General features: G+C 40.7%; 53 protein-coding genes, 1 rRNA gene and 1 riboswitch. Of the genes, 44 read left to right on the forward strand and 10 right to left on the reverse strand.

Going from position 1 to position 57,671, the window contains the following annotated elements; translation table 11 throughout:
• The first annotated feature begins 5 nt into the window (after positions 1-5).
• The 15 genes from rrf (at position 6) to purD (ending at position 14,353) form a co-directional block, all read left to right on the forward strand.
• Positions 6-122: ribosomal RNA gene (rrf, locus tag M028_RS0108470) — 5S ribosomal RNA — on the forward strand.
• A 494-nt stretch (positions 123-616) separates the two neighbouring features.
• Positions 617-1,141, forward strand: a complete 525-nt coding sequence (locus M028_RS0108475; RefSeq protein ID WP_372512742.1) for a DUF2179 domain-containing protein — start codon at positions 617-619, stop codon at positions 1,139-1,141.
• Positions 1,138-1,344, forward strand: a complete 207-nt coding sequence (locus M028_RS0108480; protein ID WP_026573532.1) for an NETI motif-containing protein — start codon at positions 1,138-1,140, stop codon at positions 1,342-1,344. Before M028_RS0108475 ends, M028_RS0108480 begins: the two co-directional genes overlap by 4 nt.
• An 89-nt stretch (positions 1,345-1,433) precedes the next feature.
• Positions 1,434-1,535: riboswitch (purine riboswitch) on the forward strand.
• A 131-nt stretch (positions 1,536-1,666) separates the two neighbouring features.
• Positions 1,667-2,155 (forward strand): 5-(carboxyamino)imidazole ribonucleotide mutase, encoded by a 489-nt coding sequence (gene purE / locus M028_RS0108485; protein ID WP_026573533.1) that lies wholly within the window; start codon positions 1,667-1,669, stop codon positions 2,153-2,155.
• On the forward strand, positions 2,148-3,293 hold the full coding sequence (gene purK, locus M028_RS0108490; RefSeq protein WP_026573534.1) for a 5-(carboxyamino)imidazole ribonucleotide synthase: 1,146 nt from the start codon (positions 2,148-2,150) through the stop codon (positions 3,291-3,293). The genes purE and purK overlap by 8 nt, the downstream gene beginning before the upstream one ends.
• A gap of 3 nt (positions 3,294-3,296) precedes the next feature.
• Positions 3,297-4,592, forward strand: coding sequence for an adenylosuccinate lyase (gene purB / locus M028_RS0108495; protein WP_026573535.1), 1,296 nt, complete (start codon positions 3,297-3,299; stop codon positions 4,590-4,592).
• A 76-nt stretch (positions 4,593-4,668) separates the two neighbouring features.
• Entirely contained in the window at positions 4,669-5,382 is a 714-nt protein-coding gene (gene purC, locus M028_RS0108500) for a phosphoribosylaminoimidazolesuccinocarboxamide synthase (protein ID WP_081810692.1), read from the forward strand.
• Positions 5,375-5,629 (forward strand): phosphoribosylformylglycinamidine synthase subunit PurS, encoded by a 255-nt coding sequence (purS, locus tag M028_RS0108505; RefSeq protein WP_026573537.1) that lies wholly within the window; start codon positions 5,375-5,377, stop codon positions 5,627-5,629. Before purC ends, purS begins: the two co-directional genes overlap by 8 nt.
• Positions 5,626-6,309 (forward strand): phosphoribosylformylglycinamidine synthase subunit PurQ, encoded by a 684-nt coding sequence (purQ, locus tag M028_RS0108510; RefSeq protein WP_026573538.1) that lies wholly within the window; start codon positions 5,626-5,628, stop codon positions 6,307-6,309. The genes purS and purQ overlap by 4 nt, the downstream gene beginning before the upstream one ends.
• Entirely contained in the window at positions 6,293-8,518 is a 2,226-nt protein-coding gene (gene purL, locus M028_RS0108515; protein ID WP_026573539.1) for a phosphoribosylformylglycinamidine synthase subunit PurL, read from the forward strand. Before purQ ends, purL begins: the two co-directional genes overlap by 17 nt.
• Complete coding sequence (gene purF / locus M028_RS0108520) at positions 8,494-9,906, forward strand: amidophosphoribosyltransferase (RefSeq protein ID WP_026573540.1); 1,413 nt, start codon at positions 8,494-8,496, stop codon at positions 9,904-9,906. The genes purL and purF overlap by 25 nt, the downstream gene beginning before the upstream one ends.
• A gap of 15 nt (positions 9,907-9,921) precedes the next feature.
• Positions 9,922-10,956: a phosphoribosylformylglycinamidine cyclo-ligase gene (purM, locus tag M028_RS0108525; protein ID WP_026573541.1), complete on the forward strand. Its 1,035-nt coding sequence runs from the start codon at positions 9,922-9,924 to the stop codon at positions 10,954-10,956.
• Positions 10,953-11,555 carry a phosphoribosylglycinamide formyltransferase gene (purN, locus tag M028_RS0108530; RefSeq protein ID WP_026573542.1) on the forward strand — a complete coding sequence of 201 codons (603 nt, stop codon included), beginning with the start codon at positions 10,953-10,955 and terminating at the stop codon, positions 11,553-11,555. Before purM ends, purN begins: the two co-directional genes overlap by 4 nt.
• Positions 11,530-13,068: a bifunctional phosphoribosylaminoimidazolecarboxamide formyltransferase/IMP cyclohydrolase gene (purH, locus tag M028_RS0108535; protein WP_026573543.1), complete on the forward strand. Its 1,539-nt coding sequence runs from the start codon at positions 11,530-11,532 to the stop codon at positions 13,066-13,068. Before purN ends, purH begins: the two co-directional genes overlap by 26 nt.
• 13 nt (positions 13,069-13,081) lie before the next feature.
• Positions 13,082-14,353, forward strand: coding sequence for a phosphoribosylamine--glycine ligase (purD, locus tag M028_RS0108540; protein ID WP_026573544.1), 1,272 nt, complete (start codon positions 13,082-13,084; stop codon positions 14,351-14,353).
• A gap of 514 nt (positions 14,354-14,867) precedes the next feature.
• Here purD and M028_RS0108545 read toward each other — a convergent pair.
• Complete coding sequence (locus M028_RS0108545) at positions 14,868-15,182, reverse strand: YgaP family membrane protein (RefSeq protein ID WP_026573545.1); 315 nt, start codon at positions 15,180-15,182, stop codon at positions 14,868-14,870.
• 164 nt (positions 15,183-15,346) lie between these two features.
• Here M028_RS0108545 and M028_RS0108550 point away from each other — a divergent pair, with 164 nt between their 5' ends.
• The 8 genes from M028_RS0108550 (at position 15,347) to pruA (ending at position 26,624) form a co-directional block, all read left to right on the forward strand.
• Complete coding sequence (locus M028_RS0108550) at positions 15,347-17,089, forward strand: adenine deaminase C-terminal domain-containing protein (RefSeq protein ID WP_026573546.1); 1,743 nt, start codon at positions 15,347-15,349, stop codon at positions 17,087-17,089.
• A gap of 65 nt (positions 17,090-17,154) precedes the next feature.
• Positions 17,155-18,207, forward strand: a complete 1,053-nt coding sequence (locus tag M028_RS0108555; protein WP_026573547.1) for a DUF3048 domain-containing protein — start codon at positions 17,155-17,157, stop codon at positions 18,205-18,207.
• Between the two features lie 28 nt (positions 18,208-18,235).
• On the forward strand, positions 18,236-18,553 hold the full coding sequence (locus tag M028_RS0108560) for a YerC/YecD family TrpR-related protein (protein WP_026573548.1): 318 nt from the start codon (positions 18,236-18,238) through the stop codon (positions 18,551-18,553).
• 204 nt (positions 18,554-18,757) lie between these two features.
• Positions 18,758-19,441, forward strand: coding sequence for a heptaprenylglyceryl phosphate synthase (locus M028_RS0108565; protein ID WP_026573549.1), 684 nt, complete (start codon positions 18,758-18,760; stop codon positions 19,439-19,441).
• 67 nt (positions 19,442-19,508) lie between these two features.
• The gene (gene pcrA, locus M028_RS0108570) at positions 19,509-21,749 is read left to right on the forward strand and encodes a DNA helicase PcrA (RefSeq protein WP_026573550.1); all 2,241 of its coding nucleotides are present in this window, start codon (positions 19,509-19,511) and stop codon (positions 21,747-21,749) included.
• Positions 21,750-21,775: 26 nt separating this feature from the next.
• Positions 21,776-23,782: an NAD-dependent DNA ligase LigA gene (gene ligA, locus M028_RS0108575; RefSeq protein WP_026573551.1), complete on the forward strand. Its 2,007-nt coding sequence runs from the start codon at positions 21,776-21,778 to the stop codon at positions 23,780-23,782.
• A gap of 14 nt (positions 23,783-23,796) precedes the next feature.
• Positions 23,797-24,942 (forward strand): CamS family sex pheromone protein, encoded by a 1,146-nt coding sequence (locus tag M028_RS0108580; protein WP_026573552.1) that lies wholly within the window; start codon positions 23,797-23,799, stop codon positions 24,940-24,942.
• A gap of 134 nt (positions 24,943-25,076) precedes the next feature.
• The gene (gene pruA, locus M028_RS0108585) at positions 25,077-26,624 is read left to right on the forward strand and encodes an L-glutamate gamma-semialdehyde dehydrogenase (RefSeq protein WP_026573553.1); all 1,548 of its coding nucleotides are present in this window, start codon (positions 25,077-25,079) and stop codon (positions 26,622-26,624) included.
• A gap of 51 nt (positions 26,625-26,675) precedes the next feature.
• Here pruA and M028_RS0108590 read toward each other — a convergent pair whose 3' ends face one another.
• Positions 26,676-27,497: a hypothetical protein gene (locus M028_RS0108590; protein ID WP_026573554.1), complete on the reverse strand. Its 822-nt coding sequence runs from the start codon at positions 27,495-27,497 to the stop codon at positions 26,676-26,678.
• A gap of 368 nt (positions 27,498-27,865) precedes the next feature.
• Here M028_RS0108590 and M028_RS0108595 point away from each other — a divergent pair, with 368 nt between their 5' ends.
• The 9 genes from M028_RS0108595 (at position 27,866) to M028_RS0108635 (ending at position 36,782) form a co-directional block, all read left to right on the forward strand.
• Positions 27,866-28,099: a hypothetical protein gene (locus M028_RS0108595; RefSeq protein WP_197031393.1), complete on the forward strand. Its 234-nt coding sequence runs from the start codon at positions 27,866-27,868 to the stop codon at positions 28,097-28,099.
• Between the two features lie 24 nt (positions 28,100-28,123).
• On the forward strand, positions 28,124-29,110 hold the full coding sequence (locus tag M028_RS0108600; protein ID WP_026573556.1) for a hypothetical protein: 987 nt from the start codon (positions 28,124-28,126) through the stop codon (positions 29,108-29,110).
• Between the two features lie 235 nt (positions 29,111-29,345).
• Positions 29,346-29,666: a nitrite reductase small subunit NirD gene (nirD, locus tag M028_RS0108605; protein ID WP_026573557.1), complete on the forward strand. Its 321-nt coding sequence runs from the start codon at positions 29,346-29,348 to the stop codon at positions 29,664-29,666.
• 29 nt (positions 29,667-29,695) lie between these two features.
• Positions 29,696-31,153 carry a uroporphyrinogen-III C-methyltransferase gene (gene cobA / locus M028_RS0108610; protein WP_035423980.1) on the forward strand — a complete coding sequence of 486 codons (1,458 nt, stop codon included), beginning with the start codon at positions 29,696-29,698 and terminating at the stop codon, positions 31,151-31,153.
• A 46-nt stretch (positions 31,154-31,199) separates the two neighbouring features.
• Positions 31,200-31,817 carry an NAD(P)-binding protein gene (locus M028_RS0108615; RefSeq protein ID WP_026573559.1) on the forward strand — a complete coding sequence of 206 codons (618 nt, stop codon included), beginning with the start codon at positions 31,200-31,202 and terminating at the stop codon, positions 31,815-31,817.
• 90 nt (positions 31,818-31,907) lie between these two features.
• Positions 31,908-32,960 carry a glycoside hydrolase family 15 protein gene (locus M028_RS0108620; RefSeq protein WP_026573560.1) on the forward strand — a complete coding sequence of 351 codons (1,053 nt, stop codon included), beginning with the start codon at positions 31,908-31,910 and terminating at the stop codon, positions 32,958-32,960.
• A gap of 186 nt (positions 32,961-33,146) precedes the next feature.
• Positions 33,147-34,739, forward strand: a complete 1,593-nt coding sequence (aceB, locus tag M028_RS0108625; RefSeq protein ID WP_026573561.1) for a malate synthase A — start codon at positions 33,147-33,149, stop codon at positions 34,737-34,739.
• Between the two features lie 47 nt (positions 34,740-34,786).
• Positions 34,787-36,073, forward strand: a complete 1,287-nt coding sequence (gene aceA / locus M028_RS0108630; protein WP_026573562.1) for an isocitrate lyase — start codon at positions 34,787-34,789, stop codon at positions 36,071-36,073.
• A 274-nt stretch (positions 36,074-36,347) separates the two neighbouring features.
• Complete coding sequence (locus M028_RS0108635) at positions 36,348-36,782, forward strand: YueI family protein (RefSeq protein WP_026573563.1); 435 nt, start codon at positions 36,348-36,350, stop codon at positions 36,780-36,782.
• A gap of 160 nt (positions 36,783-36,942) precedes the next feature.
• On the opposite strand, the gene M028_RS0108645 is transcribed toward M028_RS0108635, so the two are convergent.
• The gene (locus tag M028_RS0108645) at positions 36,943-37,401 is read right to left on the reverse strand and encodes an OsmC family protein (RefSeq protein WP_026573564.1); all 459 of its coding nucleotides are present in this window, start codon (positions 37,399-37,401) and stop codon (positions 36,943-36,945) included.
• Positions 37,402-37,418: 17 nt separating this feature from the next.
• Positions 37,419-38,063 carry a lysozyme family protein gene (locus M028_RS0108650; protein WP_026573565.1) on the reverse strand — a complete coding sequence of 215 codons (645 nt, stop codon included), beginning with the start codon at positions 38,061-38,063 and terminating at the stop codon, positions 37,419-37,421.
• Positions 38,064-38,338: 275 nt separating this feature from the next.
• Here M028_RS0108650 and M028_RS0108655 point away from each other — a divergent pair, with 275 nt between their 5' ends.
• From M028_RS0108655 to M028_RS0108680, 6 genes are all read left to right on the forward strand, one after another.
• A complete protein-coding gene (locus M028_RS0108655) occupies positions 38,339-38,719 on the forward strand; it encodes a hypothetical protein (protein WP_026573566.1) in 381 nt (126 codons plus the stop codon).
• 244 nt (positions 38,720-38,963) lie between these two features.
• Entirely contained in the window at positions 38,964-39,257 is a 294-nt protein-coding gene (gene gatC, locus M028_RS0108660; protein WP_026573567.1) for an Asp-tRNA(Asn)/Glu-tRNA(Gln) amidotransferase subunit GatC, read from the forward strand.
• 14 nt (positions 39,258-39,271) lie between these two features.
• Entirely contained in the window at positions 39,272-40,729 is a 1,458-nt protein-coding gene (gene gatA, locus M028_RS0108665) for an Asp-tRNA(Asn)/Glu-tRNA(Gln) amidotransferase subunit GatA (RefSeq protein WP_026573568.1), read from the forward strand.
• Positions 40,730-40,741: 12 nt separating this feature from the next.
• The gene (gene gatB / locus M028_RS0108670; RefSeq protein ID WP_026573569.1) at positions 40,742-42,169 is read left to right on the forward strand and encodes an Asp-tRNA(Asn)/Glu-tRNA(Gln) amidotransferase subunit GatB; all 1,428 of its coding nucleotides are present in this window, start codon (positions 40,742-40,744) and stop codon (positions 42,167-42,169) included.
• Between the two features lie 373 nt (positions 42,170-42,542).
• Positions 42,543-43,334: a nucleotidyltransferase domain-containing protein gene (locus M028_RS0108675; RefSeq protein ID WP_026573570.1), complete on the forward strand. Its 792-nt coding sequence runs from the start codon at positions 42,543-42,545 to the stop codon at positions 43,332-43,334.
• A 28-nt stretch (positions 43,335-43,362) separates the two neighbouring features.
• The gene (locus M028_RS0108680; RefSeq protein ID WP_026573571.1) at positions 43,363-43,902 is read left to right on the forward strand and encodes a DUF1697 domain-containing protein; all 540 of its coding nucleotides are present in this window, start codon (positions 43,363-43,365) and stop codon (positions 43,900-43,902) included.
• A 30-nt stretch (positions 43,903-43,932) separates the two neighbouring features.
• Here the strand turns inward: M028_RS0108680 and putP are convergent, their stop codons facing one another.
• Positions 43,933-45,414, reverse strand: a complete 1,482-nt coding sequence (gene putP, locus M028_RS0108685; protein ID WP_026573572.1) for a sodium/proline symporter PutP — start codon at positions 45,412-45,414, stop codon at positions 43,933-43,935.
• A gap of 223 nt (positions 45,415-45,637) precedes the next feature.
• Between putP and M028_RS0108690 the strand changes: the two genes are divergently transcribed.
• Positions 45,638-46,192, forward strand: coding sequence for a thioredoxin family protein (locus M028_RS0108690; RefSeq protein WP_026573573.1), 555 nt, complete (start codon positions 45,638-45,640; stop codon positions 46,190-46,192).
• A gap of 38 nt (positions 46,193-46,230) precedes the next feature.
• Here the strand turns inward: M028_RS0108690 and plsY are convergent, their stop codons facing one another.
• Positions 46,231-46,845: a glycerol-3-phosphate 1-O-acyltransferase PlsY gene (plsY, locus tag M028_RS0108695; protein WP_026573574.1), complete on the reverse strand. Its 615-nt coding sequence runs from the start codon at positions 46,843-46,845 to the stop codon at positions 46,231-46,233.
• A 388-nt stretch (positions 46,846-47,233) separates the two neighbouring features.
• On the opposite strand from plsY, the gene M028_RS0108700 reads away from it, so the two are divergent.
• The 3 genes from M028_RS0108700 to M028_RS0108710 all read left to right on the forward strand — a co-directional run bounded on the left by M028_RS0108700 (position 47,234) and on the right by M028_RS0108710 (position 50,362).
• Entirely contained in the window at positions 47,234-48,175 is a 942-nt protein-coding gene (locus M028_RS0108700) for a diacylglycerol kinase (RefSeq protein WP_026573575.1), read from the forward strand.
• Between the two features lie 108 nt (positions 48,176-48,283).
• A complete protein-coding gene (locus tag M028_RS0108705) occupies positions 48,284-48,835 on the forward strand; it encodes a cysteine hydrolase family protein (RefSeq protein WP_026573576.1) in 552 nt (183 codons plus the stop codon).
• 63 nt (positions 48,836-48,898) lie between these two features.
• On the forward strand, positions 48,899-50,362 hold the full coding sequence (locus M028_RS0108710; protein ID WP_026573577.1) for a nicotinate phosphoribosyltransferase: 1,464 nt from the start codon (positions 48,899-48,901) through the stop codon (positions 50,360-50,362).
• Between the two features lie 137 nt (positions 50,363-50,499).
• Here the strand turns inward: M028_RS0108710 and M028_RS0108715 are convergent, their stop codons facing one another.
• From M028_RS0108715 to cidR, 3 genes are all read right to left on the reverse strand, one after another.
• Positions 50,500-50,871 (reverse strand): hypothetical protein, encoded by a 372-nt coding sequence (locus M028_RS0108715; RefSeq protein WP_026573578.1) that lies wholly within the window; start codon positions 50,869-50,871, stop codon positions 50,500-50,502.
• Positions 50,871-51,404, reverse strand: a complete 534-nt coding sequence (locus M028_RS0108720; RefSeq protein WP_026573579.1) for an acyl-CoA thioesterase — start codon at positions 51,402-51,404, stop codon at positions 50,871-50,873. Before M028_RS0108720 ends, M028_RS0108715 begins: the two co-directional genes overlap by 1 nt.
• Before the next feature lie 867 nt (positions 51,405-52,271).
• Positions 52,272-53,165 (reverse strand): cidABC operon transcriptional activator CidR, encoded by an 894-nt coding sequence (gene cidR / locus M028_RS0108730; protein WP_026573580.1) that lies wholly within the window; start codon positions 53,163-53,165, stop codon positions 52,272-52,274.
• Positions 53,166-53,301: 136 nt separating this feature from the next.
• Between cidR and rlmD the strand changes: the two genes are divergently transcribed.
• Positions 53,302-54,672 carry a 23S rRNA (uracil(1939)-C(5))-methyltransferase RlmD gene (gene rlmD / locus M028_RS0108735; RefSeq protein ID WP_026573581.1) on the forward strand — a complete coding sequence of 457 codons (1,371 nt, stop codon included), beginning with the start codon at positions 53,302-53,304 and terminating at the stop codon, positions 54,670-54,672.
• Positions 54,673-55,189: 517 nt separating this feature from the next.
• Entirely contained in the window at positions 55,190-55,519 is a 330-nt protein-coding gene (locus tag M028_RS0108740) for a hypothetical protein (RefSeq protein WP_035423983.1), read from the forward strand.
• A 231-nt stretch (positions 55,520-55,750) separates the two neighbouring features.
• Here the strand turns inward: M028_RS0108740 and M028_RS0108745 are convergent, their stop codons facing one another.
• Complete coding sequence (locus M028_RS0108745; protein WP_026573583.1) at positions 55,751-57,304, reverse strand: ABC-F family ATP-binding cassette domain-containing protein; 1,554 nt, start codon at positions 57,302-57,304, stop codon at positions 55,751-55,753.
• Between the last annotated feature and the right edge of the window lie 367 nt (positions 57,305-57,671).

The following is a 57,671-nucleotide window of genomic DNA, read 5'->3' on the forward strand; positions in this document are numbered from 1 at the left end:
AATAGTCTGGCAATAATGGCGAGAAGGTCACACCCGTTCCCATACCGAACACGGAAGTTAAGCTTCTCAGCGCCGATGGTAGTTGGGGGCTGTCCCCCTGTGAGAGTAGGACATTGCCAGGCACCAAAAAAGACAACCTGTTGAAGGTTGTCTTTTTTGGCGTTCGTGGGTAAAGCAATGGCACATAAAAGTAATATTGCGGAACATATAACTCTAAATTGAAACATAAAACAGATGAATTAGCTCATATATGGTTTAATATGGAACATAAAATTAAAAACCATTTAAAAGATAACTTTAAAAAGAGCAATACACCTAATAATTCTCTATTAAGATAAAAAAGGAAATTATTGTTACTTAATCCAGGCACCTGCCTGGGTTTTTTTTTCGCCAAAAGGGTATAGAAATATAAAATGGACTAATTTTGCACATGAATTTTAAAATGGAACATAAAAAAGACAAAACGGAACATATATGATGCAACATGGAACAAAAATTTTTAGTAAGAAAATTTTTCTCTTCATACACAATCTAGCTACTAGACCTTTGTAAAAATTGTGCTAAAGTGGGGGAAGGATATTTAAAGGGGGTAATTATTTTGCTAGAGAATAGTTTCATGATGGTAGCCATAATCCTTGTTATCAATATTGTCTATGTCTCCTTTTTTACAATTAGAATGATCTTAACCTTAAAAGGACAACGGTATTTGGCTGCATTTCTCAGCATGATTGAAGTCGTTATATATGTACTGGGCCTAGGCCTAGTGTTAAATAACTTAAATGAAATCCAGAACCTTATTGCATATGCTGTGGGATATGGAATCGGTGTTGTAGTCGGAATGAAAATAGAGGAAAAGCTCGCACTTGGCTATATTACTGTCAATGTAATCACAACCGAGTATGATAAAAATTTACCGGGAATACTGCGGGAAAAGGGATACGGAGTGACAAACTGGGAAGCAAACGGACTTGAAGGGGATCGGATGGCGATGCAAATCTTAACCCCAAGAAAATTTGAATTAAAGCTCTATGATACAATCAAGAATCTAGACCCAAAAGCATTTATTATTTCGTACGAACCCAAATCCATCCATGGGGGGTTCTGGGTCAAATCTGTGAAAAGAGGGAAATTATTTTCATGAGTCAAAAGAGGCAGAGAAAATTGCAATTTGAAGTACAGGAAAATGAAACCATTGATGCATGCCTAACACGAATGAAACAGCAGGGATATATCCCGATTAGAAGGCTTGAAAAGCCGATTTTTCAAGAAATTAAAAAGGGAAATGAAACCATTTATGAACCAATCGGCCGTCAAATTGTCTTTGAAGGGCAATTTAATGAGTAAAACACGAACAATATGGTGCTAACCAAATTTAATTGTTCGATATAATGGTTGACAGTTATTCGATTGGAATGTAAGATAAGTGTGTAGCAAATGACAAATAATCTTACCCTCGTATATCAATGGGAATATGGCCCATAAGTTTCTACCCAATAACCGTAAATTATTGGACTATGAGGGAAAGTCAATATGTTCGGCAACAATACAGTTAGGGGCGGCCCTTAACTTTGTTGACCTTTTCATCAAGATGCCCGGACAAATGGCTTTCTCTTTTAGAGGATGCTATTTGTCTGGGCTTTTTATTTGGCTAAAAGGGGGATGCGGCATGACGAAGCTTGTTGGTGTCATCATGGGAAGCAAATCAGACTGGGAAACAATGAAACATGCCTGTGAAATATTAGAAGAACTCGAAATTGCATATGAAAAAAAGGTAGTTTCTGCGCATCGGACACCAGATTTAATGTTTACCTATGCGCAAGAAGCAAGAGATAGAGGTTTAAAGGTAATTATTGCAGGAGCAGGCGGGGCGGCACATCTTCCTGGAATGGTTGCAGCAAAAACAACGCTTCCTGTCATCGGGGTTCCGGTCCAATCAAAGGCCTTAAATGGTTTAGACTCCCTGCTTTCGATTGTGCAAATGCCGGGTGGAGTACCGGTGGCAACCGTTGCAATTGGTAAAGCTGGAGCAGTTAACGCAGGCCTTTTAGCAGCACAAATTTTATCAACAGAAGATAGAGAATTAGCAGGAAAATTAGAAGCAAGACGCCATGCAATCAAGGAAGAAGTTCTAGAAAGCGGTGAGCAGCTTGTCTAACAAAATCATTTTACCGGGGTTGACAATTGGGATTATCGGTGGTGGTCAATTGGGAAGAATGATGGCCCTCTCAGCTAAGGCTCAAGGCTATCGGATTGCCGTCCTGGAACCAACAGCAGACTCCCCGTGTGGTCAAGTAGCCGATACAGAAGTTATCGGCGCATATGATGACCGGGAAGCAATCAGCCGCTTAGCTGAAATTAGTGATGTGATTACTTATGAATTTGAAAACATTGATGCAGATACACTTGAATGGCTTTGTGAACGAGCGTACGTTCCACAAGGACCGAAATTGCTGACAGTTACCCAGAATCGGATTAAGGAAAAGGCGGCAATCCAGCAGGCGGGTGTTGAAGTAGCACCGTATGAAATCATTAACAGTTTAGAGGATTTATTTTTAAAAATTCAAGCAATCGGCTATCCCGCTGTGTTGAAGACGGCAAGAGGCGGCTACGACGGAAAGGGCCAGCTTGTCATAAAAGTTCAGCAGGATCTGCAAAAAGCGGAGGAACTCATCAAATTGGGTGCATGTGTGCTCGAAAAATGGATTCCCTTTGAAAAGGAAATATCGGTTATCGTCACACGCAAGCTTGATGGGGAAACAGCGATATTCCCTGTGGCCGAAAACATCCATCAAGACAATATATTGCATCAAACGATTGTTCCGGCTCGCATTTCGGAAGATGTTCAAGAAAATGCAATTCAAAAGGCAAAACAAATTGCGGACTCATTAAATTTAGTCGGAACACTTGCAGTTGAAATGTTTTTAACGTGTGATGGCACAATATATATCAATGAACTGGCACCACGGCCTCATAATTCAGGGCATTATTCGATTGAAGCCTGCGAGACGTCACAGTTTGAACAGCATGTACGTGCAATCTGCAATCTGCCTTTAGGAAGCACCGAGCTATTAAAACCAGTAGTTATGGTCAACCTATTAGGGGAGCATCTTGAAAGTATGTATGAAGAAATTCCGGGTATGAAAGACTGGAAGGTTCATCTTTACGGAAAAAAAGAACCAAAAGTAAAACGAAAAATGGGACACGTAACGATTTTACGTGATAATGTAACAGAGGCCCTTACAGAAATTGAACAAAGCGGCATTTGGAAAGTAAAAGAAAAGATCGGAGGATAAAACATGATTGATCGTTATACTAGACCGGAAATGGGTGCTATTTGGACAGAAGAAAATCGCTTTAAGGCATGGCTTGAGGTGGAAATCCTTGCTTGCGAAGCATGGTCAGAGCTTGGTGAAATTCCGAAGGAGGATGTAAAAAAGCTTCGTGAAAATGCCTCCTTCAATATCGACCGAATTAAAGAAATTGAAGAAGAAACTAGACACGATGTTGTAGCCTTTACCCGTGCTGTATCGGAAACTTTAGGGGAAGAACGCAAATGGGTTCATTACGGTTTAACTTCGACAGATGTGGTCGACACGGCTTTATCGTATGTTTTAAAACAGGCCAATGCGATTTTATTAAAAGATATCGAAAACTTTGTAGAAATTTTAAAGAATAAAGCACAAGAACACAAAATGACCGTTATGATGGGGCGTACCCATGGGGTTCACGCAGAACCTACTACTTTTGGTTTAAAGCTTGCCCTTTGGTATGAGGAAATGAAACGGAATCTTGATCGTTTCAAGCAAGCTGCAGCAGGTGTTGAATTTGGGAAAATTTCCGGCGCTGTAGGAACCTATGCCAATATCAACCCATTTGTTGAACAATATGTATGTGAAAAGCTTGGCATACAAAGAGCGCCAATCTCAACACAAACCCTGCAGCGTGACCGTCATGCTCACTATATGTCAACGATTGCTTTAATCGCTACCTCGATTGAAAAGTTTGCGGTTGAAGTTCGCGGCCTGCAAAAGAGTGAAACGCGTGAAGTTGAAGAATTTTTCGCAAAAGGACAAAAGGGTTCATCAGCAATGCCGCATAAGCGAAACCCAATTGGTTCTGAAAACATGACGGGAATGGCTCGCGTGATTCGCGGCTATATGTTAACAGCCTACGAAAATGTTCCATTATGGCATGAACGCGATATTTCTCATTCATCTGCTGAAAGAGTTATTCTACCGGATGCGACAATCGCATTGAATTACATGTTGAACCGTTTCGGTAATATTATTAAAAATCTTACAGTATATCCAGAAAATATGAAGCGCAATATGGATCGTACACTTGGATTAATTTATTCACAACGTGTATTGCTTGCGTTGATTGATAAAGGATTATCCCGTGAAGAGGCTTACGATACCGTTCAGCCAAAAGCAATGGAAGCATGGGAAAAACAAGTACCATTCCGTCAGTTAATTGAGGCTGAAACAAAAATCACCAGCCTGCTTAATGCGGAAGAAATTGGAGACTGTTTTGATTACAGCTATCACTTGCAGCATGTAGATACGATTTTTGACCGTTTAGGTTTGAACTAAAAAAATAAGGGGCAGCAGTTAGGCCCCCCTTCTACTAATAAAATTCCCAATATTGCAAAATTTGGAGGCGTTCCTGATGAAAGAACTTCTATACGAAGGAAAAGCGAAAAGAATTTATAAAACGGAAAATGACCAGGTTGTTTTAGTGGAATATAAAGATTCTGCAACTGCCTTTAACGGGCAAAAGAAAGCAGACATTACCGGTAAAGGGCGTTTAAATAATGAGATTACTAGTTTGCTATTTTTAAAGTTAAAAGAAAAGGGTATTGACTCTCATTTTATCGAACGCGTATCGGAATTAGAACAACTTGTGAAAAAGGTTACTATTATTCCACTTGAGACAGTTGTCCGTAATGTTGCAGCAGGAAGCTTTTCCAAAAGACTTGGTGTTGAAGAAGGAACGCCGTTGAAGGCTCCAATTGTTGAATTTTACTTAAAAGATGATGAACTTGGCGACCCGCTTGTTACCGTCGACCATATTCTTGAATTGAACTTAGCTACAGAAGAAGAAATCAAGGTATTAAGAGAGAAAGCCTTAGAAGTTGATGCAGTTTTATCGAGCTTTTTCGAAGAATTGGGTATTCGTCTGATTGACTTTAAATTAGAGTTTGGAAAAGACACGGATGGGCAAATCCTGCTTGCCGATGAAATATCACCTGATACCTGCAGATTGTGGGAGAAAGAGACAAATAAAAAGCTCGATAAAGATGTATTCCGTCGGGACCTTGGAAGTTTAACAGATGCATATGAAAATATTTTAGCGAGATTGGGAGGACATCAGAATGTTTAAAGTAAAGGTATTTGTCACGTTAAGAGAAAGTGTATTAGACCCGCAAGGAAAGGCAGTAACAAATTCTTTAAACTCTTTAAACTACAAGGAAGTAGCCGATGTCCGAATCGGTAAATATATGGAGTTAACAATTGAAAAGTCTGACCGTGATATTCATGAAGTGATCAATGAGATTTGCACAAACCTTTTAGCAAACCCGGTTATTGAAGATTACCGTTATGAGGTAGAGGAGTGTGTGGTCCAGTGAAATTTGCGGTAATCGTTTTTCCAGGATCAAACTGTGATATTGACATGTTTCACGCGATTAAAGATGAACTTGGGGAAGAAGTTGAATACGTTTGGCATGATACAGAAAGCCTAGATGAGTTTGATGGAATTTTACTTCCAGGCGGCTTTTCATACGGAGATTATTTGCGCTCAGGAGCCATTGCCCGATTCAGTAATGTTATGAAAGAGGTTGTGAAGGCGGCAAGAGCTGGCAAGCCGGTTATGGGTGTTTGTAACGGATTTCAAATTCTTTTGGAAGCAGGCCTGCTTCCGGGAGCAATGAGACGAAACGCGAGTTTATCCTTTATTTGTAAGCAAGTTGAATTAAAGGTTGAAAACAATCATACGATGTTTACTTCTGATTTAGCTGCAGGAGAAACCATCACGATTCCAGTTGCACATGGTGAAGGAAATTACTATTGCGACGAGGAAACGCTGGCAAAGCTAAAGGCCAATAACCAAATCGTTTTTACCTACCAGGAAAATCCGAACGGAAGCTTAGAAAACATCGCTGGTATAATAAACGAAAAAGGTAATGTATTAGGTATGATGCCGCACCCGGAAAGAGCTGTGGATGCTCTTTTAGGCAGTGCTGACGGGCTAAAATTGTTTCAATCGATTGTAAAGACTTGGAGGGAAGCACATGTTGTTAACGCGTGAACCAAATCCGAATGAGATTAAAGCGGAAAAAGTATATCAGCAAATGGGTTTGTCCGATGAAGAATTTGCGTTGGTTGAAAAAATCCTTGGACGCACGCCAAATTATACAGAAACAGGCTTATTTTCGGTTATGTGGTCTGAACACTGCAGCTACAAAAATTCCAAGCCAGTATTGAAAAAATTCCCGATTACAGGTGAGCGTGTACTTCAGGGCCCTGGGGAAGGGGCAGGTATCGTTGATATCGGTGATGATCAGGCGGTTGTGTTTAAAATTGAAAGTCATAACCATCCTTCAGCTATCGAGCCTTACCAAGGCGCAGCAACAGGTGTCGGCGGGATTATCCGTGACGTATTTTCAATGGGGGCACGTCCAATTGCAATGCTAAATTCTCTTCGTTTTGGAGAGTTAGATTCAGCACGTGTCCGCTATTTATTTAAAGAAGTTGTCGCTGGGATTGCCGGATACGGCAACTGTATCGGAATTCCAACCGTAGGCGGCGAAATTCAATTTGATCCATGCTATGAAGGAAATCCATTAGTCAATGCAATGTGTGTTGGTCTAATTGACCATAAGGATATTAAAAAAGGTCAGGCACATGGTGAAGGCAACACGGTGATGTATGTCGGTGCAAAAACAGGCCGTGATGGAATTCATGGTGCCACATTTGCTTCCGAAGAATTGACAGAACAATCTAGTGAAGACCGCCCAGCTGTACAGGTTGGCGATCCATTTATGGAGAAGCTGCTATTAGAAGCATGCTTAGAACTTATTCACTCCGATGCCCTTGTAGGAATTCAGGATATGGGAGCAGCAGGCTTAGTAAGTTCTTCCGCTGAAATGGCAAGTAAAGCCGGAATGGGAATTGAAATGAACTTGGATCTTGTTCCACAGCGTGAAACAGGAATGACTCCGTATGAAATGATGTTATCTGAATCGCAAGAACGGATGCTCATTGTCGTGAAGAAGGGCAGAGAGCAAGAAATCGTAGACCTTTTTAAAAAATATGAATTAGAAGCAGTTGCCATTGGTAAGGTTACAAGTGATAAACAGCTCCGCTTACTTCATAACGGAGAAGTTGTCGCAGATGTACCTGCTGATGCATTAGCCGAGGATGCACCGGTTTATCATAAACCATCAAAAGAACCGAGTTATTTTGCAGAATACCAAGCAATGGAGAATGAAATTCCTCAAGTGGAGGATTTGAAAGAAACGCTATTAAACCTTTTAAGTCAGCCAACGATTGCCAGCAAGGAATGGGTTTATGAGCAGTATGACCATATGGTCCGGACAAATACGGTTGTATCACCAGGCTCGGACGCAGCGGTAGTCAGAATTCGCGGTACACGTAAAGCATTGGCCATGACAACGGATTGTAATTCACGTTATGTATATTTAGATCCGGAAATAGGCGGAAAAATTGCTGTTGCTGAAGCAGCCCGCAATATTGTTTGCTCAGGAGCCGAACCATTAGCTATTACCGATAACTTAAATTTCGGTAACCCGGAAAAGCCTGAAGTTTTCTGGCAGATTGAAAAGGCAGCAGACGGCATGAGTGAAGCTTGCCGTGTTCTTGAGACACCGGTCATTGGTGGAAACGTCTCTTTATATAACGAAACAAGCGGAACAGCCATTTATCCAACACCGGTTGTTGGAATGGTCGGTTTAGTAACGGATCTTGATCATATTACAACTCAAAATTTTAAAAACGGCGGAGATTTAATTTATCTTGTCGGAGAAACAAAAGACGAGTTTGGCGGTAGTGAGCTGCAAAAACTATTGAACGGAAAAGTATTTGGCCGTGCCCCAGAGTTGAACGTTAAGATTGAGAAAGAAAGACAAAATAAAGTGCTCGCAGCAATCCGTGCGGGAGCGGTTGAATCAGCTCATGACCTTTCTGAAGGCGGCCTAGGAGTAGCTTTAGCAGAATGCCTTTTTGCTGACAAGCAGCTTGGAGCAGAAGTGAGTATCACAGGAAATGCAGTATCAGCTTTGTTTAGTGAAACACAATCTCGTTTTCTATTAACAGTGAAAAGAGAAAATCAAACAGAGTTTGAGCGTTTAGTAGATGCAAAATTGATTGGGGAAGTAACCGAAACAGCAACATTACAGGTATCAGGCGATAACGGCTTTGTATTTGAAGCTTCGGTGAACGAATTAAAAGCTGCTTGGAAAGGAGCTATCCCATGCTTGCTGAAATCAAGGGATTAAATGAAGAGTGCGGAGTTTTTGGAGTTTGGGGACATCAAGACGCGGCTCAGCTTGCTTATTACGCACTTCACAGTCTGCAGCACCGCGGACAAGAAGGTACCGGCATTGTTGTAACAGATGGTAAAGCACTTAAAGGTGTAAAAGGTGAAGGACTGGTTACGGAAATTTTTACTGCCGATGCAATGAAAGAATTAACAGGGAACGGGGCAATTGGTCACGTGCGTTATGCAACTGCTGGGGGCGGAGGATATGAAAATGTTCAGCCCCTGCTGTTCCATTCCCAAGTTGGAAGTCTTGCCCTTGCACACAATGGAAATCTCGTTAATGTGAATTCGCTTAAACATCAGCTGGAATCACAGGGAAGTATTTTTCAAACAAGTTCAGATACAGAGGTCTTGGCTCACTTGATGAAAAGAAGCGGTTATTCTGAATTGAAAGATCAGGCAAAAAACGCACTTTCCATGCTAAAAGGGGCTTATGCCTACCTGATTATGACGGAAACAGAATTATTAGTTGCGCTTGATCCGCATGGATTACGGCCCTTATCGCTTGGCTGCCTTGGCGATGCTTATGTAGTAGCATCGGAAACCTGTGCATTTGATGTCATTGGAGCGGAATATATCCGTGATGTTATGCCGGGAGAACTGCTCATCATTAATGATAATGGTATTGTCTCAGAACAATTTGCGGTGAGTTCTACAAAAGCTATTTGTATGATGGAATATATTTATTTTTCAAGACCTGATAGTGATATTCAAGGAATCAATGTTCATACAGCTCGGAAAAACCTTGGAAAGCAATTATTTAAAGAAGCCCCGATTGAAGCGGATGTTGTAACAGGGGTACCCGATTCAAGCATCTCTGCTGCGATTGGTTATGCGGAAGCCTCGGGTATTCCATACGAAATGGGGTTAATTAAAAACCGTTATGTCGGCAGAACGTTTATTCAGCCCTCACAATCGTTACGTGAGCAAGGGGTTAAAATGAAACTTTCGCCGGTTCGCGGAGTTGTGGAAGGAAAACGGGTTGTCATGGTTGATGATTCAATCGTCCGCGGTACGACTAGCAGACGCATTGTCACCATGCTAAAAGATGCTGGAGCGACAGAAGTCCATGTTGTGATCAGCTCGCCGCCAATAAAAAATCCATGTTTCTATGGAATTGATACATCAACAAAGGAAGAATTGATTGCTTCCGATAAATCAGTTGAGGAAATCAGAGAACTGATAGGAGCCGATTCGCTTACCTTCTTAAGCGTTGAAGGGATGGTTGAAGCAATTGGTAAAAAAGATGCGAACGGAACAGGCGGGTATTGCCTAGGCTGCTTTACAGGAAATTACCCGACAGAAATTTATCCGGATACACTTCAATACTATTACCAAAAGTAGATAGGGGGAACTGTCGTGGCAAATGCATATAAAGAAGCGGGAGTAAACATCGAAGCAGGCTATGAGGCGGTTGAACGAATGAAAAAGCATGTTCAAAAAACAGCAAGGACCGGAGTATTGGGCGGTTTAGGCGGTTTTGGGGGCATGTTTGACCTATCTGCGCTTCAATTAAAAGAGCCCGTCCTCGTGTCGGGAACGGACGGAGTCGGAACCAAGCTGATGCTTGCTTTTATGATGGATAAGCACGATACAATCGGCATTGATGCGGTAGCAATGTGTGTGAATGACATTGTGGTCCAAGGAGCAGAGCCTTTGTATTTTCTTGACTACATTGCCTGTGGAAAGGCTGTGCCTGAGAAGATTGAGGCAATTGTAAAAGGAATCGCGGATGGCTGTGAACAGGCAGGATGTGCCTTGATTGGCGGAGAAACGGCAGAGATGCCTGGTTTGTACAATGAATCGGAATATGATTTAGCAGGATTTTCAGTAGGGGCTTGTGAAAAAACACAATTGATTACAGGTGAAGCGATTAAGCCTGGGGATGTTCTTATCGGTTTGGCATCAAGTGGAATCCATAGCAATGGCTATTCTCTTGTTCGCAAGGTTTTTGCTGATCGGTCTTTATCAGAGTATGTTGATGAACTTGGCTGTACATTAGGGGAAGAACTATTAAAGCCAACAAAAATCTATGTGAAATCAATTTTATCAGCTTTGAAAAAATTCAACTTAAAGGGAATGGCTCATATTACCGGCGGTGGTTTTATCGAGAATATCCCAAGAATGCTCCCAGAGGGACTTGGTGCGGAAATTCAGGAACAAAGTTTTAACATTCCACCTGTGTTCAAACTGATGGAATCTGTTGGACAAATTCACCGGCAGGAGATGTATAATATCTTTAATATGGGAATTGGTATGGTGATTGCAGTAGACCAGACGATTGCTTCTGATGTGCTTGAACATTTTGGGCAATGCGGTGAAACAGCTTATGAAATCGGGATTGTAACCGAAACGGATGGAATTAGCATCATCCCGGCTGGAGGAAGAAAATGAAAAAAATCGCAGTATTTGCATCAGGGAGCGGAAGTAATTTTCAAGCCATCATTGATGTCGTTCAATCTGGAGAGCTAAAGGCCGATATTTCACTTCTTGTTTGTGACAAACCTGGTGCTTTTGCGGTTGATCGGGCAAATGCCGCCGGAATTCCAAGCTTTGCTTTTTCGGCTAAGGATTATCCATCAAAGGATGCCTATGAGACGGAAATTCTTGCGGAGTTAAAAAAACGTGGCGTGGAATTCATTGTCCTCGCGGGCTATATGCGTTTAATAGGACCGACCTTACTGCGAGAGTTTCAAGGAAGAATTGTCAATATTCATCCTTCCTTACTTCCTGCTTTTCCCGGTAAAGATGCCATTGGTCAGGCGCTTGACGCCAAAGCAACGTGGAGCGGAGTAACCATTCATTTTGTTGATGAGGGAATGGACACTGGGCCGATTATCGTTCAGGAACGCGTTCGTTTGGAAGAAGATGAAACACGTGAAAGCCTGCAGAACAAAATCCATGCAATTGAACACAAGCTATATCCGGCAATTTTACAGGTGCTTTTAACACAAGGGGGTATTGTAAATGGCAAAAAAGCGAGCGCTTATTAGTGTTTCAGATAAAACTGGAGTAATCGAGTTTGCAAAAGAACTCGTAAATCTTGGTTTTGAAATTATTTCTACGGGCGGAACAAAGAAAGCTATTCAAGAACAAGGAATTCCAGTTCTTAGTGTAAGTGATGTTACCGGGTTTCCTGAAATCTTAGAAGGCCGTGTTAAAACCTTGAATCCACTAATCCATGGTGGTTTATTGGCAAAACACGATGATCCCGCACATCAAGGTCAATTAGAAGAGCACGGAATTCAACCGATTCAGCTAGTATGTGTAAACCTTTATCCATTCCAGCAAACCATTGAGAAGCCGGATGTGACGGTAGCAGATGCGATTGAAAATATTGATATTGGCGGGCCGACAATGCTCCGCGCTTCTGCGAAAAATCATCAATATATTACAGTCGTAATTGACCCAGCGGATTATCAAACGGTTGCAGAGGAATTAAAAGCAGAAGGTCAAACGAAGCTTGAGACAAGAGTAAAGCTTGCCGCTAAGGTATTCCGTCACACTGCTGCATATGATGCGCTGATTGCCCAATATATGACAGATTTGGCTCAAGAGGAAACACCGGAAAATTTAACGGTAACCTATGAATTGAAACAATCACTCCGTTACGGAGAAAATCCACACCAAAAAGCAGCTTTTTATAAAAAACCATTAGGTTCTGCTTTTTCAATCGCAAATTCGAAGCAGCTTCACGGGAAAGAGCTTTCCTATAATAATATTAATGATGCTGACGCTGCGCTTCAGATTGTGAAGGAATTCTCAGAACCGGCTGCTGTAGCGGTTAAGCATATGAATCCATGCGGTGTTGGCACAGGAAAAACAGCGTATGAAGCTTTTGAAAAAGCATTTGCTGCGGACCCTGTTTCGATTTTTGGCGGAATTATCGCATTCAACCGGGAAGTGGATGCGGCGACTGCAGGGAAGCTTCGCGAAATTTTCTTAGAAATTATTATTGCTCCGGCATTTTCTGAGGAAGCTTTGTCCATTTTAACCGGGAAGAAGAATCTTCGCCTTTTAACTATTCCATTTGATCAAGCTAAAAAACCTGAATTTAAAATGACGACGATTGAGGGCGGACTGCTTGTTCAAGAACAAGATCGTTACACACTTGAGGATGCAACGATCACGATTCCAACAAAAAGACAACCAACAGAAGCAGAGTGGGAATCATTGAAGCTTGGCTGGCAGGTTGTGAAACATGTTAAATCAAATGCCATTGTTGTTGCAAGAAATGGGATGACCATTGGAATTGGAGCTGGTCAGATGAATCGCGTTGGAGCAGCTGAAATTGCTTTTAAACAAGCTGGAGAAAAAGCGGTAGGTGCAGGACTTGCCTCTGATGCCTTTTTCCCAATGGATGATACCGTTGAGGCAGCGGCAAATGCAGGAATCACTGCAATTATTCAACCGGGTGGATCGATTCGCGATGAAGATTCGATTAAAAAAGCGGATGAGTATGGAATTGCCATGGTCTTTACAGGAGTAAGACATTTCAAACACTAATGGGGGCGAGTTTGTGAAGGTTTTAATCATTGGCCGTGGTGGAAGAGAGCATGCGATTTGCCGAAAAGTGAGTGAAAGCAGCAAGGTGGAACGTGTTTTTGCCGCTCCTGGGAATCCAGGGATGGAGGACTTTGCTGAGCTGATTCCGCTGCAGGAGTCTGAACAAGAAAAATTGATTCAATTTGCGAAAGAGGAAGGAATTGGGTTAACGATTATTGGACCAGAGGTTCCGCTCCTTGAAGGACTGGCAGATCGATTCACGGAAGCAGGTCTTCCTGTGTTTGGTCCTAAAAAAGCAGCAGCTGAAATTGAAGGCAGTAAGTCGTTTGCGAAGGAATTAATGAAGAAATACCAAATTCCAACTGCTGATTATGCGGTTTTCACTTCCTTTGATGAGGCAAGTAATTATATAGAAGAAAAAGGTGCTCCGATTGTAATAAAAGCGGATGGACTTGCAGCGGGAAAAGGTGTTACCGTGGCGATGACTAAAGAGGAAGCTTTGGAAAGCCTTGAAGATATGCTAGTTGGCGCTAAGTTCGGTGCAGCGTCTTCTCGTGTTGTGATTGAGGAGTTTTTAGCCGGTGAAGAGTTTTCCCTTATGGCCTTTGTAAATGGTCAGACGGTGATCCCACTTGAAATCGCTCAGGACCATAAGCGTGCGTTTGATGGGGATCAAGGTCCGAATACGGGGGGAATGGGTGCATATTCTCCTGTACCACAAATTCGTGATGAAATGGTTCAAACAGCGTTAGAGACGATTCTTAAGCCTGCAGCAGAAGCCATGGTTACAGAAGGAAGAAGCTTTTGCGGGATTTTATACGCTGGACTGATTGCAACGGATAAGGGTCCAAAGGTTATTGAATTTAACGCAAGATTTGGAGATCCGGAAACCCAAGTGATTTTACCAAGGTTAAAATCTGATTTGGTTGAAGTGATTCTTGAGCTTTTGGATGGTCAAGCACCAAGCCTTGAATGGGACGAGCAGACGATGATTGGGGTCGTTGTGGCAGCAAAGGGATATCCTGAAACCTATGAAAAGGGTGCTGTCCTTAATGGGTTAAATGAATTTAGTGAACAGGCTTATATTTTTCATGCCGGAACAGCGAAAAATGAGCAGGATGAATTCATTACGAATGGCGGCAGAGTCTTGCTTGTAGGTGGACTTGGGGAAACGGTTGAGGATGCCCAGAAAAAGGTTTATGCCGAACTTGAAAATCTGCAATGTGATGGTGTCTTTTATCGAAAAGATATTGGTTATAAAGCAGCGAGGTTTGTAAATAGCTAAATGAAAGAGGGCTGGCTACGCTGCCAGTCCTCTTCATTATTTTGGGAATTCCGTAATCGAAGTGGGTGTAGATGCCTGTGAAGAGGAAAAAAGGGTGTTAGTGGTAACCGAGCGAGGCTATAGATGCCCGTAAAGAGGAAAAAAAGATGTTAGTGGTAACCGAGCGAGGCTATAGATGCCCATGAAGAGGAAAAAAGAGTGCACGCGGTAATCGAAAGGGGCAATAGATACCCGTAAAGAGGAAAAAAAGGTGTTGGCGGTAACCGAAAGAGGCAATAGATGCCCGTAAAGAGGAAAAAAAGATGTTAGTGGTAACCGAGCGAGGCAATAGATGCCCATGAAGAGGAAAAAAGAATGCAGACGGTAACCGAAAGAGGCTAGAGAAGATGAAAAAAGAGTGCACGCGGTAATCGAAAGAGGCAATAGATGCCCGTAAAGAGAAAAAAAAGTGTACGAGGTAACTAAACAAGCGTTTAAAAACAAAAAAGCCCTCCCAAGAGAAGGCTTTAGATATTTAAGTCGGGTTATAAGGCAAAACCTCATCCCCATCCATATTCGTCAATCCCTCCAACCCATCCATTGAATCATGATGAGCCTCAGACTGTTTAATTTCAGGATTCATAACAGGACATTTTTTATAAAGAGCTGTTACGGGGCAGTAACGGACAATTCCTTCCCCTACCTTCATCGCACCACAAACAGCTGCTAATAAATAAGAGTCTCTCCAAGGTCTTTTAACAAGTTTGGCAGTTGCCCAAGCAAGAACAGTCAAGCCAAAGGTAATTCGAATCAAGGCATTTAAAATCCCGATATTTGGTTTGATATTCATATTGTTCACTCCTTCACAAAATTTTAACATTATTTATCAAGTCTTTACTGCTTTACATTGCGAAATATGATAGTATAATAACAAATGGTTTTGTAAGGGTTTTCTTTACGATTAAATCAATATTCTTTTATAGATAAATAGACTTAAAGAGGGAGGGATATCATGTGCTGGAACAACGTTATCGATGGAAAAATAAACATTTACGGACGCATGTATCAGTATTAGAGGGGAGAACTTCTCCCACCATTTTATTAAAAAATGCTTTGTATTTAAATCAGGCTTTTCGTCAATGGATGAGAGCCAATATTTGGATTTATGATGATCGGATTGTTTATGTCGGCGAAAACTTGCCAGCTAAATTAAAGAACTGCGAAGTAATCGATTGTACAAATGAAATTCTTGTTCCTGGATACATTGAACCGCATGCCCATCCGTTTCAATTATATAATCCCCATACATTGGCGGAATATGCATCACAATTTGGAACGACAACCTTAATCAATGACAATATGGCGCTAATTTTAAACTTAAAAAAAAGGGAAGCGTTTTCATTATTAAGGGAGCTGCGGACCATTCCGACTACAATGTTTTGGTGGAGCCGTTTTGATTCCCAAACGGAAATATTAGGGGAAGAAGAAACCTTTTCACACAGTAATGTAAAATTGTGGCTTGAGCATGATGCAGTCCTTCAGGGCGGAGAATTAACAGGTTGGCCGAAGCTTCTAGATGGGGACGATATGATGCTTCATTGGATTCAGGAAGCAAAGCGGATGCGGAAGAAAATTGAAGGTCATTTTCCGGGTGCATCTGAAAAGACTTTAGCGAAGCTGATGCTACTTGGGGCGGATTGCGACCATGAATCAATGACAGGTGAAGAGGTTTATAATCGACTAATGCAAGGCTATATGGTAACATTGCGCCATTCATCGATTCGGCCAGATTTACCGGTACTTCTTGACGATATAAAACGATTAGGGATTCAAACGTATGATCGGTTCATGTTTACGACAGATGGGTCAACATCCAATTTTTACGAGCAGGGAATTATTGATCAGCTGATCCGGATTGCAATTGAAAAGGATGTTCCGAGCATTGATGCTTATAATATGGCAACGATTAACGTCGCAAGGTACTATAACATTGAACATTTACACGGAAGTATTGCAACCGGACGGGTTGCCAATATTAACTTTTTATCGAGCATTGAAGATCCAACTCCTATTTCTGTTCTTGCGAAAGGTAAATGGGTTAAACGCGACGGGAAACAAACGGAAGTGAATGCTGAGATTAACTGGCCGGACTTCGGACTTAAGCCACTGGAACTGGATTGGAATTTGTCTATTGATGATTTGCAATTTTCGATGCCATTTGGGATAAAAATGGAGAATTCTGTTATCACGAAACCCTATTCCATTGCTATTGATGTTTCAGGAGATGAACTGCCAACGAATCATGATGAAAGCTTTTTTACATTGATTGACCGTAAAGGTAAGTGGAGAATCAATACCATGCTAAAGGGATTTACTTCAAAGTTATCCGCGCTTGCAAGTTCTTTTTCAGGCACAGGAGACATTATATTAATCGGTAAAAATAAAAAAGATATGATCCATGCATTTGACCGAATGAAAGAACTTGGCGGAGGAATTGTGTTAGTGCAGGATGGTCAAGTGATTTGTGAGGTTCCTTTATCATTGGGAGGAATCATGTCGGAAAAGCCGATGGAACGTTTAATGGAGGAAGAAAAAAGACTTCTTGAAGAACTGAGTGAACGGGGGTATTCATTTGGAGACCCCATTAGTAGTTTATTATTTTTCTCTTCTACCCATTTACCGTACATTCGAATCACACAGCAAGGAATGTACGATGTTATGAATAAAACAGTACTCTTTCCGTCTATAATGCGTTAAAATGTAAATAGGTTAATGCATTACAGTGTAAAAGTCTTTTAACCAAAAATAGGGGTGGCTATTAGATGAAGAAATGGGCGGTCATAGTGGCAGCTGTCTTCTTATTGTTGTCCGGATGCAGCAAAAAGGAAACTGTCAAAAAGCCTGATGAGAATGTGAAAAAAGATGTAGGAAAAGTAGAACAAAAAGCGGATGAAAAGAATGAATTCCCATATTACTTTCCTTTAACCGGAAAGGGTTCACAAACTGAAACAGACAGCAGGGCTGTTGCTGTAATGATTAATAACCATCCTGCAGCAAGACCGCAATCAGGTTTAAACAAGGCTGATATCGTTTATGAAATTTTGGCTGAAGGGAATATCACAAGATTTCTTGCCGTATTTCAAAGCGAAAAGCCCAAAAATATCGGGCCGGTACGGAGCGCCCGGGATTATTATATTGACTTGGCCAAAGGCTTAAATGCACTTTATATTGCTCACGGCTATAGTCCGGAAGCCAAAAAAATGCTTAAATCAGGATATATTGACAACTTGAATGGCATGGTTTATGATGGAACACTTTTCCATCGGGCGAGTTTTAGAGTAGCACCGCACAATTCGTATATCACCTATGATAATATTTTAAAAGGTGCGAAAATGAACAAATATTCAATGGACAAAACACCACCTTCCTTTAAATTTCTTTCAGAAGAGGACGCTAAAAAGGTTACCGGAGCCGATGCTAAATCGGTAAAGATTTCTTATTATGCTAGCGGCGACTTTGATTGTGTGTATGAGTATGATTCCGCTACAGGGAAATATAAACGTTTCCAGGGCGGGGAACAAACTGTTGATTTAGAAACAAAAGACCCGATCCTTTTAGATAATATTTTCATTGTTGAGGCAAAGCATGAAGTAATCGACAAAAAAGGACGGCGTACGATCGACTTTCAATCCGGAGGCAAAGGGTATTTAGTGCAGATGGGGAAAGTAAACGAAGTGGAATGGAAAAATGAGAACGGTAGGATCGTCCCAATGAAAAATGGAGAAGAGGTTCCATTTGTCCAAGGTAAAACATGGGTAAACGTTGTTCCAACAGACCCGGGAATGCAAAAAAGTGTTTCGTTTAATGTGAAATAATTTTATTCAAACTAAAGGGGTATAAAATATGCAAATAAATAAGCTAAGAGGGAAAGAACTGGATCAACTTTTTCTAGGGATTCTTTCGTTAAAAGATCTTGAAGAGTGTTATCGTTTTTTTGATGACCTTTGCACGATTAATGAAATTCAGTCATTGGCCCAACGCTTAGAGGTAGCAAGAATGCTTCGTGAAGGAAATACCTATCACAGGATTGAAGGAGAAACCGGTGCAAGTACTGCAACGATCTCACGTGTAAAACGATGCTTAAACTATGGAAATGACACCTATGAAATGGTGCTAGAACGAGTCAAAGAAGAAAAATCGACTACAACTGAGGAAGCATAAAGCCAAAAACCGGAGAGAAATTCTTCGGTTTTTCTTTTGTCTAGTTCCGGCTCTAGCCCCACTAGGTTGCTTCGGCACTTGCCTTAAGCTGAACAAGTGCTTTCGATTTTCTAGTTGGATTTTCTTTCTATTAGGTTTTCTTTTTTATTACGTTTCCTCTAATGCTATAATGGTGTAATGAAATGAATGTAGGAGGACCTTGGGATGTATGATTTTCGCGAGTGGCGCCATGTGTTTAAACTCGACCCTAATAAACAGATATCGGATGAACATTTAGAAGCAATTTGTGAATCAGGTACGGATGCAGTGATAGTGGGAGGTACAGATGGAGTTACACTCGAAAATGTCCTCGATTTAATGGCCAGAATACGTAAGTTTGCTGTACCATGTGTTCTAGAGGTATCAAGTGTTGAAACAGTTACCCCTGGATTTGATCTCTATTTTATTCCAACGATTTTAAATAGTAAGGATCCAAAATGGATTACCGGGCTTCACCATCACGCGGTGAAAGAATTTGGCGACCTTATGGATTGGGAAGAAATCGTTATGGAAGGTTATTGCATCATGAATAGTGAATGCAAAGCGGCCAAACTGACAGATGCTGTTACGGAGATTACGGCTGAAGATGTAAGGGCCTATGCGATGATGGCTGAAAAAATGTTTCAACTGCCTATTTTTTATCTCGAGTTTAGCGGGCAATATGGACAACCAGAAGTGGTTTCAGACGTGAAAAAAGTCCTTGAAAAAGCGACCTTTTTTTATGGCGGTGGTATATCCACGTATGAGCAGGCTGTGGAAATGGCAAAATTTGCTGATGTAATTGTTGTAGGAAATGCGATTTATGACGATTTTAAAAATGCCTTAAAAACAGTACAGGCAGTTCGATAGAAAATTGCTGGAAGAGTAAAAACAATGGTAAAATAAGAACAAATGTTTGATTTGGCGGTGAAGAAGAATGCAATATTTATCAGAAAAGCTATTAAATGGCTTAAATCCGGAACAGCAAAGCGCTGTGAAGTGTACGGACGGACCTTTATTACTAATGGCCGGTGCCGGGAGCGGTAAAACAAGAGTGTTAACACATCGGATTGCGTATTTAATTGTGGAAAAAAGGGTGAATCCATATAATATTTTGGCGATCACCTTTACAAATAAAGCGGCAAGAGAGATGAAAGAAAGAATCGGAAAAGTGATGGGCGGAGCTGCGGAAGAAATTTGGATTTCCACCTTTCACTCCATGTGCGTAAGAATTTTACGCCGAGATATTGACCGGATTGGCTTTAATCGAAATTTCACGATTCTTGACACAACCGATCAACAATCGGTTATTAAAGGGATTTTAAAAGATAAGAATATTGACCCGAAAAAGTTTGACCCGAGGGCGATGCTCGGGGCAATCAGCTCTGCCAAAAACGAATTAATTGACCCTGAGGAATATTCAAAAACAGCAGGCGGTTACTTTGATCAGGTCGTTAGTGAAGTTTATGAAGAATATCAAAAACGTTTACGAAAAAATCAGGCGCTTGATTTCGATGATTTAATCATGATGACCATTCAATTGTTCCGGCGTGTTCCGGATGTTTTAGAATATTATCAGCGGAAGTTCCAATATATTCATGTCGACGAGTATCAGGATACGAATAAAGCCCAGTATTTATTAGTAAAGCTGCTGGCCATGCGCTTTAAAAATCTTTGCGTTGTCGGTGATTCTGATCAGTCGATTTACAGATGGCGCGGTGCAGATATTGCGAATATATTATCGTTTGAAAAAGATTATCCAAATGCCACCGTTATCCTCTTAGAACAAAACTACCGCTCGACGAAAAGAATCCTTCTTGCGGCCAACAAAGTGATCGAAAACAATTTGAATAGAAAAGCGAAAAACCTTTGGACAGAAAATCCGGAGGGAAATAAGCTTATGTATTACCGTGCCGACAGCGAACAAAGTGAGGCACAGTTTGTAGCCGGAAAAATTAAAGAATTGACCCGTGATGGTAAGCATAAGCTTTCGGAAATTGCTATCCTCTATCGGACGAACGCACAGTCCCGTGTAATGGAGGAAGTTTTGCTAAAATCAAATATTGAGTATAGCATTGTCGGCGGTACTAAGTTCTATGACAGAAAAGAAATCAAGGATATGTTAGCCTATTTACGATTGATTTCAAATCCAGATGATGATATCAGCCTGCGAAGAATCATAAATGTTCCGAAACGCGGTATCGGCTCAAGCTCAGTTGATAAAATTGCTGACTTTGCGGCAATGCATGATCTTTCATTGTACCAAGCCTTAGATTCAATTGAATTAATTGGTTTAAGTCCTAAAATTACGAAGTCTGCCCGCGAATTCCGAGATTTTATTCGAAACTATACGCAAATGCAGGAATTCCTATCCGTAACAGAACTAGTTGAAGAAATCCTTGAGAAATCTGGTTATCGTGAGATGCTAAAAGCAGAAAAATCACTTGAAGCACAAAGCCGTCTCGAAAACCTGGACGAATTATTATCTGTTACGAAAAACTTTGAGGACGTAAGCGAGGACAAAAGCCTTGTTGCCTTTTTAACGGATTTAGCCCTTGTTGCGGATATTGATTCAATGGATGAAGAAGTGGAAAAAGCGGATTCAATTGTGCTGATGACCTTGCACTCAGCAAAGGGATTGGAATTTCCGGTTGTCTTCCTTATTGGCATGGAGGAAGGAGTATTCCCGCACAGCCGTTCCCTTATGGAGGAAGCAGAAATGGAAGAGGAACGCCGCTTGGCCTATGTGGGAATTACCAGGGCGGAACAAAGTCTATTTCTGACTAATGCTCAAATGCGGACGCTTTTTGGTCGAACAAACATGAATCCGGCTTCCCGTTTTATTAAGGAAATCCCTGAAGAGCTTTTGGAAGATGCGGTACCAAAATCTGGGAAGAGTTCGCCATTTGGTTCAAGAGGAGGTTCGTTTGCCAGCTCTGGTTCAGGATTTGGAGCCTCTGCTGCGAGAAAACCTGTGATGCGGCCAGTTGCAGCCACAACCGGCGGCGATCAAGTTGGCTGGAAGGTTGGCGATAAAGCCGAACACGGTAAGTGGGGAATAGGAACGGTTGTCAGCGTGAAGGGCGACGGAGAAGGAACTGAACTCGATATTGCTTTTCCTAGTCCAACAGGAATCAAACGTTTGCTTGCCAAATTTGCGCCGATTAAAAAGGCATAAGAATCGATGAAGAAAGGGCTGGATTTATGGACCTTCAGATGGCTGAACAAAGAATTAATGAACTAAAAAGCCTTTTAAATCAATATGGCTATGAATATTATGTGCTGGACAGACCAACCGTTCCCGATGCTGAGTACGACCGCTTAATGCAGGAACTGTTAAAGCTCGAAGAAAAGTATCCTGAATTGAAAACACCGGATTCTCCCTCTGAACGTGTTGGCGGTCCTGTATTAGATCTTTTTGAAAAGGTTGAGCATCGTACCCCGATGCTTAGCCTTGGTAATGCTTTTAATGACGGAGATTTAAGAGATTTTGATCGCCGCGTTCGTCAAGCAGTAGGTGATGACGTTTCCTATGTTTGCGAATTGAAAATTGATGGGCTGGCCGTTTCCTTACGCTATGAAAATGGATTGTTCCATCAAGGGGCTACGCGTGGGGACGGCACGATCGGCGAAGATATTACGGCCAACTTAAAAACGATTAAATCAATTCCGTTACGTTTACGTGAGAATGTATCCATTGAGGTTCGTGGAGAGGCATTTATGCCGAAGCGTTCCTTTGAAGCCTTAAATCGGGCGAAAGAGGAGAATGGAGAAGAACCTTTCGCAAACCCGAGAAATGCAGCGGCCGGTTCCCTTAGGCAGCTTGACCCGAAAATGGCAGCCTCGCGAAATCTCGATGTTTTTTTATACGGTATTGCTGATATTGGAGGGTTAGGTGTAACCTCCCATAGTGAAGGACTTGATTATCTGGACGCCCTCGGGTTTAAAACCAATAAAGAGCGAAGAAAATGTTCGGGAATTGATGATGTGATTGAGTATGTCAACAGCTGGGTTGAAAAGCGTCCGCATCTTCCTTATGAAATTGATGGAATTGTCATTAAAGTAGATTCACTCGAACAGCAGGAACAGCTCGGGACAACAGCTAAAAGCCCACGTTGGGCGGTTGCGTTTAAATTCCCAGCTGAAGAGGTAGTGACCACATTATTAGATATTGAACTGAGTGTTGGGCGGACAGGAGTGGTAACTCCAACAGCGATTCTTATACCGGTTAAGGTAGCAGGGACGACTGTACAGCGTGCCTCTTTGCATAATGAAGATTTAATCCGTGAAAAGGATTTAAAAATTGGCGATAAAGTCGTGATCAAAAAGGCCGGCGATATCATTCCGGAGGTCGTAAATGTCCTTGCTGAAGAGCGGACAGGCACCGAAAGAGATTTTTACATGCCAACGTATTGTCCTGAATGTGAAAGTGAGCTTGTCCGTCTAGACGGGGAAGTTGCTTTACGGTGCATCAATCCTAAATGTCCGGCACAAATCCGCGAAGGTCTGATACACTTTGTTTCGCGAGATGCCATGAATATCGAGGGTCTAGGGGAAAGAGTCATCAGCCAGCTTTTTACTGAAAAATTAATTGCCGATGTCGCTGATCTTTATAAGCTTACAAAAGAGCAGCTATTAGCCCTTGAACGAATGGGGGAAAAATCGGTTTCCAATCTGTTAAAGGCAATTGAGGCTTCAAAAAGCAATTCACTTGAGAAACTTCTTTTCGGTCTTGGAATCCGTCATGTAGGCGCAAAGGCGGCAAAAACATTAGCTCAGGAATTTGGTTCAATGGATCATCTTGCCGCCGCGACAAAGGAACACTTGATTTCTATTAACGAAATTGGGGAGAAAATGGCCGATTCTATTGTTACTTTTTTTGAACAAGAAGAAGTGACCTCGTTGCTTGAGGAACTATCCTCTTATGGAGTCAATATGGACTACAAAGGGTCCAAGCCAGTTATAGCAGCGGAGTCTGATTCTATTTTTGCCGGAAAAACAATTGTCCTTACCGGGAAACTAGAGAAACTATCGAGGAATGAAGCCAAGGAAAAAATTGAAGCACTAGGCGGCAATGTTGCTGGAAGCGTTAGTAAAAAAACGCATCTGGTTATTGCCGGAGAAGAAGCCGGTTCTAAGCTTTCAAAAGCACAGGAACTAGGAATTGAAGTATGGGACGAAGAGAAGCTATTAGTTGAATTAAATAAATAAGAGGTGTTACCACCGTGAAAAAGCTTTTACTGCTTGTCTTTTCGTTTGTCCTTCTGCTAAGCGGCTGTTCATTAAACTTTCAAAAGCAGGATGAGGTCGTGCAAACAAAAGAGAAAACGAAAGGAAAAGCAATTATTCCTAAATATAATATTTCCGATAAATATTATCGGACGATTTTACCGTTTGAACCAGGGGAAGCCCGCGGGATGATTGTCGGCAATCTTAACACGAGATACGATATTGATGAATTTGAAACAGGTTTAATGCGGATTGCCCAAAATACCTTTGATACGGATCAATATTATTTTCGTGAAGGCCAGGAAATAAAACGAGATACTGTAAGACTATGGCTAAATCGAAAATTCACCAAAAACCAATTAAAAAACCAAGGATTGAAGCCTTCTGAAAATATTGGTCTTAACCCGCTTGATACGGGTAAGGGAGAAACACCCATTTATCTTGCCCATATTTTAGAGCATGATTATTTAACCAAAACGGATAAAGGAACGGTTAAACTAGGCGGAATTACCATAGGACTAGCGTTAAATTCGATTTATTACTATCAAACGGTTCAATACGGACCGACCTATGAGAAGAAAATAGACTATTCTAAAATGAAAAGTGAAGGAGAACAAATTGCCGCGGAAGTATTAAAACGTATTCGCAGTATGAAAAAATTGGGGAATATACCAGTGACAATTGCCTTATTTGAAACACAGAGCAAATCATCGGTTGTTCCAGGTAACTTCTTTGCGTACACGAATGTAGATGCCGGCAGTTCAAGTATAGATGGCTGGGAAAAAGTAAACGAAAAATATTTCTTATTCCCGTCAACAGACGCACAAGATAAGCATAGGGATGACCTTACTGCATTTTTAAACTTTAAGCAGGATGTTGAAGAGTATTTTCCAAATTATAACGGCGTAATTGGCAGAGCCTTTTATGTTGGCGACCAGCTCCAGGAGCTGAAAATCTCCATTCCGATTCAGTTCTATGGAAAAATGGAAGCTGTCGGCTTTACCCAATATGTAACAGGTTTGGTCATGGATCGTTTTCCGAAATATATTTCAGTTTCCGTCAGTGTAACATCTGTTGATGGGCCAGAGGCACTTATAGTCAAAAAGGCAAACGAGACAGAACCGTTTGTACATATTTACTAAATATTATACTTTGTAAAATAATGATCCGGGGCAACCCCGGATCTTTTTTTTCAGGTTATAACTATAGTTCAAATGATTGATACTATAAAGTGAATTGGATGTAAACGTTTTTAATACATAGGAGGGTTTTAAACATGGTACAACCTTACAAACATGAGCCACTCACAGATTTTACGGTTGATGAAAACCGCCAAGCTTATCTTCAGGCATTACAAACCGTTAAAGGTTATTTAGGCAAGGATTATGACCTTGTGATTGGCGGCGAAAAAATTACGACTGAAGATAAAATTGTTTCCTATAACCCAGCGAATAAAGAAGAGGTAATTGGCCGCGTTTCGAAAGCAAACAAAGATCTTGCTGAAAAAGCGATGCAGGCAGCAGTAGAAGCATTCAAAACGTGGAAAAAAACGAAAGCAGAAGTGCGTGCTGATGTGCTTTTTAAAGCGGCTGCGATTATTCGCCGACGCAAGCATGAGTTTTCAGCTTTGATGACAAAAGAAGCTGGTAAGCCATGGAGAGAAGCAGATGCTGATACAGCAGAAGCAATTGATTTCCTTGAGTTTTATGCACGTCAAATGCTAAGAATCAAAAACGGAGTACCTGTTCAAAGCCGTCCAAATGAACATAATCGATATGACTATATTCCGCTTGGGGTGGGAATTATTATTTCGCCTTGGAACTTCCCCCTTGCTATTATGGCGGGAACAACTGTTGCGGCAATTGTAACCGGTAATACCGTCCTATTAAAACCAGCTTCAACAACTCCAATTATTGCAGCTAAATTTGTTGAGGTAATGGAAGAATCAGGTCTTCCTAAAGGCGTCTTAAACTTTGTGCCAGGAAGTGGAGCAGAAGTGGGTGACTATTTAGTTGATCATAAAGATACTCGTTTCATCAGCTTTACAGGTTCCCGTGATGTTGGTCTCCGTATTTTTGAACGTTCTTCCAAAATAAACGAAGGTCAAATCTGGATGAAGCGCTTGATTGCAGAAATGGGAGGTAAAGATACCATTGTTGTTGACAGTGAAGCAGATCTTGAGCTTGCTGCACAATCCATTGTTGCTTCTGCCTTCGGTTTCTCCGGTCAAAAATGCTCTGCATGTTCTCGTGCAGTAATCGTTGAAGATGTATATGATACAGTCCTAAACCGTGTTGTTGAGTTAACAAAACCATTAACAGTGGGGGAACCTACAGAACAAGGCACCTTCACCGGTCCAGTAATTGATAACAACGCGTTCAAAAAAATCATGGAATACATCGAGATTGGAAAACAAGAAGGTAAATTAATGGCCGGTGGTGAAGGGGACAATTCAAAGGGCTATTTCATTCAACCAACTGTTTTTGCTGACCTTGCTCCAAACGCCCGCATTATGAAGGAAGAAATCTTTGGACCAGTTGTCGGCATCACAAAGGCGAAAAACTTTGATGAAGCAATTGAAATTGCCAACAACACTGAATACGGCTTAACAGGTGCGGTCATCACCTCAAACCGTGCGCACATGGAACAAGCCCGAGAAGATTTCCATGTTGGTAACCTTTACTTCAACCGCGGCTGTACAGGTGCCATCGTCGGCTACCAGCCATTCGGCGGCTTCAACATGTCCGGAACCGACTCCAAAGCAGGCGGCCCAGACTACCTATTGCTACACATGCAAGCAAAAACAACTTCTGAATTATACTAATAGAATCGACAAAATTCGGGTGGTGCCTGTCACCACCCGAATTTTGTCGAATTACATATTCATTTTAGGTACGTCTACGATAAAGGGAGCAACGATGATGCGTCCTTGGTATTGAAATTGTCCCCAAATTTTATAGATACCTTTTTGGGGGAAGTAGGTCATGAATGTTACTTTTGGTCCGTTTCCTTTGGTTGTCATTGGGTGAATGTGAAGATATTCCTGCAGGTCATCTTTTATGGCAACGGCATGGCCCAGTGCACCTAAATAGGGCTGGAGGTTTTTGATCGGTTTATTCGTCTTTGCATCCCGAATCATAAAGGTCATGTTTGAGTTCATTTCTGCCATTAAATGGTCGAAGGATAAAGTTATTTTTAAGCCATCGACCATTGTCGTTAACTTTTGATCTGGAATGAGTGGTTTAGATTTAGGGATAGGCCCGTCGATATGGAGCCAATGCTTTTCCACACTATTATCCCCGCCGCCTTTTGGTGTAACTTCTGCAATTAGTTGGTAATCCCCGCCTGCTGGAAAGGCCGTCGAAATATTAAATTCTCCATTTCCTTTATATTTCGGATGGAGATGAGAAAAATAAGATAAATCTTTACTAACAATAATTAAATGCATTTTTTTCGTATGGACCGTTTCAAACGCTTGAATCGGTTTATTGGATTTATCTCTTATTAGAATTGAAATGGGAATTTTTTTATCCGGCTTTAGTGTCTCAGGAGTTTTCCATTCAGATTTTGTCGGGATTACATTCTGAGGCATTGAGCTCATTTGATGGTCCATTGTCGATTTCGGAACCCTAATGGGATTACACGAGGTTAGTAAGGCGGTGGTCAAAAGGATTGAAACCAATTTAACGATTTTCAAAACGGGCAGGCTCCTTTCAAACTTAATCAATTGTTACAAAAGAAGTTATTTTAGTTTGGTAATCGATTGCATATACTAATTAATACTAAGCAAGCATTGAAGTGAAGTAAAGAAATACAAGTGAATGATAAAAATGGATCATACATCTAAGTCAAAAGAATTACGACAAATTTAATTATTCTTTAATAACTTTATAAGTATTATTGATTATAATTAAAATTACGGAGATTACTATCAATCCAATATGAGGTAATACTGTAAATAAATATCCAAAATATAAGCGAAGAATGCTATGATTAAGGAATAAATAATCTAGGTTTTTACTTTTACCAAAGGTGAGTGGATTGAAAAAGATGGAGATTTTTTCATTGTTGCCACAATATTTATTACATGTTACAGCTGTGCCCCACAGTGAGAGCCCCAGCTTAATTTGGTCCCTATTAGCCTGTAACATTTTCTTGGTCATTGCGGGGATCTTCTTTATTGTTAAGTTATTTAGACAAAAAAATGTCCTTAAATCGGGAATTACTTTCGGAATTGCACTGGCGATTAATTATATCTTAATTGCAGTATACGGGGATATATTTGACCTGCTTGGATAGGGGATAAAGAGGAGGTTTAAATTTTTGAAATATTATCGAATTTGGGTCATTGCCTTCTTATTAAAGTTCATTGGATCCGCTTGGGATGCCTCTTACCATTTTAAGTATTTATTTGAGGAATATTCCATACCGCATATTGTTAATTTTACTGGCTTTGCGATTGGGGCATTTTTATTATATAAAGAGTGGCGGAAGCTGCATTACATGGATCGGTTTTCGCGAAATCTTGTAACAATTGGCTATGTTTTATTTTTAATTGGTATCCCCTTAGACTTTAGCTATCATATCGCTTACGGCATTGATTTAACCACCTGGAGTCCAACCCACTTTATTTATTATATTGCGACAGATATTATGATTATCGGTGTATGGCGGGCCTATTTTAAGTTTTCTCAGGATCAACTACCATCATGGAAATCACTGCATACTTGGTTTGCGATGTTTTTGCTGGAATGCTTAATGTTTCCCAATATGCAGCAGGAAAATGGAGCAATATCCTATGATCAATATATTCATGGTCGTTCCATTGCCTCAAAAGAAATTCTACAGTTGATCTCAGACCCTGCGTCGCAAATCTTTGGGGGGATCCCCCAATGGGTGTATCCGCTATATTCGGTATTATTTGTAGCCCTGTTTACAGTCATTGTTAATAAACTTTGCCGGGAATATACGATTCCAGTTATGGCAGCGGCACTTTATATCCTATTACGTTTTATCTTTAAATCGGCCTTTTATCTTGTTCATTATCCAACATCTTATGTTCCGGTGACCCTTTTATTTATCCCGATTTTTTATTTAGTTTTCAGAAGGGATAGTTGGCTTGCCGGACTTGCTGGTAGTTTGTTTTATTTTCTGACTTTGTTTGCCATTAATCGCCTTGGATTACTAATCACACCGCCATTAGTATGGTGGGAGGCTATACCGGTTGCGATAATCGGCTTGTTCGTTCCGGTAGTTGCTTCCCAAGTAGTAAAACTGCCAATTCGGTCCAAAAGAAAGCAACCTGCATAAAAGCTGAAAGGTGTTCCTCAAAGGGACACCTTTTTTATATGACAATATTGTGAAACAATTCGCTTATAGGGGTTAAAAGTGACAAATCCCACAATTTTTTATGAAAACCATGATTACAATTTAGCTATAGAAAAAAAATGCGAGTTGAAATCCGTGTTAAAATATAAGAAAAATTAAAAAAATTAAGGAATATATAATATATTAAGCTTTCAATCAAGGCAGGGAGTGGAGTAAAATGTTAAAAACAATCACACGAATTCCTGTAGCACATTATTCAAATCTTAAAGAAAGAAAAGGATTTTCTATCAAAATTGACCAAATTGAAATAGCACTTTTTAAATTGTCAAACGGAAGGATTTTTGCAATTGAAAATCGCAGTCCTCGTCCAAACGGCGGAGTACTTTCTAAAGGGATTATCAGCGGAGAATACCTATATTGCCCTGTCTATGATTTGAAGATTTCCTTAGCGGATGGGAAAGTACAGGAGCCGGAAAGTGGCAAGGTACGTACATTTAAGGTAGAAATAAAAGAGGATATTGTATTTATTGTTTTATAGGACACCAAAGACGGGAAGGAGGCAGTATGATGAGAAAAGGAAAAGTTTTTTTAGTTGGTGCAGGCCCAGGGGATATCGGGTTAATTACAGTAAAAGGCTTGGAGGCCATTAAGCAGGCTGAAGTTTTACTTTATGACCGGCTTGCCAATCCAAAGCTGCTAGAATATGCACCCTCAGAGTGTGAGTTTATTTATTGTGGAAAATTACCTGACCGTCATATTCTGCGGCAAGAGAGCATCAATGAACTTTTAGTCGTTAAAGCATTAGAAGGCAAGAAGGTTGTTCGCTTAAAAGGCGGAGACCCGGGTGTATTTGGCCGCGTTGGGGAAGAAGCGGCATCCCTAGCGCAGTTTCAGATACCTTTTGAAATCGTTCCAGGAATCACATCGGGAATTGCGGCCCCTCTTTATGCAGGAATTCCAGTTACTCACCGAGAATATGGAGAATCGTTTGCAATCGTAACCGCACATGCAAAGTCTAAAGATGGAGAGCCGTTGCTTGAGTGGGAAAGCCTTGCACGCGGGGTGGATACGATTGCTTTTTACATGGGAGTTGGAAATTTACCGCTCATTTGTGAAAACCTTATCGCACACGGCAAATCCTCTTCGACTCCTGTGGTATTGATTCAATGGGGCACTTTTGGCCGCCAGAAGACATTGCAGGGGACATTAGCAGATATTTCAGAGAAGGCATCAGCTGCCAAGTTTAAGAATCCTTCCATTATCCTAGTGGGCGATGTAATTTCTCTTCGGGAAAAAATCAACTGGTTTGAAAAAAAGCCATTGTATGGCCGGCAAATATTATTAGCCCGGACAAGCAATGGCCTGAGCGAATTGGCAAAGGAATTAATGGATTATGGTGCGGATGTAATAGAATTTCCAAAATGGAAAAAGACATCGGTTCATATTGACTTAGAAAAAGTGACAGCCTATGATAAGATCCTGTTTGCCCAGCCCGAAAGCGTTGCTGAATTTTTCGAAGCGTTAATTGACAATCAAATCGATATTCGAAATATCAGGGCTAATTTTTACGGTCCTTCATTTAAGACGATAAAAGCCTTAAATGACAGGGGATTTACCGCTACGCTGGCGGAAGAAATGCATGGTGCAGGGAGTTTGCTCATTGTCGGTGACAACAGCGTGTTGAAAAATACAGAGAATTATGGAGTATTTGATGTAATCGTGACGAGTATAAAAGAAATTGATAGGGAATTCATGCCGATTTTTAAGCGAATGTTCGGGGAAGCTCAGATCGATACGATCATTTTTCCATGCAGTGCATCCGTGGAACCCGTTCTTGAGGCATTAAGGGAATGCGGCATTGCTGCAGAGGAGTATGTAAGAAATTCACAGGTGGTTTGTATGGGAAAACAAACGATGGCTGCTGCTAGGGTAGCGGGTTTGATGAATCCTAGTATGCCGGCAAGGGCAACAAAAGCCGCTTTGATCGAGTATTTAGCGGAGCAAAATGGTGTCGAGTTACAATAAAAAATTGTTTCTGCTCATTTATAAGCGGGCATAACGAGGCGAGAACATGAAGGTAAGTTATCCAATTATGATGAATTTGGAAGGAAAGAAGGCAGTGATTGTTGGCGGCGGGAAGGTTGCGGAGCGCAAGATATTTGGTCTGCTTAATACCGGTGTGGAGATTTCTGTGATTAGCCCGGAAGTAACCGAAGAAATACAAAGACTGGTTACTGAAGGTAAGGTTTCATGGCATTGCCGGGCATTTTCTGCAGAGGACTTAGCCGAAACCCCTTTAGTGTTCGCAGCGACGAATGATATGGAAATCAATCAGTTGGTCAAAGCTGCTGCAGGTCCCCATCAACTTATTACCATCGCGGATGACCCTGATGGCTCAGATTTTCATGTTCCGGCAGTGGTTCGACGGGGGCGTTTAAATATTGCGGTTTCGACGGGCGGGGCAAGCCCGATTTTGGCAAGTCGAATCCGTTTGGGGCTGGAAGAGCAGTTTGATGAATCCTATGAGAGCTATCTTGAGTTTCTTTTTACGGTACGGCAGCAGGTTTTGGAAGAAGTGAAAGATCCTTCTGTAAAAAGAAAGCTATTAACGGCGATTGTCAGCCGGGAATTTTTAAAAAGCAACAATCGAGAAGAGGACTTTCAAAAGTTATATAACGAGTTGGTTTAAGCGGGTGCCGTTATAGGTGCCTGCTTTTTTCGTATAAATACATTAGAATTTGGAAAAAAAGGAGGTAAAACACAGAACAGAGGGTGTAGGATGTATAACGAAAAAATAAGCAACAGCTATCAAATTTTGGATCAGTTACGATTGCCGCATGGATTATACTTAGCCTCCTCATCAAATGATTATCACTACGTTTGGCTGCGGGATTCTTTTTACATGTCCTTACCTTATTTAGAACAGGACAATGGCATTTATGAAATGACCTATCACCGGATTTTAGATTTATTCCGAGAATATGAATGGAAACTGGATATCCATAACCTGCAAAGGCCAATTGAGCAATGGGAATACATACATTCCCGCTATTCAGCCCATGATGTAAGAGAAATCGATACACCATGGGGACATGCCCAGCATGATGCGATTGGGGGGATCCTTTGGGGAATCGGAATGGGGCAGAAACGAGGGAAGCAGATTATCCGAGATGGAAAAGATCATGAGATTGTTCAAAAGCTTGTCGGGTATTTAGGCTGCGTTCACTATTGGGAGGATGCGGATAATGGGATGTGGGAAGAATGGCGCGAAGTGCATACCAGTTCTGTTGGTGCCTGTGTGGCCGGACTTAAGGCTGTCCAGGATTTGGTCTTTGTTCCGGGAGAATGGATTGAAAAAGGGAAACGAACATTATCTGCCTTATTTCCACGTGAAAGTATCGACCGCCCCTGTGACTTAGCGCAAATGAGTTTAATCTATCCTTACGGTGTTGTGGATGGAGAAGAGGCAAAATTGATCCTCAAGCAGGTTGAAACAAATCTACTAAGGGACCGGGGCGTGATCCGCTATCAGGGTGACTCCTATTATTCACTTTTGGAGCATGAAGGACGGCATCATGAGTTATCTTTTTATTTTGGTTCGGAAGCAGAATGGACCTTCGGACTTCCGTGGCTTGCTCTTTGTCATTTGGAGTTAGGAAATTTGGAAAAAGCCCATGCTTATATTCAGCAGACAGAAAAAGTCATGCTCAGCGATGGCAGTCTTCCGGAACTTTATTTTTCCAAGTCCTCTGACTATAATTCCAATACGCCATTGGGGTGGGGAAGTGCGCTGTATATATTAGCGAAAGAGAAATATGAACGGATTATATAAAAATTTCAGGTCGTTGGGATTCCACCAGCGGCCTTTTCATTATTTCTGTTGATAAAAATACTACTTTAGGATTAATTTGGCTATTTTTAAAAAATTTTCTGAAAAGTAGTTCCATTTTTATTTTTAGTGTTATATAATACAAAACGAGGATAGATACTGTATTATAACAAAGGGGTGATGAATTTCATGTCGACGCAAACGACTGGTATTGAAGTGGTGGGTGCCATAAACGCCCAGTATGATGAGGTTTTGACATTCAATGCTTTAAATTTTATTGAAGAACTAGAGCGAAAGTTTGGGGAAAGAAGAGTTGAACTGTTACAGTACAGAAAGAAACGACAGGAGGAAATTCACAACGGAAAGCTTCCCGATTTCCTTCCTGAAACGAAACATATTCGTAATGGAGATTGGACCATTGCTCCCCTGCCACAGGATCTTCAGGACCGCCGGGTTGAAATTACCGGTCCGACTGATCGGAAAATGGTCATTAATGCTCTAAATTCTGATGCAAAAATTTTTATGGCCGATTTTGAAGACGCCACTTCACCGACATGGAAGAACATCGTCGAAGGACAAATCAACTTGAGAGATGCAGTAAATCGGACGATTTCTTTTGAAAACCCAAATGGTAAAAAATACACACTGAATGAAAAAACAGCAGTACTGCTCGTTCGACCACGCGGATTACATTTAGAAGAAAAAAATGTACTACTAGACGGAAAGCCGATTTCCGGAAGCCTTTTCGATTTCGGATTGTACTTTTTCCATAACGTAAATAATTTGCTTGCAAGAGGGACGGGTCCATATTTTTACCTTCCAAAGCTTGAAAGTCATTTAGAGGCCCGCCTTTGGAATGATGTCTTCGTCTTCGCACAAGATAAACTCGGTGTCCCGCAAGGAACGATTAAAGCAACTGTATTAATCGAAACCATCTTGGCAGCATTTGAAATGAACGAAATTTTATATGAATTAAAGGAACACTCTGCCGGCTTAAACTGTGGCAGATGGGATTATATATTCAGTTACTTGAAAAAGCTGCGTAACCAGAAGGATGTGATTCTCCCGGATCGCTCGCAAGTTACCATGACGGTTCCCTTTATGAGGTCATACTCTTTATTGACCATCCAAACCTGTCATCGACGCAAGGCACCGGCAATGGGAGGGATGGCAGCGCAAATTCCAATTCGCAATAACCCACAGGCGAATGAAGAGGCCTTTGCGAAGGTTCGTGCCGATAAGGAAAGGGAAGCTCGCGATGGTCATGATGGGACATGGGTTGCCCACCCTGGACTTGTCCCAGTTGCATTAGAAGTGTTTAACCGTGAAATGCCTGCATCTAATCAAATTAATACACAAAAACAGCAGCACATCACGGTTACAGCTCAAGATTTACTTGAGGTGCCGAATGGAACGATTACCGAAGAAGGAGTTCGCGTCAACATTAATGTTGGAATTCAATATGTTGCTTCTTGGTTAGATGGAAAAGGTGCAGCGCCAATTCACAACCTTATGGAAGATGCGGCAACGGCTGAAATTTCAAGAGCACAGCTTTGGCAGTGGATCCGCCATCCGAAAGGTGTGTTAACGGACGGCCGAAAGGTAACAACACAACTGTATCATGCCTTCAAGGTGGAAGAACTAGAAAAAATCAAACAGGAAATAGGCACTGAAGCTTATAAGAATGGGCGGTTTGCTGATGCTTCAGAACTATTTGACCAAATGATTCAAAATGATGAGTTTGCTGAGTTTCTAACCTTACCGGGTTACGAGCTTTTATAAAAGTTTGATAAAAAATAGTTTACTAAATTAATAGGGAGGAATTTAACATGACAAATGAAAGAGCTGCAAGATTACAAGAAAGCTGGGAAATGGATAACCGTTGGAATGGAATTACAAGACCGTATACGGGAGAAGACGTTATCAAGCTTCGCGGTTCGATTGATATCGAACATACATTAGCGAAAAAAGGTGCAGAAAAGCTTTGGAAGCTATTAAATGAAGAAGAGTACATCAATGCCCTTGGTGCGCTGACAGGAAATCAAGCGGTTCAACAGGTAAAAGCTGGACTGAAAGCGATCTACTTAAGTGGCTGGCAGGTAGCAGCTGACGCCAACCTTTCTGGACATATGTACCCTGACCAAAGCTTGTACCCTGCAAACAGTGTACCAAGCGTGGTAAAGCGAATTAACCAAGCGCTTCAACGTGCTGATCAAATTACCCATTCAGAAGGTGACGACTCAATCGATTGGTTTGCCCCAATTGTAGCCGATGCGGAAGCAGGCTTTGGCGGACAGCTGAATTGCTTTGAATTGATGAAAGGCATGATTGAAGCAGGCGCAGCCGGTGTACACTTTGAAGACCAGCTTTCTTCCGAGAAAAAATGCGGTCACTTGGGAGGAAAGGTATTGCTGCCGACTCAAACTGCCGTTCGTAACCTGATTGCAGCTCGTTTGGCTGCTGATGTAATGGGGGTTCCAACTGTGCTTGTTGCCCGTACAGATGCTAATGCCGCCGATTTGATTACCAGTGATATCGATATGAACGATGCGGCATTCATTACCGGAGAACGGACTCCTGAAGGATTTTTCCGGACAAAAGCCGGTATTGATCAAGCGATTGCCCGCGGCTTAGCCTATGCACCATATGCTGACCTAATTTGGTGTGAAACTTCTGAACCCAATATAGAGGAAGCAAGAAAGTTTGCGGAAGCGATTCATGAACAGTTCCCTGGCAAACTACTAGCCTATAACTGTTCACCTTCCTTCAACTGGAAAAAGAAACTTGACCCAGAAACAATTGCGAAATTCCAACAAGAGCTCGGAAAAATGGGCTATAAGTTCCAATTCGTTACACTTGCAGGGTTCCATGCTTTGAACCACAGCATGTTTGAGCTTGCCCGCGGCTACAAAGAGCGCGGTATGGCGGCTTACTCCGAATTACAGCAGGCTGAATTTGACAGCGAGCAATACGGCTACACAGCAACTCGCCACCAACGCGAGGTTGGTACTGGTTACTTTGACCAAGTATCCATGGTCATCACAGGTGGCACCTCTTCAACTACAGCGTTAAAAGGATCAACTGAAGAAGAGCAATTTAGTTCTTCGAAAAAATAAAGAGCCAATCCTTCTCTCCATGTGTGGGGGGAGGGATTTTTTTGTTTACTAGAATTATTATCTTGATTAAATGGTAGTGGAATGTATTTTGATCAAAGTGGAAAGTAAAGGGGGAGAACCGGAAAGTAAATGAGCAAAACTGGAAGGTAAGATGCGAAAACTGGAAAGTAAACCTAGAACTGATATAAGGGACTAGTGGATGAATGTTTAGTAGGGAACCTTTTTTCTCGTCCTATCATAAAAATAATTAGCCGTTTATAATGGAGTTGATTTTTTGAGAAAGCCATCTGTTGATGAGGTGTTGCAGCAGGGAATCTACGGCCCCCTAGAAACTAAGCCGGAGGAAAGGCGGAAATTTTTAGGGACGTTACGTGAGCGGATTATCATTGCTCTTAAGAAAGGTCAGGTTGGCGAAGCTAAGATCTATCCTCAAGTGGAACAGGAAATAAAGAAGAATCCAAAAGCTCATTTGTTTTTAAACGGAACGATGAACTATGGACAATTATCAAAGTATGTAAAGCTGGCGGCCAAATATAAAATGGAACATACGATTGTGACCAATAAGGACCACGATACAGAGATTGGGCTTGTCTTAGCGTTAGACCGTGCGATTGACAAAGAAGAAATCTTTATTACTAACAAAGCACCGGTTCAATTTGACACGAAAAAGAAAAAGAGCCTTTTTGCAAAGCTCTTTAAGCGGAAATAGCGCTTGGATGGAACCAAGCGCTATTTACTATTTACAACAATTTTCGGGTACGTTCAACAAATTTCCGGTTTAACCAAACGTTTGATTAAAATGGTTAAAAAGGTTATTAGTAAAGGATTTTTCCATGCAATTGTATGAAAAAGATGTCGGATGGTAGTAACTACAATTCAGCAGATGCTCTTTCTACCAATGCCTGCAATTCCAACTCAACATTTCCCTGAATAGCCCGGCTAATCATGCAAGAGGTCTCAGCCTTTTTAGCAAGCTTTTGGGCCAGAGAATAATCCTTTTCAGAGGCTGCAGCTCTCAACACAATATGCGGCCGATGGATGATTTTTTTATACGTAAAAACCCCATTCGTCACATCGACAATTGCTTCTGAATCCATAGTCAAGCTCACCTTGTCCAAATGGCTCCGCTCCATCATCGCTGCAAGAGTGATGATATAACAGGTTGCTGCTGCACCAAGCAGCATTTCGTCAGGATTGGTGCCAACCCCGGGGCCATCCATTTCAGGTGGGATTGAGATTTTAGTTTTTAAGTTTCCTGCCTCAATTTCCCCCACATCATTTCGTAATCCCGGCCAGCTTGCTTTTAAAAGAAATCGATGTTCAGCCATGTTGAACCTCCTTGATTTTAAAAGTTGAACGATTTATTGATCCCGGAAGCCGGAACGTTTTCTGCCAATGACTGAATGTTCTTGGCTACCTTCGTACTATACGTATAATCACCATAACAATAAGGGTAACGGAAATTAAACTTGTTTCCCCCGCAATTATAAATGGTTGGATTTCTTTTAACTTGCTGTAAAGAGAATTTTTTCGCTAATTCCTCACTATGTTTACCGCCGTGCTCGGCTACATAGTCGATATACCCTGTACCCATGTTATATGCCTGAATGATGGTTGGAAAATCTACCTTTCGTTGTTTGCCATAAATGACTGCCCGTCGAAAATGTTTTACTCCGAAACGGATGCTTTCCTTCGGATCTTGAATCGTATTTCGTGCAAGTCCGGCCGATTCAGAGGCCTGCATCGGATCCCCGCCCTTGCCGTGGCTTTCCTGCTGCATTAAAGCAACGAGGACCGGAGTGTATTTTTCCATATTGTATTGTTTCAATTCATTGTGAATTAAAGGTTCATATTTTTTAACATTTACGAAGGACTTGTTGAAAATATCAGGAGGATTGCCTTCAAGCAATTTGCTGATGAGAATAAAGGCAAAACAAAGCATAAACAGGAGCGTAATTAAACGGGATTTCTTTTTCCGTCTTCGTTTCATTCACTTACCTCTCCAATTTCGAATTCTACCTGACTATTATAACGTAATCTTAAATAGTAAGGAAATAGGAGGGGGTGCATAAATAGAGGGATTTATTGGTATTATCGAGAATATAGTATAAGGATTTAAGTGAAAACAGCGAATAGACTTTTTTCGACTTGGTATGATGGATTTCTTCTTTAATCAAACGTTTATTTAAAAACCCCACTGTTGCCTATTTAAATGGTTTTTTACTTCAAACCAATCAAAAAATTGTCGGATTAGGAAGTGACTCTATGAATAAATCTGTTTTAGCAGCCTCCATCATTTTGTCTTTGGGAATTGTCATTGGATGTTCAATTATTACTTTCAAGCCTTTTCAGGAACAATCTGTTTCAAAAGCGGCAACAAAAGCGACAACGAATGCGGATCAATTAGCGGTTATGATAAATATCAACGAAGCTTCTAAATTAATAGGATTAAAAACAGATGAGTTAAAAATGATTATTTCAGCTGAAAACCAAAGCTTGACTGAATCCGGTGAATTTAATGGCACAATGCTCCCTTATATAATTGTGAATGGAAAACAATACTTCGAACGAACAAGTCTACTAAAATGGGCCGTTGAAAGTTCAACCGAGCATCGGGGATATACTAATGGGAACCGGTTTCAATAATCTAATCTGCTAAAATTGACTCCGCTACTTGGGGAGACACAAACAAAATGCAAACCCCTAAAAAAGTCCCCCTATCTCCAAGATTACCATTATAAGGTAAAATAATTTTATTTTTCAAAAAATATTAAATTAAAAGTAAAAACTCTTGCCAATACTGATGAGGAATCATTGCGGTAGAACAGAAAAGTTTGGTATCATCAATATTAAAATAACATTGTTAACTTTAGCAGGAGGTCCAAAGTATATGTCACGAATTTCAAGTGAGCAGGTGAAGCATGTTGCAAACCTGGCACGGCTTGCCATCACAGAAGAAGAAGCAGAAAAGTTTACAAAACAGCTTGACGCAATTATTAGCTTTGCTGAACAGCTAAATGAGCTTGACACCGAAAATGTAAAACCAACTTATCATGTTTTGGATATGAAAAATGTGCTGCGCGAAGATATCCCACAAAAAGGGCTGCCGCGTGAAGAGGTACTAAAGAATGCGCCTGAGCATAAGAATGGCCAAATTAAAGTACCGTCAATTTTGGGAGAGTAAGGAGTGCAAGAATAGTGGGTTTATTTGATTATAAAGTTTCTGATCTTCATGAGCTTTTACATAAAAAAGAACTGAAAGTCTCTGACCTGGTAGATGAATCGTATAAACGCATCAGCGAGGTAGAGGACAAAGTACAGGCTTTTTTAACATTAAACGAAGAGCATGCCCGTCAAACAGCGAAGGAACTGGATGAAAAAATTAATGCAGATTCTGCAGAGGGTCTGCTATTTGGAATGCCAATCGGTGTTAAAGACAATATTGTCACAAAGGGACTAAGGACAACTTGTGCAAGTAAAATTCTCGAAAACTTTGATCCTATTTACGATGCAACCGTTGTACAAAAGCTGCAAATGGCAGAAACTGTGACAATCGGTAAATTAAATATGGACGAGTTTGCCATGGGGTCTTCAAATGAAAACTCTGCATACCAGAAAACACGCAATCCGTGGAACTTGGAAACTGTTCCAGGCGGTTCATCCGGCGGGTCTGCTGCTTCTGTTGCTGCAGGGGAAGTTTTGTTTTCACTTGGCTCTGACACCGGCGGATCCATTCGTCAACCGGCATCATTTTGCGGTGTTGTTGGTTTGAAGCCTACATATGGCCGGGTATCACGCTTTGGATTAGTGGCATTCGCATCATCCCTTGATCAAATTGGTCCGATTACAAGAACGGTTGAAGACAATGCCTACCTATTGCAGGCGATTTCTGGTCTAGATCCAATGGACTCTACTTCTGCCAATGTGGATGTTCCGAATTTCACTCAAGCTTTAACAGGTGATATAAAAGGCTTACGAATAGCTGTTCCAAAGGAATACCTTGGTGAAGGTGTCAATGAAACGGTTCGTCAATCTGTTTTAGATGCCTTAAAGGTTCTTGAAGGATTAGGGGCCGTTTGGGAAGAGGTTTCCCTGCCGCATTCCAAATATGCGCTAGCAACCTATTATCTGCTTTCTTCTTCAGAAGCTTCTGCTAACCTAGCCCGCTTTGATGGGGTTCGTTATGGATACCGGACACCGGACGCTGAAAATTTAATCGATTTATATAAAAAGACAAGAGCAGAAGGCTTTGGTGATGAAGTAAAACGCCGGATTATGCTCGGAACCTTTGCTTTAAGCTCAGGTTATTATGATGCTTATTATAAAAAAGCACAGCAGGCTCGAACATTGATTAAGAAAGATTTTGAAGATGTTTTTGAAAAATATGATGTGATTGTCGGTCCAACAACACCAACTCCAGCTTTTAAAATTGGAGAAAAAATTGATGATCCGTTAACGATGTATGTAAATGATATTTTAACAATTCCTGTGAACTTGGCAGGGGTACCTGGTATTTCTGTACCGTGCGGCTTTGATGGTGGTCTGCCGCTTGGCTTACAAATCATTGGTAAGCACTTTGATGAAGCAACGGTTTATCGTGTAGCACATGCATTTGAGCAGGCAACAGACTTTCATAAACAGAAGCCAGGATTTTAGGGGGTGAAGAGAATGGAATTTGAAACAGTAATTGGACTTGAGGTCCATGTGGAATTAAAAACCGATTCAAAAATCTTTTCGGCAAGTCCAAACCATTTTGGTGCTGAGCCGAATACAAATACAAGTGTAATTGACCTTGGTTATCCGGGGGTTCTTCCAGTTCTTAATAAAAAAGCAGTAGAGTTCGGAATGAAGGCAGCCATGGCTTTGAACTGCGAGGTTGCGACCCACACGAAATTTGACCGTAAAAACTATTTTTATCCGGATAATCCAAAGGCGTATCAAATTTCGCAATTTGACCAGCCGATTGGTGAGCATGGCTGGATTGAAATTGAAGTAAACGGATATACGAAAAAAATTGGAATTACCAGAATCCATCTTGAAGAGGATGCCGGAAAGCTAAACCATGAAAAAGGCTACTCATTATGTGATTACAACCGTCAAGGAACGCCGCTTGTTGAAATCGTTTCGGAGCCAGATATCCGTACGCCTGATGAGGCCTATGCCTATCTTGAAAAATTGAAATCAATCATTCAATACACAGGTGTTTCCGATTGTAAAATGGAGGAAGGCTCGCTTCGTTGTGATGCTAATATTTCGATTCGTCCGTTTGGACAAGAGGAATTTGGTACAAAAACGGAATTGAAAAACCTAAACTCTTTTAACTTTGTTCGTAAAGGTCTTGAATATGAAGAAAAGCGCCAAAGAGAAGTTGTTTCTGCAGGTGGAAAAATTGACCAAGAGACACGCCGCTTTGATGAGGCTTCTGGTGCAACACTCTTAATGCGTGTGAAGGAAGGTTCGGATGATTACCGCTACTTCCCGGAGCCAGATTTGCTAGAGCTCTACATTGACGATGAGTGGAAAGCACGCATTCGTGCAGAAATCCCTGAGCTTCCGGATCAACGACAAAAACGTTATGTAGAAGAACTTGGATTACCTGTCTACGATGCAAAGGTTCTTACGGTAATAAAAGAAACCGCTGATTTCTTTGAAGGTACTGTAAATGCCGGTGCTGATGCGAAGTTGGCTTCCAACTGGATTATGGGCGAGGTTTCAGGCTATTTAAATGCTGAAGGAAAAGAACTGCACGAGGTAGCCTTAACTTCAGAAGGTTTGGCAAGTATGATTAAACTAATCGAAAATGGCACCATTTCTTCTAAAATTGCTAAAACTGTTTTCAAGGAATTAATTGAAAATGGCGGCGATGCGGAACAAATCGTCAAGGAAAAAGGGCTTGTGCAAATTTCTGATGAAGGAACATTGCTGAAGGTTGTTGCCGAAGTTATTGATGCGAATCCACAGTCGGTTGAGGACTTCAAGAATGGTAAGCAGAAAGCAGTAGGGTTCCTGGTCGGTCAATTAATGAAAGCTACCAAAGGACAAGCGAATCCGCAGGTAGTTAATAAATTATTGCAACAGGAATTACAAAAAAGATAATGAATTTGGCTGGCAGCATTCCAACTGCCAGCTATTTTTATAGAAAATTGTCGACGTAATAATCGACATTCTTTTTATCATTTCCCAGGAAAAATGTCAGTAGTGAAAAGGATTATTTGGGATTTAATCAAACGTTTGGTTAAAACGGAAACGTAATGAATAGTGTCGAGAGATGTAGAAATGGTGTTAGTATGACATTGTTTAGCAGCGTTTCACATAATACCCTAAGGTCTATTTTAAATATTGACATTCTTTTTAGACGAATTTTATAAGAAACTCTTATTTTAAAGTGCTTATAACATTTTTAATCAAACGATTGATTGGAAAGAATGTATGGAGAATTAGGTCGAAGTTTGATGGAAAGAGGGTTGCTATGAGGGAGCAAATTCAAGAGGTTCTGATGACCTTGGAAATGGAAAAGGATATAAAGGTCCTTTATGCTTGTGAGTCAGGGAGCAGGGCATGGGGGCTTTCATCTGAGGCTAGCGATTATGATGTAAGATTTATTTATGTTCATAAGAAGGAATGGTATTTATCCATTGACCAAGGAAAAGATGTCCTAGAGGTTTCCGGATTGGCATTGTCTTCTGGTGATTCAATTTTGGATATGAGCGGTTGGGAATTAACAAAGGCATTAAGGTTATTTCGAAAATCGAATCCTTCCCTTTTGGAATGGCTGCATTCTAATATCGTTTATACAGAGTCATTTTCAACAATGGATCGGATGAGGGAGTTAGAACAGAAAACTTTTTCTCCTATTTCCTGCATATATCATTATCTTAAAATGGCGAAAGGAAACTTTTGGGACATCTGTCAGGGGAAAGACATTAAAGTTAAAAAGTATTTGAATGTAATCCGCCCTCTTTTGATTATAAAATGGATTGAAATAAACCATACTTTCCCTCCTATAGAATTTCGCTTCTTAGTTGAGAGGCTCCTCCCTCTCGGAAAGCTGAAAGAGGACATCGAAATGCTCTTAAATAGAAAATTAGCTGGGGAAGATTTAATCGTCGATTTAAAAATGGATCGAATTAAGGAATATGTGGAGAAAGAGTTTGAACATCTTGAAATTTATATAAAAGGTGTTAAGAATGAAATCCCAAATCCAACTGAATCTCTTAATCGGCTTTTTAGAGAAGCTTTGGATGAGGTTTGGTGGAAGTAGGTTTAACTCTGTAAAGTGAGGTTTTGGAATGATTTATATTGCCTTATTACGTGGAATTAATGTAGGCGGTCATAATAAGATAAAAATGGCGGATTTAAAAAAGCTGTTGGATTCGATGGGATTAAAAAAAGTAAAAACTTATATTCAAAGTGGAAACGTTGTCTTTGAATCGGATGAGGCTGCTGCGGAACTGACTCAAAAAATAGAGGAGGCAATCCAAGAAGAGTTCGGTTTTTTTGTCACTGTTGTCATTAGGACTGCTTTGGAATTGAATCAGATTATCGAGAAATGTCCGTATTCTCCTGACAATCTTTTAGAAGGTGAAAGTGTCCATGTGGCTTTTTTGGCAGGTATACCTACTGAGAAAGGGATTAGCCATCTTCAAAACTTTAATAAAGGTGATGATGAATATTTTATTGAAGGGCAGGATGTATACTTATTCTTCCGTCAAAGTATACGGAATTCAAAGCTGGCAGCCCAGCTTCCGAAGCTGGGAGTTCCTGCAACTGTACGGAATTGGAAAACAGTATTGATACTAGATTCAATGGTTAAAGAAATAGAAAAATAAAAACGCCCAGCTGGGCGTTTTTACGTTTGATTATGCCCCTGTTTTTAACAAACGGACACTTTCATCAAATTCTTTTTCAATTTCAGCATTTTTCTTATGTGTAGCCAAGCTGACAACAACAGAAACGATAAAGTTAAGGATGAATCCTGGAACGATTTCATAAAGAGTATCGCCTAGACCAACGTTCTTCCAAACAATAACCGTAACTGCGCCAACAATCATTCCGAATAGGGCGCCCCAGTTGTTCATCTTTTTCCAGAATAAGCTTAACAGAATGATTGGACCGAAAGAAGCTCCAAAGCCTGCCCAGGCATAAGCAACAAGACTTAAAATTGTGCTGTTTTGCTTGAAGGCTAGGGCAGCTGCAATAACAGCAACCAATAGAACGGCCATTCTTCCAAGGAATACAAGCTCTTTGTCCTTAGCATCCTTGCGGACAACGACTTTGTATAAGTCCTCAATTAACGCACTGGAGGTAACGATTAATTGCGAAGAAACAGTACTCATAATCGCAGCAAGAATCGCTGCTAAAGCAAACCCAGCGAATAATGGGTGGAAAAAGATTTGGCTTAACGAAATAAATACCGCTTCTGGGTTATCCAGTTTATGTGCTGCGTTATGATAGAAATAAGCTTTACCAACAAATCCACAAAAGATTGTCCCGATTAAAGTAATGATCATCCAGCTCATCCCAATACGGCGGGCACTTTTCGTTTCTTTAATCGTTTTGATCGCCATAAAGCGAACAATGATATGTGGCTGACCAAAGTAACCAAGGCCCCAAGCCATTGCGGATACAATTCCGATGAAGGATGTGCCTTTAAACCAATCAAGCAATGTAGGGTCAATGTGGCGGATGGTTTCAAAAGTTTCCACGGGACCGCCAGTTTTGAAGATCCCTAATGCTGGGACAAAGAATAAAGCAAGGAGCATCATTAACCCTTGTATAAAGTCGGTGTAACTTACGGCCAAAAATCCTCCAAATAAAGTGTAGGCAATGGTGACTCCTCCAACGATATAGAGGCCAGTAAGATAACTTGTGCCAAAAGAACTTTGAAAAAATACTGCTCCGGATACTAATCCTGAAGAAACATAGAAAGTAAAGAAAATTAGGATAACAATACCTGAAACAATCCGGAGTAGTTTTGTATTATCTTTAAAACGGTTTTCTAAGAAGCTAGGAATAGTGATAGAATCATTTGAGACTTGTGTGTATGAGCGCAGGCGTGGTGCAACGAGTTTCCAGTTTAAGTAAGCACCAATTGTTAACCCGATAGCAATCCATGCGCTTGCAAGACCAGTAACATAAATACCGCCAGGCAAACCCATTAGTAACCAGCCGCTCATATCTGCAGCACCAGCACTTAAAGCGGTTACAGCTGGCCCCAAAGAACGGCCGCCAAGCATGTAATCTGTGAGGTTGCTGGTTTTACGATATGCATACCAACCGATTACAAGCATTCCGGCTAGGTAAATCCCGATCGAAACTAGTTGTAAAGTTTGATGAGACATTCATTTTCCCCCTTTATTATATTGGAAATAATTAAAAATAATATTTCCTCTATAGAAAATATTCTATCAACTTTGTATAAATATGACTAGACCCTAATAATTATTTTTTTACAATAGGATTATATAATTGTAAAATAATGTTATGTTTTGTCGTGAGCACATGCGTTGTACCTAATAATTGATTCAATTATCATTGAAGAAAATGGAAGGGGAGTTAAACAAAATGAACTTAAATGAATGGTTTCATAAGGGGCTTAATACACACGAATACATTAATTCAATGACCCGGAATAAAGAGGAAATGCTTTCAATTTATGAGGGCTATCGAGTTAGAGAAGAGGATCAAACGAAGCTCGAACCTTTAAAAGCGAAGGGACTCCGGGCAATTGTTCTTACAGAGGATTGGTGCGGAGACGCATTGTTGAATAACCCAATCTTACTGAGAATTTCAGAGGCAGCTGATATGGAGGTTCGTTTTGTTCTTCGTGACCAGAATCTTGAGTTAATGGATCAATACCTAACCAATGGGACCTCCCGTGCGATTCCGATTTTTATTTTTATCGACCAAGACGGAAACGAAGTAGGTGTTTGGGGACCAAGAGCACCAGAAATTCAGGCACTTGTGGAAAAGGGCCGTACAGAATTGCCGGATAAAGAAGCACCTGATTTTCAAGAAAAACAAATGGCTTTATATAAACGCTTGGCGAAATCCTACGAAACAGACTCAGGCGTTTGGCAGACAGTAGCCAATAGCATATTAGCAACTCTTTTAAAATAAAATGAGAAGTCTCCGGCTGAATGGCAGCCGGAGACTTCTCATTTTTTTATTGGGGGTATTCGGTCGCTTTTTATGTTTTTATCATTAATCTTTGGCTCGATTCCAAGAATGAAATTTCGGATGTTTGAACGATGAAGGTAAATTAAAAAAATTGAGAATAAGAGAAAGATGAGTTCAGACTCCAGTTTGGGAGATAAAAAAGCATAGGTAAGCATACTAAGGCCGACTGAGATGGAGCCAAAGAATACGTATTTGGTTAAAAAGATAACAGAAAAGAAGGTAAAATATGCAATGATAAATAAAGGAAGATTGGCAATCAATAAAGCCCCTGCAGTAGTAGCAATCGCTTTCCCACCTCTAAACCCGGCAAAAATCGGGTAACAATGTCCCAAAACGGCTGCAAACCCGAAGAAAAGAGGCTCGTGGTCAAGATGGAGGTACAACGGCAGATAGGAAGCAGCCGCCCCCTTACCAGCATCAATAAGTAATACGAAAATCGCTGATTTTTTCCCCAAAACCCTTAAGGTATTGGTTGCGCCAGGATTTTTACTTCCGTGCTCACGAATATCAACACCGAAGATTAGTTTGCCTACAATTAAAGCGGTCGGAATACTTCCTATTAAGTAGGAAGCAAGTAGCAGCAACCAAAACATTTGCATCATTCCCTTGTCTAAGTAATTATTCTATCTTTATTAAAATAGATTGATGGGCATTCTGTGGTGAAAGCATCTGAATATGAAACCAACGGATTTTGGTCAAGTTGCTAATAGCTATGCAAGATCAAGGGAGGATATTCCCGTAAATCGATAGAAGATCTGAATGAAAAAGGCATGGATGATGCTCCTTTTTAGTGTAACAAGCTCTTTTTTTGCAAAAAAATAAAAAAACGTTATGATAGTAGACGGAAGTTTCAGGATACAATAGTCATTATGGCTATCGATAAGGATTGTAAGGCAGGGTGTTAATTGGTAGAATATAGAAGGTGAAACGAGACATCCAAAAAAGCCAATTGTTGATTTCAAAAAATAGGATGATGATAGAATGAAAAGAGCTAGATTAATTTATAATCCTACATCTGGGCGTGAGATTTTAAAACGTAATCTCCCGGAAATCCTTGCAAAATTAGAGACGGCCGGCTATGAGGCATCTTGTCATGCAACTACCGGTGCAGGGGATGCGACCGAAGCCGCACGGATTGCCGTGAAGCGTCGGTATGATGTAGTTATTGCAGCAGGCGGTGACGGAACGATTCATGAAGTAGTCAACGGTCTTGCAGAACAGGAATTTCGGCCAAAACTAGGGATTATTCCTGCTGGTACGACCAATGATTTTGCCCGCGCCCTGCATATTCCCCGTGATATTAGTGCAGCTGTCGATATTATTACAAAAGGGGATTTAATACCTGTAGATATTGGCCGCATCAATGATAAGTATTTCATTAATATTGCTGGTGGCGGGAGAATTACGGAACTTACATACGAAGTGCCAAGCAAGTTAAAAACGATGCTTGGTCAACTGGCTTATTATTTAAAAGGTATGGAGATGCTTCCATCCATCAAGGCCTCTGAGGTTAGAATCGAATATGATGGAAAGCTTTTTGAAGGGGAGGCTATGCTGTTTCTAGTAGGGCTGACTAATTCAATTGGCGGGTTTGAGAAGCTTGCGCCTGACTCATCGATTAATGATGGCCTATTTTCATTATTAATTTTGAAAAAAATTAACCTTGCCGAGTTTGTTAGGGTGGCCACTTTAGCGATTCGTGGTGAACACGTTAATGACTCAAATGTCATCTACACACAGGCCAATCGGATCAAGGTATATTCAAATGAAAAGGTTCAATTGAATTTAGACGGTGAATTCGGTGGTTTGCTTCCGGCAGAGTTTGAAAATCTATATCGCCATTTGGAAGTGTTTGTTCCACTAGATGATATTCGCCCGCTTGACCGCCCGACAGATTGGGTGCCGGGAAAAAGATATAGCTAAAAAATCCGTTCCTTTGGGAGCGGATTTTTTAGTGAGATAAAATAGAATTTTGTGTATAATGGATGAAAGACAGTAGTCAAGACAGGATTGTGAAGGAGTGAACGAAATATGTCAAAAAGAGCATTAATCAATATCGATTACACCAATGATTTTGTAGCAGAGAACGGTGCGTTGACCTGTGGTGAGCCAGGGCAGGCGATTGAGGAAGAAATCATCGCTTTAACAAAGGAATTTATTGTAAACGATGATTATGTTGTTTTTGCCATTGATGTTCACGACAAAGGGGATGAATTCCATCCCGAAACAAAATTGTTTCCGCCGCATAATTTACGGGGAACCGATGGACGGCATTTGTTTGGTGGGCTGCAAACAGTTTATGAAGAGAATAAGCTTCATGATCATGTTGCTTTTATGGATAAGACTAGATATTCTGCATTTGCCGGTACTGATTTAGAGATTAAGCTACGTGAACGGGGAATTACAGAGGTGCATCTTGTTGGGGTCTGTACCGATATTTGTGTCCTGCACACAGCAGTTGATGCCTATAATAAAGGTTTTAAAATTGTGGTCTATAAAGAAGCAGTGGCTTCTTTTAATCAAAAAGGACATGAATGGGCTTTAGGGCATTTTGAACAATCGCTTGGCGCTATGGTTAAATAGTCATTAAAATGGTAGAATGATTAAAATGTTGAAAATGCTCTTGCAGCAATTCGGAGGTCTATGATGAAACACATTTATCATGATGATAGCTTAACTTTACATACGGATCTGTACCAGATTAATATGACTGAGACTTATTGGAAAGACGGAATACATAATAAACGTGCAGTCTTCGAATTATTTTTCCGAAAACTTCCATTTGGGAATGGCTATGCTGTTTTTGCAGGATTGGAAAAAGTGATTCAATATATTCAAGGCTTCCGTTTTAGTGAAGAGGATTTAGCGTATTTAAAAAATGAAGTTGGTTATGAGGATGACTTTTTAAGCTATCTTAAGGAGTTAAGATTCACAGGAACGATTCGCGGGATGAAAGAAGGAGAGCTTGTCTTTGGTAATGAGGCGATCCTTCGTGTAGATGCTCCATTAGGGGAAGCACAATTAATTGAAACGGCCTTGCTTAACATTGTGAATTACCAAACATTGATTGCGACCAAAGCATCAAGGATTAAACAAGTTGTTGGCGATGAAGTGGCGATGGAATTTGGGACACGACGGGCACAGGAAATGGATGCTGCCATTTGGGGAACAAGAGCGGCCTATTTAGCAGGATTTGAAGCAACAAGTAACGTCCGAGCGGGAAAGCTGTTTGGAATCCCAGTGTCGGGTACCCATGCCCATTCGATGGTACAAGCTTATAAGGATGAATACACTGCTTTTCACAAATATGCCGAAGCCCACAAGGATTGCGTTTTTTTAGTTGATACTTATGATACGCTTAGGCTGGGTGTGCCAAATGCGATTAAAGTGGCAAAGGAATTAGGCGATAAAATTAATTTCATTGGAATCCGCCTTGATAGCGGTGACTTGGCCTACTTGTCAAAAGAAGCGCGTAAAATGCTCGATGAGGCAGGCTTTGAAAAAGCAAAGATCTTTGCATCGAGCGATTTGGATGAGTATACAATCATAAACTTAAAAGCCCAGGGTGCGAAAATTGAAAGCTGGGGAATCGGTACGAAACTGATTACAGCATACGATCAGGCGGCGTTAGGTGCTGTGTATAAAATTGTGGCAATTGAAAATGAGCAGGGGGAAATGGAGGATACAATTAAAATTTCCTCTAATCCGGATAAAGTGACGACACCGGGCATGAAGAAAATTTACCGAATTATTAATAATCAGAACAATCATGCTGAAGGGGATTATATTGCGATGGAGGATGAAAAGCTGCCGGAAAGGCGGTTGAAGATGTTCCATCCTACCCATACGTATATGAATAAGGTCGTCACGAACTACACGGCAAAAGAGCTTCATGAAGATATCTTTGTAAAGGGTGATCTTGTGTACGAAATTCCATGTCTGGAAGAGTCACGGGAATATCTGAAACAAAACCTTAACGCTCTTTGGCCAGAGTACAAGCGGACCATGAACCCAACAGATTACCCAGTCGACCTAAGCCAAAAATGCTGGGATAACAAGATGAAAAATATTGAAGAAGTAAAAGAGAAGGTTGCAGAAATGCAGGAATAAGTTCTATTAGGCGCCCCTTTGGTAAGGGGCGCTTTTTGATGAAAAAACAGGAACTGGGGTGTAGTTCCTGTTTTTCCTTTGCAGAGGTGGAATTTAAATTCCGTTAAGGGGAAGACCTTTGCTATATCCTAAAAGTATTATTGAATACTTGAGGACCCAACTAATGATTCGGGCTCATGACCCAGTATAAGCTGACTAATTTTAGAGTAGCCAATCGATTTAAAATCGGTAAACATTTGCTTTAATACCTCGATATCAGCATCCGTTACTAATTTTTGTAACTCTCTTTTATAGAGTCTAAGCACAGAGCCGTAGACAAACTTAGGAGTATGTTCTCCCGGATCTTCTCCCATAATTAAGCATCCCATATAGTGATATTTAAATTGAAATGCCCGGGTAAGGTTAATCATATCCTGGAATTTTTCAAAAAGACCTGGATATTCCTTTTTTAATGTTGCAAGTACTTCTTTTGCTTCAGTTAATTCATCAAGGCTTGATAAAGTAATCATTATTTCTCCTCCTCTTCTGTGTCCCAAGGTTTTTTAAGTGATATATATGCAGCTAATTCTTTTGATTTTTTTCTTCTGATTTTCCGGATTTCAGCACGTTCTTTTGCGGTCTTATAAAGGAATATTTCTTCCTCTGTTTCAGGAATAACACCAGGAACTTCTACCGGGCGTTTATTTTCTCCTAAGGCAACAAAGGTTAGAAAAGCGGTTGCTGCAATTCGGCGTTCACCGGTCATGATATCTTCGGCAATGACTTTGCAGAAGACTTCCATTGATGTTTTTCCCGTATAGGTAACAAATGATTCGACACAGACTGAATCTGTTTGGTGGATTGGGCATAAGAAATCGATGGAGTCGGTTGAAGCTGTTACACATTCTTTTTCCCGGGAATGTCTTCGTGCAGATAGGGTTGCGGCATCATCGAGCTTTTTCATTAAAACTCCGCCGAATAACGTATTATAGTTATTTAAATCGCAAGATAATACTTGTGCAGTATTAATGATGCGGCTCTCTTTTACTTTTTTTGCGTTCATCTAGGTTGCGTCCTTTCAAGTTGGAATATAGTCTGTTGAGGGTTAGCACTATTTCCAAGTGGTTAAAGGGTTTTTCTTGCATTTACAAGTGTACGCTCGGCTGCAAAGTAAGTAAAATGGTTATATTTTATCAGTAGTATAGCTTTTATCTATGTAAATGCTTTCAGTTATGCAGAAACGGTTATGGTTTGTTATTAAAGGAATTAGGAAATCGTGGTGTTGAGCGTTCGATGCCCGAGCAGATAAAAAAAGGGCGTCCGTGGTCACCGAGAGAAGGTGTAGATGCCAGAGCAGATAAAAAAAGAGCGTCAGCGGTCATCGACAGAGGCCGAAGATGCCCGAGCAGATAAAAAAAGAGCGTCAGCGGTCCCCGAGAGAGGGTGTAGATGCCCGAGCAGATAAAAAAAGAGCGTCAGCGGTCATCGATAAAGGCCGTAGATACCCGAATTAATAAAAAAGAGCGTCAGCGGTCCCCGATAAAGACCGTAGATGCCCGAGCAGATAAAAAAAGAGCGTCGGCGGTCCCCGAGAGAGGGTGTAGATGCCCGAGCAGATAAAAAAAGAGCGTCCGTGGTCCCCGAGAGAGGGTGTAGATGCCCAAGCAGATAAAAAAAGAGCGTCAGCGGTCCCCGATAAAGGCTGTAGATGCCCGAGCAGATAAAAAAAGAGCGTTCGTGGTCATCGATAAAGGCCGTAGATGCCCGAGCGCATAAAAAAAGAGCGTCAGCGGTCCCCGATAAAGGCCGTAGAAGCCCGAATAAATAAAAAAAGAGCGTCAGCGGTCCCCGATAAAGAACGTAGATGCCCGAGCGCATAAATAATGAGTGGCAGCGGTCACTGAGAGAGACCTTAACCTAAATATCGCACCTATTTGTGATAATGTTTTACAAGTTCTTTTTTCGTAAACTCAAGCCACTCTTTCGCCACATAAGAAAGATATTGGTTCTTCCCCCAAATGATCGCCAGATGCCAGCTGATGGAAGGATTAACAACTTTAATCGCTTTTACGTTTGGATTTAAATCCTTGCACACACTTTCCGGCAATAGGGAAACTCCAAGCTTATTGGCAACCATCTCTTCAATAAAAGACCGCTGTGAACTTTCAGAGATTATATGCGGGTTAAAGCCCACACTATTACAAGAAAGAATAATCCGGTCGTTTAAGGCAAAATCCTTATTAAATAAAATAAACGCTTCATTTTGTAGTTCGACCAGTTCAACCTCTGAACGATCAGCAAACGGGTGAGAAGGGTGGAGGATAAGATTCAAATCCTCCTCCATAAAAGAAAAATGCTCAAAAAGTTCATTTTTCGTCGGAAGCACAATGATACCGACATCAAGAAGATTGTTGGCCACATCCTCCTCAATCTTCTTTGAGCCATCCTCAACTAATTGAAAGGTGATACCCGGATATTTTTCATGAAAGCTGCCAACAATTTTAAGGAAAATAGCCGCGTCAAAAATCGGCGGCAATCCAATCCGGATATGCCCTTTTTTAAGTCCTAATAAATTATCTAGTTCTGTTTCTAAATTATTAAAAGCTTTATCAATTAATTTTGCCTGCTCAAGGATTACCCGCCCGGCATCCGTTAACGTTAATTGCTTGCGGGAACGGTCAAAAAGCTCTACTCCCAGTTCAGTTTCAAGATTTTTTATCATCTTACTGATCGTAGGCTGTGTAATAAACAAATGTTCAGCCGCACGGGAAAAACTATTGAAATTTGTTACTTCAATAAAATATTGTAAATGTTTAATATCCACGATCATGCACCTGCTTATGTTGAATGGTTTAGACTTATTTTACTTCTAATCGGCTTAATCCGCCATGTGCCCTTCGTATTCCAATCGATAATATGATACAATCTTGCTAGTCAAATCGGAGAAAAGGAAGAATTAAATGAGCAAAACATTACCCGTGAGTAAAAATGAATATATAGATGTAGTTTTTGAAGATTTAACCCATGATGGAGCAGGAGTAGCTAAAGTGGATGGATACCCGCTGTTCATTCCGAATGGACTGCCTGGAGAAAAGGCAAAAGTGAAGGTAATTAAGGTGAACAAGGGCTACGGTTTTGGACGATTAATCGAGCTTCATGAAAAAAGCCCCTACCGGGTTGAAATCGACAGCAGTGAGGCCCATAAGTACGGTGGCTGTCAGCTTGAACACATCAGTTATGAAGGGCAGCTGAAGTATAAGGAAAATTTAGTACGCCAGGTACTTACCCGAATCGGAAAGCTCGAGGACGTGAAGGGTCACCCAATTTTAGGCATGGACCATCCCTGGCATTACCGTAATAAAGCACAGGTTCCGGTTGGAGAAAAAGATGGAAAACTGATTTCTGGCTTTTTTAAGCCAAGAAGCCATGAAATTGTAGATACGAATGAAAGTTTAATCCAGCTTCCGGAAATAAATGAGGCTGTTCAAGTGGTAAAAGAGATCTGCGGTGAGCTTCAGATTCCTGCCTATCAGGAGGAAACGCATAAAGGGGTTCTTCGCCATATTATGGCGCGGTATGGCCGAGAAACCGGTGAGTTAATGGTCGTTATCATAACAAGGACACCGGATATCCCACAGAAAAACAAGCTTGTTGAACGAATTGTGGAACGGCTGCCGAAGATTAAATCGATTGTCCATAACGTGAATTCGAAGCGGACAAACGTCATTCTCGGTGAGAAAACAACCGTTTTATGGGGTAATGAAGTTATTTACGATTATATTGGCGATGTAAAGTTTGCAATTTCGGCCCTTTCTTTTTATCAAGTGAATCCTATTCAAACCAAGGTGCTATATGATAAAGCTCTGGAATATGCTGGGTTGACCGGTGATGAAAATGTTATCGATGCATATTGCGGCATTGGAACGATTTCTTTATTTTTAGCGCAAAAGGCGAGAAAAGTCTTTGGAGTGGAAGTGGTTCCGGAAGCGATTGAAGACGCAAAACGAAATGCTGCTTTAAACGGTTTTACCAATGCAGAGTTTGCAGTTGGGGAAGCGGAAGTGGTAATCCCCAAGTGGTATAAGGAAGGCAATACAGCCGATGTGTTGGTTGTCGATCCGCCGCGTAAAGGCTGTGATGAAGCTCTGCTGCAAACGATTATTGAAATGAAGCCGAAAAAGGTTGTCTATGTATCCTGCAACCCGGCAACATTGGCGCGGGATTTACGGATTCTTGAAGATGGGGGCTATAGAACGGTGGAAGTCCAGCCGGTGGATATGTTTCCGCAGACAACACATGTTGAGACGGTCGCACTGCTGGAGTTGATATAACGAAATAAACCCTTGGAAATGGCTTATTGACGGCATTTCCGAGGGTTATTTTTATGTTGGGGTTCAAGATAGGATCGGAATTTTTGGTGGGCTTTGGTATGTGAGTGGAATGTTGATACTAGTAAAGTTCTTCTTGCTTCTATGCCTCGTTAAAATAAACATCACCTAAATAAAAAACCATTTCGTTTTCGTGTTCAACAAGTGTTATGTGTTCACATAAATGTAGAAAATCTATAGCTAATTCAAAATTATCGTGAAGTTGAATATGATAGAATTTTATCTGAGAAGAGAGGTGGAAAAATGCTAAAACGGCAATAATAATTTTTACTATTTTTGAAATCTAACTTCCATTCCAATTAATCTGTAATTTTCCCCATTTATTTTCGTCATTTAAAGCCCGCTCACATGCCATCTATTAAAAACTTTCTGTTAATATGCTGAAGGAATATATTTATGTATATCTGGAATAAAGGGGAATATTGTCAATCTGGATCGAAGAAAAAAAGGAGGATTATTAATGGGTCACGATATTTCGGGATACAATAAAGCTGGAGAAGAAATTGCCTATGCACGGTTTAGCATGGGGAATTATAATGCTATCATACTGTACGATTTACTAGAAGCAAATAATTTCTATGCAGGAGTCAGTGGATCAGGCGACAGTACTACTTTTTCCACTCAACAAATTGAAAAGGCTTTGAATGCTTACAGTCAATTTTTCGGTAATAATGTCTCTCTGGCACGAAATGATTTCATAACTGGTGATCAAAAACAAATTCTGAACTTCATTCTAAACTGTTTAGCAACAGCACAAAAAGAGGGGAATGTAAGAGTGTGTTTTTGCTGAATATGCTAAGACAATTTGATGTACTCTTCCATTTCGCTGCTTTATTATAATAACTACTAAATATCAACTACATCGTATGTAACAATTCCACTTTTCATCTCCATTCCAAAAGAACTACTAAGAAAAACTTTTTTAAGAAATCTAACTATATTTTTATTGAAAATATTGGATGGTTTATAAAAAGGGGTACCCAGGTGAAGGTTTATTCATTGGGTACCCCTTAATCTTTATTTAAAACACTTTCGTAGTCCAATCCTCACAATTCCAAATATCGGTCGCAATTTCACGATAGAAATCAGGTTCGTGGGATACCATCAAAATACTTCCGCGATATGCCTTTAAAGCACGCTTCAATTCTTCTTTTGCATCCACATCCAAGTGATTGGTAGGCTCGTCTAGAATTAATAAGTTCGTTTCTGTGTTTAAAATTTTACACAAGCGGACTTTGGCCTTTTCGCCACCAGAAAGGACTTCGACTTTACTTTCAATATGTTTCGTCGTTAATCCACATTTTGCAAGAGCAGCACGGACTTCAGCTTGATTCATACTTGGGAACTCGCTCCAAATCTCTTCAATACAAGTGTTGTAGTTGGACTGTTTAACTTCCTGCTCGAAGTAACCAATGTATTGATACTCACCACGTTCCACTTTACCCTCCAGCGGATCAATCAACCCAAGGATACTTTTTAAAAGAGTAGACTTACCAATACCGTTCGCACCCACGAACGCAATTTTTTGTCCGCGTTCCATTTTCAAATTCAAAGGGCGAGAAAGTGGTTCATTGTAACCAATAACAAGATCTTCCGTCGTGAAAATCCAACGACTAGATGCACGAGCTTCTTTGAAATGAAACTCTGGTTTCGGCTTTTCTTTCCCCAATTCAATAACTTCCATTTTGTCGAGCTTCTTCTGACGAGACATCGCCATATTACGAGTCGCAACACTTGCCTTGTTACGAGCAACGAAATCTTTCAAATCAGCTATTTCTTGTTGTTGACGCTTGTAAGCGGACTCTAGCTGTTGCTTCTTCATTTCATGTATTTTTAAGAAGTTATCATAGTCACCGACATAGCGATTCAACTCTTGGTTTTCCATGTGATAGATCAAGTTAACAACATTGTTCAAGAATGGAATATCATGTGAAATCAAGATAAATGCATTCTCATATTCCTGTAAATAGCGCTTCAACCATTCGATATGCTGTTCATCCAAATAGTTCGTTGGCTCGTCTAGTAATAGGATTTCAGGCTTTTCTAGCAAAAGCTTAGCTAGCAAAACTTTCGTACGTTGCCCACCGCTAAGATCATCTACATCTCGATCGAGTCCAACATCATCTAATCCTAGACCACGAGCAACTTCCTCAACTTTTGAATTAATTCGATAGAAATCATTACTATCTAAAGTTTCTTGTAGCTCTCCAACTTCTGCAAGTAATGCATCGATATCAGCGCCTTCATCACCCATTTTTGCATAAAGTTCATTGATCTCTGATTCAGCATCAAAAAGATATTGAAAAGCAGTACTCAAAGCTTCTCGCATCGTAGTACCTTTTTGAAGTACAGCATGCTGATCCAAATAACCAACACGAACTTTTCGTGACCACTCAACTTTCCCCTCGTCGGGTTGCAACTTCCCAGTAACAATATTCATGAAAGTAGACTTACCCTCACCATTTGCCCCAACTAGTCCAACATGCTCACCTTTTAAAAGTCGAAAAGACACATTATTGAAAATCGCACGATCACCGAAACCGTGACTTAAATTTTGTACGTTTAATACGCTCATTTTTTTAACCCCTTATCTAATGTCACATGTGGATATCTTACTAGATTTTGACTGCTTTTTCTATCTGAAAGTTATTTTTTGTGAAAAATGTAATTCGATTTTTGAGATGAATTGCAGACTGCCCCAGCTTAATAAAATGAGATTATTGAATTATATTTACTTGGCTGTATAACAATTGTGTAAGAGTCTATTATACAACCTAACCTGGAGGTAAGAAATGAGTTATTCCTACTTGGGAATAAATGTAGAAAAAATGAAAGAATTGGTTGAGTTCTAAACAAAACCTTTTTAAAAGTCAGAAAAGAGCCTCTCCATAGGAGTGGCTCTTAAATTTTAGGATAGGCAGATGAAAGTGAGCTATACAAAA

Source organism: Bacillus sp. UNC438CL73TsuS30 (assembly GCF_000482325.1).
In the GTDB taxonomy this organism is placed as follows: domain Bacteria; phylum Bacillota; class Bacilli; order Bacillales; family Cytobacillaceae; genus Neobacillus.

Bases quoted from the DNA above. Each gene is read 5' to 3' on its own strand.
- M028_RS0108565 (WP_026573549.1), top strand. From the start codon at position 18,758: ATGTATGATTTTCGCGAGTGGCGCCATGTGTTTAAACTCGACCCTAAT.
- M028_RS0108680 (WP_026573571.1), top strand. From the start codon at position 43,363: ATGATTTATATTGCCTTATTACGTGGAATTAATGTAGGCGGTCATAAT.
- purE (WP_026573533.1), top strand. From the start codon at position 1,667: ATGACGAAGCTTGTTGGTGTCATCATGGGAAGCAAATCAGACTGGGAA.
- M028_RS0108690 (WP_026573573.1), top strand. From the start codon at position 45,638: ATGAACTTAAATGAATGGTTTCATAAGGGGCTTAATACACACGAATAC.
- purC (WP_081810692.1), top strand. From the start codon at position 4,669: ATGAAAGAACTTCTATACGAAGGAAAAGCGAAAAGAATTTATAAAACG.
- aceB (WP_026573561.1), top strand. From the start codon at position 33,147: ATGTCGACGCAAACGACTGGTATTGAAGTGGTGGGTGCCATAAACGCC.
- gatB (WP_026573569.1), top strand. From the start codon at position 40,742: ATGGAATTTGAAACAGTAATTGGACTTGAGGTCCATGTGGAATTAAAA.
- M028_RS0108740 (WP_035423983.1), top strand. From the start codon at position 55,190: ATGGGTCACGATATTTCGGGATACAATAAAGCTGGAGAAGAAATTGCC.
- nirD (WP_026573557.1), top strand. From the start codon at position 29,346: ATGTTAAAAACAATCACACGAATTCCTGTAGCACATTATTCAAATCTT.
- M028_RS0108720 (WP_026573579.1), bottom strand. From the start codon at position 51,404: ATGAACGCAAAAAAAGTAAAAGAGAGCCGCATCATTAATACTGCACAA.
- M028_RS0108475 (WP_372512742.1), top strand. From the start codon at position 617: ATGATGGTAGCCATAATCCTTGTTATCAATATTGTCTATGTCTCCTTT.
- M028_RS0108655 (WP_026573566.1), top strand. From the start codon at position 38,339: ATGAATAAATCTGTTTTAGCAGCCTCCATCATTTTGTCTTTGGGAATT.
- M028_RS0108675 (WP_026573570.1), top strand. From the start codon at position 42,543: ATGAGGGAGCAAATTCAAGAGGTTCTGATGACCTTGGAAATGGAAAAG.
- purS (WP_026573537.1), top strand. From the start codon at position 5,375: ATGTTTAAAGTAAAGGTATTTGTCACGTTAAGAGAAAGTGTATTAGAC.
- M028_RS0108615 (WP_026573559.1), top strand. From the start codon at position 31,200: ATGAAGGTAAGTTATCCAATTATGATGAATTTGGAAGGAAAGAAGGCA.
- plsY (WP_026573574.1), bottom strand. From the start codon at position 46,845: ATGTTTTGGTTGCTGCTACTTGCTTCCTACTTAATAGGAAGTATTCCG.
- cobA (WP_035423980.1), top strand. From the start codon at position 29,696: ATGAGAAAAGGAAAAGTTTTTTTAGTTGGTGCAGGCCCAGGGGATATC.
- pcrA (WP_026573550.1), top strand. From the start codon at position 19,509: ATGCAATATTTATCAGAAAAGCTATTAAATGGCTTAAATCCGGAACAG.
- M028_RS0108705 (WP_026573576.1), top strand. From the start codon at position 48,284: ATGTCAAAAAGAGCATTAATCAATATCGATTACACCAATGATTTTGTA.
- M028_RS0108745 (WP_026573583.1), bottom strand. From the start codon at position 57,304: ATGAGCGTATTAAACGTACAAAATTTAAGTCACGGTTTCGGTGATCGT.
- M028_RS0108650 (WP_026573565.1), bottom strand. From the start codon at position 38,063: ATGAAACGAAGACGGAAAAAGAAATCCCGTTTAATTACGCTCCTGTTT.
- putP (WP_026573572.1), bottom strand. From the start codon at position 45,414: ATGTCTCATCAAACTTTACAACTAGTTTCGATCGGGATTTACCTAGCC.
- pruA (WP_026573553.1), top strand. From the start codon at position 25,077: ATGGTACAACCTTACAAACATGAGCCACTCACAGATTTTACGGTTGAT.
- M028_RS0108700 (WP_026573575.1), top strand. From the start codon at position 47,234: ATGAAAAGAGCTAGATTAATTTATAATCCTACATCTGGGCGTGAGATT.
- M028_RS0108480 (WP_026573532.1), top strand. From the start codon at position 1,138: ATGAGTCAAAAGAGGCAGAGAAAATTGCAATTTGAAGTACAGGAAAAT.
- M028_RS0108710 (WP_026573577.1), top strand. From the start codon at position 48,899: ATGAAACACATTTATCATGATGATAGCTTAACTTTACATACGGATCTG.
- purB (WP_026573535.1), top strand. From the start codon at position 3,297: ATGATTGATCGTTATACTAGACCGGAAATGGGTGCTATTTGGACAGAA.
- M028_RS0108645 (WP_026573564.1), bottom strand. From the start codon at position 37,401: ATGGCTGAACATCGATTTCTTTTAAAAGCAAGCTGGCCGGGATTACGA.
- gatC (WP_026573567.1), top strand. From the start codon at position 38,964: ATGTCACGAATTTCAAGTGAGCAGGTGAAGCATGTTGCAAACCTGGCA.
- M028_RS0108545 (WP_026573545.1), bottom strand. From the start codon at position 15,182: ATGAATATCAAACCAAATATCGGGATTTTAAATGCCTTGATTCGAATT.
- purF (WP_026573540.1), top strand. From the start codon at position 8,494: ATGCTTGCTGAAATCAAGGGATTAAATGAAGAGTGCGGAGTTTTTGGA.
- purH (WP_026573543.1), top strand. From the start codon at position 11,530: ATGGCAAAAAAGCGAGCGCTTATTAGTGTTTCAGATAAAACTGGAGTA.
- M028_RS0108715 (WP_026573578.1), bottom strand. From the start codon at position 50,871: ATGATTACTTTATCAAGCCTTGATGAATTAACTGAAGCAAAAGAAGTA.
- purL (WP_026573539.1), top strand. From the start codon at position 6,293: ATGTTGTTAACGCGTGAACCAAATCCGAATGAGATTAAAGCGGAAAAA.
- rlmD (WP_026573581.1), top strand. From the start codon at position 53,302: ATGAGCAAAACATTACCCGTGAGTAAAAATGAATATATAGATGTAGTT.
- aceA (WP_026573562.1), top strand. From the start codon at position 34,787: ATGACAAATGAAAGAGCTGCAAGATTACAAGAAAGCTGGGAAATGGAT.
- M028_RS0108560 (WP_026573548.1), top strand. From the start codon at position 18,236: ATGCAAATAAATAAGCTAAGAGGGAAAGAACTGGATCAACTTTTTCTA.
- ligA (WP_026573551.1), top strand. From the start codon at position 21,776: ATGGACCTTCAGATGGCTGAACAAAGAATTAATGAACTAAAAAGCCTT.
- purN (WP_026573542.1), top strand. From the start codon at position 10,953: ATGAAAAAAATCGCAGTATTTGCATCAGGGAGCGGAAGTAATTTTCAA.
- M028_RS0108555 (WP_026573547.1), top strand. From the start codon at position 17,155: ATGAAGAAATGGGCGGTCATAGTGGCAGCTGTCTTCTTATTGTTGTCC.
- M028_RS0108620 (WP_026573560.1), top strand. From the start codon at position 31,908: ATGTATAACGAAAAAATAAGCAACAGCTATCAAATTTTGGATCAGTTA.